Source organism: Novosphingobium kunmingense, assembly GCF_002813245.1.
GTDB classification, from domain to species: domain Bacteria; phylum Pseudomonadota; class Alphaproteobacteria; order Sphingomonadales; family Sphingomonadaceae; genus Novosphingobium; species Novosphingobium kunmingense.
In genome coordinates, this window is record NZ_PHUF01000005.1 from 109720 (window position 1) to 165711 (window position 55992).

Genomic DNA, 55992 nt, shown 5'->3' on the forward strand with positions numbered 1-55992 from the left:
ATGGTGGAAGATCGGCAGGCCAAACGTCGCCTCGGTGATGAAAACGTCGCAGGCAATCGGCTCGAACGCCGGGCAGGTGGGGTCGCTCCGGCGCTTGTAGTCGCCAGTGACAACGACCCGCTCGCCCGCGTGTTCGAGCAGTATCTGCGCCGATCCCAGCACGTGCCCGGCTGGCTGGTAAGTCGCAGTCACCCCGCCGGGCAGGTCGATCGTCTCGCCGTAGGCGACCGGCACCGCGCCAGCGTCGGTCTGGTAACGCAGTTGCATGATCGCCAGGGTCTGCGGCGTGGCAATGGTGGTGCCGTGGCCGCCGCGCGCATGATCGGCATGGCCGTGGGTGACCAGCGCGGTGTCGACCGGGCGCGCCGGGTCGATCCAGCAATCGGCTGGCAGCACGCGGATGCCCATCGGCTCTGCCTTGATCCAGGAAAAGGACGCGGCCACCCGTGTCTAACGAGACAGCGGGCGGCGCAGTTCCATGACGGTGGCGGCCTTCGGTCTAGTCGGTGCCGTCCTCGCTGGGCTCGGGCGCGGCCTTGGGCTTCTTGCTCCGCGGCTTGGCCTTGGCCACCTCGGCCTTGGCCTTGGCACCGCGGGGCAGCTTGGGCGGGGCGGGGGTAAGCTCGAAGGCGAGCGACCCGTCCTTGACCGACACGTGGACCTCGCCGCCATGGCGCAGCTTGCCGAACAGCAGTTCCTCCGCCAGCGGCTGCTTGACCTTCTCCTGGATGAGGCGGGCCATCGGTCGCGCGCCATAGAGCTTGTCGTAGCCGCGCGCGCCCAGCCATTCGCGGGCATCGCCGTCGAACTGGATGTGGACGTTCTGGTCGGCCAGTTGCAGTTCGAGCTGGAGGACGAACTTGTCGACCACGCGGCTGATCGTCTCGGTGCCGAGATAGGCGAAGGGCACGATCGCATCGAGACGGTTGCGGAATTCGGGGCTGAACATCCGTTTTACCGCTTCGTCGCCGGCGTCTTCCTTGCTGACGTCGCCAAAACCGATGCCCTGCTTGGCCATGTCCGACGCGCCGGCGTTGGTGGTCATGATCAGAACCACGTTGCGGAAATCGACAGTCTTGCCGTGGTGGTCGGTCAGGCGGCCGTTGTCCATCACCTGCAAGAGGATGTTGAACAGGTCGGGGTGGGCCTTTTCGATCTCGTCCAAGAGCAGGACGCAATGCGGCTGCTGGTCCACGGCATCGGTCAGAAGTCCGCCTTGGTCGTAGCCGACATAACCCGGAGGCGCGCCGATCAGGCGGCTGACCGAATGGCGCTCCATGTATTCCGACATGTCGAAGCGCTGGATCGGAATCCCCAGGATGTCGGCGAGCTGCTTCGACACTTCGGTCTTGCCGACGCCGGTCGGGCCGGAGAACAGGAACGAGCCGATCGGTTTTTCCGGATCGCGCAGGCCCGCGCGGCTCAGCTTCATGGCGCTCGACAGCACCTCGATCGCCTTGTCCTGGCCGAATACCACGCGCTTCAGGTCGCGCTCGAGGTGCTCGAGCGCGGTGCGGTCGTCGCTGGACACGGATTTGGGCGGAATGCGCGCCATGGTGGCGATCACGGCCTCGATCTCGCGGCCGGTGATGGTCTTCTTGCGCTTGTTGGGCGGTACCAGCATCTGCATCGCGCCGACTTCGTCGATCACGTCGATCGCCTTGTCGGGCAGCTTGCGGTCGTTGATGTAGCGCGCCGACAGCTCGACCGCCGTCTTGATCGCCTCGGGCGTGTACTTGACCTTGTGGTGTTCCTCGAAGGCGGTTCGCAGGCCTTTCAGGATCTTGATCGTGTCCTCGACCGTGGGTTCGTTGACGTCGATCTTCTGGAACCGGCGCAGCAGCGCGCGATCCTTTTCGAAGTGGTTGCGGAACTCCTTGTAGGTGGTCGATCCGATGCAGCGGATCGTCCCGCCTGACAGCGCCGGCTTAAGGAGGTTCGAGGCGTCCATCGCCCCGCCGCTGGTCGCGCCGGCACCGATCACGGTGTGGATCTCGTCGATGAACAGGACCGCGTGGGGCATCTTCTCGAGTTCGGAAACGACCTGCTTCAGCCGTTCCTCGAAATCGCCGCGATAGCGGGTGCCGGCCAGCAGCGCGCCCATGTCGAGGCTGTAGATCACCGCCTCTGACAGCACTTCGGGCACCTCGCCCTCGACGATCTTGCGCGCCAGGCCCTCGGCGATCGCGGTCTTGCCGACGCCGGGATCGCCGACATAGAGCGGGTTGTTCTTCGATCGGCGGCAAAGGATCTGGATCGTGCGGTCGACTTCGGGCCCGCGGCCGATCAGCGGATCGACCTTCCCCGCCAGCGCCTTCTCGTTGAGGTTGACCGTGAACTGGTCGAGCGCGGTTTCCTTCTTGCCATCCTTCGATGCCGCGGCCTTTTCCTCCTGGGCGGGGGCTTCCTGCTCGGCGCCCTTGGGGCTGCGGTCCTCGATCCGCTTGCCGCCCTTGCCGATGCCGTGGCTGATGAAGCTGACCGCATCGAGGCGGCTCATGTCCTGCTGCTGCAGGAAATAGACCGCGTAGCTGTCGCGTTCGGAAAACAGCGCTACCAGGACGTTGGCTCCGGTCACAGTGTCCTTGCCCGAAGACTGCACGTGGAGAATGGCGCGCTGGATCACCCGCTGGAACCCCGCGGTCGGCGCCGGATCACCCTTTTCCTGGGTCTTAAGGGACTGATATTCCTGATCAAGGTATTGTTTTACCACCTCGCCCAGTTCGCCCAGGTCCACCCCGCAGGCCTGCATCACCTGGGCGGCGTCGGCATCGTCGATCAGTGCCAGCAGCAGATGCTCGAGCGTCGCATACTCGTGGCTGCGCTCCGACGCGTTGGCGAGCGCCGCATGGAGGGTCTTCTCGAGGCTCTGGGCAAAGCTTGGCATCTAGCTGTCTCTTTCGGGGGGCAGGGTGGCATTGGCGGGTAGCAACCGCATTGTCGGAGAATATGAACGGGTGTGCTGAACGGAACCTATATGGGAAGCCTGCGCCAGTGCGAAAAGGGCGGCGCGGCCGGCCATCAGTCGGTTCGCGTTCTGAACAGCGCGTCGGCCGCGGCGCGGTGGGCGCCGGCCTTGTCGCGGTGGGCGCGCACCCGGGCGATTTCCGCCTCCAGCAGGACGATCCGTTTGGCCAGTTCGTCCTGGGAATAGGGATCAAGCACTTCCTTTGCCAGCAGGCTGGCCGCATCGCCTTTTGCGCGGGGCAGGTCGTCTTCCATCCGGCGGGCAGAATCGGATGAGTTAGCCTTGCTGTCAACACGTTGCCGCATTAGGGGCAGAGGCGTTGCGATATGGCAACAGCGCAAAAGGCGCAGGGGCAGGAATGACCGGGCAACTACCTGAAACCATGACGGCAATCGGCTTCGAAGCGCCGGGCGGGCCGGAGGTGCTGCAGCCCTTGACGCTGCCCGTCCCGCAGCCGGGCGAGGGCCAGGTCTTGGTCCGCGTCGCCTTTGCCGGGGTCAACCGGCCGGACGTGATCCAGCGCCAGGGCTTCTATCCGCCGCCGCCGGGCGCTTCGCCGCTGTGCGGGCTGGAGGTCTCGGGCACGGTAGTCGCGCTCGGCACGGGCGTCGATGCTGCGATGCTGGACCAGTCTGTCTGCGCGCTCGTCGCGGGGGGCGGCTATGCCGAATATTGCCTCGCCGAGGTGGGCCAGTGCCTGCCGGTGCCGGCGGGCCTTTCGTTGGCCGAGGCGGCAGCACTTCCCGAAACGCTGTTCACCGTGTGGCACAACGTGTTCGAGCGCGGCTATGTCCGCGATGGCGAGACGATTCTCGTCCACGGCGGCACCAGCGGCATCGGCTCGATGGCGGCGATGCTCGGCCGGTTGATGGGGGTCAGGGTCATCGTCACTTGCGGCGGGGCCGACAAGTGCGCCGCTGCGCTCCAAATCGGGGCCGCCCACGCGATCGACTACAAGGCGACCGACTTCGTCGAGGAGGTGCTGCGGCTGACAGGCGGCGTGGGCGTCGCCATGGTGCTCGACATGGTCGCTGGCGATTATGTGCCGCGCAACCTCAAGTGCCTGGCCGACGATGGCCGCCACGTGACCATCGCGGTCCAGGGCGGGGTGCGCGCCGAACTCAACATGGCCGAGGTCATGCGCCGCCGCCTGATGCTGACCGGATCGACGCTGCGCCCGCGCTCGACCCTGTTCAAGGCCCTGCTCGCGCAGGAAATTGCCGAGAACGCCTGGCCCTTCGTCGAATCGGGTCAGCTGCGCCCGGTAATGGACCGGACCTTCCCCCTGGCCGAGGCCGCTGCCGCCCATGCCCGGATGGAAAGCGGCGATCACGTCGGCAAGATCGTGCTCGAGGTCGCGGGCTAGAGCCACTTCGGGCCTTGCCCTCCGGCGCCAAAGCGCCTAAATCACCGCGCGAACGGCCGCTCCGCAAGGGGCGGCCCTATTATTTTCCGACGGAGAAAACCCCGTGTCCCAGCCGACCCCGCTTATGCCGCATGCGACCGCTTCCTGGCTGGTCGACAACACCGCGCTGAGCTTCGAACAGATCGCCGAGTTCTGCGGTCTCCACATCCTCGAGGTCCAGGCCATGGCCGACGACCTTGCCAGTTCGAAGTACACCGGCCGCGATCCTGTGCGCTCGGGCGAACTGACCATGGCCGAAATCGAAAAAGGCCAGGCCGACGCGTCCTATTCGCTCAAGATGCAGAAGGCGCCGGTCACCGTCAGCCGCACCAAGGGCCCGCGCTACACCCCGGTGTCCAAGCGCCAGGACAAGCCCGACGGCATCGCCTGGATCCTGCGCGCGCACCCCGAAATCTCGGACGCGCAGATCGGCAAGCTGATCGGCACGACCCGCAACACCATTGCCGCGATCCGCGACCGCAGCCACTGGAACATCGCCAACATCCAGCCCAAGGATCCGGTGACCCTGGGCCTGTGCAGCCAGCGCGAACTCGACGGGATCGTCGCCAAGGCCGCGAAGAAGGCCGGGCTCCAGGACGTCGAAGGCGACGATGCCCGCCTGGTCGACGACAAGGTCGCCCTGATCGAGGAACTGCGCGCCGAACGCGAAGCCCAGGGCAAGGCCGCCGCCGAAGCCGCGCAGGAAGCCGAAGCCGCCGCCTGGCTCGAAGCCAAGCGCGCTGCCGAAGCCGCCGGCGAGGAATAGTCGCCCGCGCGAGGCACGCATGACGCTTGCCCTGCCGCCTGCGGTGGGGTTAATCTGTTTACATGGATGTAAATAATCCGACGGGAGAGCCGTGGAAGGCGCACTATGCCCACCCTTGCGCGTGGGACATGCAATTTCCGCCGCTGTCGCTCCCGGAATTCTTTGCCGATGCGGCGCGGCGCCACGCCGATAAGCCGCTCGTCGATTTCCTCGGCCGGCGCTATTCCTATTCCGAACTCTACCGCGAGGCCTTGTGCTTTGCCGCAGGCTTGCAGCAGAGGGGGGTGGCCAAGGGTGATCGGGTCGGCCTGTTCCTGCCCAACGTGCCGATCTACGTCGCCGCCTATTACGGGGCGATGATCGCCGGTGCGATCGCGGTCAACTTCAGCCCGCTTTACACTGCGCCCGAACTAGAGGCGCAGGTCGAGGATTCGGGTATCCGCGCGCTGGTGACGATCGATTCGGCTGCGCTTCTGCCCACCGCGCTCGAGGTGCTCGACCGCAGCTCGCTCGAAACGCTGGTGGTCGGCTCGCTCGCCGATGCGTTGCCCTGGGGCAAGGGTCTGGCGCTGCGCCTTCTCGGGCGAAAGACGCTAACCGCGGTGCCCAAGCGCCCCGACGTAGCGCGGTGGTCCGACGTGCTTCTTTACGACAGTTCGCCAGAGCCCGTCGCGATCGATCCCGTGGAGGATCTTGCCCTGCTGCAATACACCGGCGGCACCACCGGCACGCCAAAGGGCGCCATGCTGACCCACCAGAACCTGTCCGCCAACGCCCGCCAGGTCGAGGAGATCGACCCGCGCAAGGGCGAGCGCGACATGATCATGGGGGTGCTGCCCCTGTTCCACGTCTTCGCCAACGTCTGCGTTCTGAACCGCACCGTGGCCAACGGCGGCTGCATCGCCATGCTGCCGCGGTTCGATGCCGGCCAGGCGCTGAAGACCCTGGAGCGGGTCAGGGCCACGGCGATGCCGGGGGTGCCGACCATGTACCAGGCGCTGCTCGATCATCCGGATCTGGCGCGAACCGACTTCTCCTCGCTGCGGGTGTGCATATCGGGCGGGGCGCCGCTACCGGCGCCGCTCAAGGAGCGTTTCGAAGCGGCGACGGCTGCGCGGCTTGTCGAAGGTTACGGCCTGACCGAAACCTCGGGCGTGGTTTCTACCAATCCCTACGAGGGCGAGGACCGTGCCGGGACGATCGGCCAGCCGCTGCCCGCAACGCGGATCCGCCTGCTCGACAAGGAAGACCCGCTGCGCGATGCGCCGCCGGGTGAACCGGGCGAGCTTGCCATCCAGGGCCCGCAGGTAATGCGAGGCTACTGGCGCCGACCCGAAGCCGCTGCCGCCGCCTTTGCCGAACGCGAGGACGGCCGCTGGCTGCGCACCGGCGATGTCGCGACGATCGATGCGGAGGGCTATCTGCAGATTGTCGACCGGATCAAGGACATGATCGCGGTTGGCGGATTCAAGGTCTTCCCCAGCCAGGTCGAGGCGGTGATCGCCGAACATCCGGCAGTGAAGGAGGTGCTGGTGATCGGCGTACCCGACGCCTACCGCGGCGAAAGCCCGCGCGCCTACGTCACCTTGGCAGAAGGGGCGAGCGAAACCGGCGACAGGTTGCGCGACTGGCTCAACGCCCGCCTCGGCAAGCACGAGCGGGTCGACCGGGTCGTGGTGCGCGACAGCCTGCCCAAGACGATGATCGGCAAGCTTGATCGCAAGGCGCTGCGCGCCGAAGTCCTTTAGCTGGCGGCGAGGCTCACGACCGTCGCGTCCTCGGCACTGGTTGCGGCGCGCGGGGCGAAGCGGCCATCGACCTGCGCGCCCTGTTCGATCGTCAGCGAATCGTAGTGCACGTCGCCGTGGATGCGGGCAGTCTTGAGGATCACCAGGTCGCGCGCGCTGATCGTGCCGCGCACGGTGCCCGACAGGCGTGCCGTCTCGGCCTTGATCGCGCCCTGGATGTCGCTGCCTTCGCCCTGGACGAGCGAGGTACAGGTCACGTCGCCGTGGACATGCCCGTCGATGTGTAGGTCGGCCGAGGCGACGACATCACCGGTGATGCGGATGTCGGAGCCGAATACGGAAAAGGTCGATGCGGCCATGGTCCTACCCTGCGATCTGGGCGCCACGTCCGGCGCGGTTTTCTGCTTGAACATGGGGCGATGCCTCCAGGAACGGCCGCGGATTGACAGGCCGGTCGTTGATGCGAACTTCGAAGTGCAGGTGCGGGCCGGTCGAACGGCCGGTGCTGCCGATGGCGCCGATCACGCTGCCGCCGTCGACCTGCTGGCCGACCCGCGCGCCGAACCGCGACATGTGCGCATAGCGCGTCATCAGGCCGTTGCCGTGCGTGATCTCGATGCAATTGCCGTACCCGGCCTTGACCCCGGCGAAGCTGACCACGCCCTTGGCGGCGGCATAGATCGGCGCGCCGATGGGCCCGCGGAAATCGAGCCCGGCGTGAAACGCGCCGTCGCCGGTGAACGGGTCGGCGCGGTAACCGAAGCCCGAGGAAATGAACTTGAGACTGGCGGGCAGGACCTGCGGGACGCCCGAAACCGAGCGTTCCAGAGCTTCCATCCGTGCGAGACTGAGGCCAAGGCGCTGGAAGCGCGGATCGACCGTGCCGTCGGTGCTGGTCGCGAGGCGCAGCAGCGGACCGCCCTGCGCCTCGCGCCGGTTGATCGAGGCGAGCACCGCGTTGGGGTTGAGGCCCAGCTTCGAGAGGCGGGCCGAGGCCTGCGCGGCGCGACGGTCGGCCAGACGGGTCAGGCCCTCGACAAAGGCAAGCTGGCGCGCCTCGATCCGCGCGAGCGCGGCGGCCCCGGGAACGGCGAGGCTGACCTTCTTGATCGTTTCGGCCGCGGCATTGGTGCTGTTGGAGACGGTTTCGCCGGCCTGCGCATCGTCCGGCAGATCGCCGAGGTGCGCCTTGGTCACCTGGTCGATGAAGTCCTGGCGCTTTTCGAGGTCGGATACGACGGTGTCGAGATTGCTGCGATAGGCGTTGACCCGGCTTTCCGAACTGGCGACCTTCGCCTCCCGGTCGAGCAGCGCCAGCCGGTCGCGGGTCGACAGGAAGCCAGCCACGGCGATCGCCGCCATGGTCGCCAGCCACAGCGCCAGCACAGTCGCGCTTACGCTGGCAGCGATGATCTGCACGCGCGACGAAATCTTGATGAAGCGGACCTGGCCCTGCGATCGCATGAAGAACTCGCGATCCGGGAACCATGTCCGCAAGCGGTGTTTCAACCCGCCAGCAGTTTGATTTTGCAAGACGACCCCAAGTCCCTTTCACCCTCGAGGCGGGCGGCTAGCAGGTTGGTGGGGCAGTGGCGAATCGACTCTCCACAAATGTCGCCGAGTCGACAGATTCCCCCGACGAGTCGAATAGGCTAGCTGACACGGCGGTCAGTTGGGCGGGAACCTTTTGCTTCGCTGTGGTTTGCGTGCGCCTTTCAGATGTCATCAAGTGACAATCGAGAGTGGCGGTGATAGGCGCTTTTCCGTCATGACCGCACCCCTTCCTGCCGTGGGCGAATCGCCCGAATCCCTCGTCCGGCACCTTGCCGAGGCGGGCCGTGCCGCGCAGCGCGTGCTGGCCCGGCTCGATTCGCCGGCCAAGGCGCGGGCGCTCCACGCGGCGGCGGCGGCGTTGCGGGAAGCAGAAGCGGCGATCCTGGCGGCGAATGTGCGCGATGTCGCGGCAGGCGAGGCGCGCGGCCTGTCGGGCGCGATGCTCGACCGCTTGCGGCTTGATGCCGGGCGCCTTGCGGGCATTGCCGATGCGGTCGACCAGGTCGCGGACCTGGCCGATCCGGTCGGTGCGGTGATTGACGAAAGCACCCGGCCCAACGGCATGACGCTGGCCCGCGTGCGCGTGCCGATCGGTCTGATCGGGATCGTTTACGAAAGCCGTCCCAATGTGACCGCCGATGCCGCGGCGCTCTGTCTGCGGTCGGGCAATGCCGCGCTGCTGCGCGGCGGGAGCGAGGCGGTTCATTCCAACCGCGCGATCCATGCTGCCCTGGTCCTCGGCCTGGAGGCTGAAGGCATTCCGGCTGCGGCGATCCAGTTGGTCCCGACCCAGGACCGCGAAGTGGTCGGCGCGATGCTGACTGCGGCGGGCCTCATCGACATGATCGTGCCGCGCGGCGGCAAGAGTCTGGTCGCACGTGTCCAGGCCGATGCCCGGGTACCGGTGCTCGCCCACCTCGACGGGATCTGTCACACCTACATCCATGCCGCCGCCGCCCCGGACAAGGCGGCCGCGATCGCGCTCAACGCCAAGATGCGGCGCACGGGGATCTGCGGGGCCATGGAAACCCTGCTGCTCGATGCGCAGTTTCCCGCGAGCCAGGCGGTCGTCGCAGGCCTGCTCGATGCCGGCTGCGAGCTGCGGGGCGATGCCCGGGCCTGCGCGCTCGACGCGCGAATCGTGCCAGCCGCGGCGAACGACTGGGACACCGAATACCTCGACGCGATCCTTTCGGTTGCGGTGGTCGATGGGATCGACGCGGCGCTCGATCACATCGCGCGGCATTCCTCGCACCACACCGATGCAATCGTTACCGAGGATGCGGCAACGGCCGAACGCTTCCTGACCGAAGTCGACAGCGCGATTGTCATGCACAACGCCAGCACGCAGTTCGCCGACGGGGGCGAGTTCGGCCTGGGCGCCGAAATCGGCATCGCCACCGGTCGCCTCCACGCGCGTGGACCCGTCGCTCTCGAAGGGCTCACGACCTACAAGTGGCAGGTCCGCGGTTCGGGTCAGACCCGGCCCTGAAAACCGTTGGCCTCCTTGGCGGCAGCTTCAATCCGGCGCACGGCGGGCATCGCCGCATATCGCTGTTCGCGCTCGATGCGCTCGGGCTCGATCAGGTCTGGTGGCTGGTTTCGCCCGGCAATCCGCTTAAGCCCAGGGCTGGCATGGCGCCTCTTTCGGTACGACTCGCTTCGGCCATGGACCGGGCCAGGGGTACGCGAATCGTTCCCACCGCGATCGAGCGAGAGCTGGGCACGGTCTACACCGTCGACACGCTGCGCGCGCTGATCCGGCGCTATCCCAAGGTGCGCTTCGTCTGGCTGATGGGCAGCGACAATCTGGCCCAGATGCACCTGTGGAAGGACTGGCGGAGCATCGCGCGGACCATGCCGATTGCGGTCATCGCCCGTCCGGGCTATGATGGCCGTGCTGCTGCGAGCCCCGCGGCCGCCTGGCTCGGCCGTTACCGGCGGTCCGCCGCCAGCCTGAAGCACCGGGCAGGATGGAGCGCACCCGCGCTGATACAGTTGCGTTTCGACCCCGATCCGCGTTCGGCGACAGCCATTCGCCGCGCCGATCCCGACTGGGCCAGCCGTTTTGCAGGCCGAGTCCGCCGCGATCCGCTTACCCACCATCCCGTCGATCCCGACATCGCATGATTTCCCGCGACGCCCGCATAGAGGAGCCGTTTGAGCTTACATGACGCCCAATTCTTCCGATCTGGCCCCCATCGCAGGTGCCGCCGAAGCCGGAGCGCCCGCTCCGCTCCCCGCCTCGGAACCGGGCTCGCTCCACGAACTGGTCCTGAAGTCGCTCGACGACGACCAGGCGATGGAGATCGTGTCGATCCCGCTCGAAGGCAAAAGCTCGATTGCCGACCACATGGTCATCGCCTCGGGCCGCTCTACCCGCCAGGTCGCTGCCATGGCGCAGAAGCTGGCCGAGCGGATCAAGCACGGCGGTTTCGGCCACGCGCGGATCGAAGGCCTGCCCGCAGCAGACTGGGTGCTGATCGACGCGGGCGACGTGGTGGTTCACCTGTTCCGCCCCGAAGTGCGCACCTTCTACAACCTCGAACGCATGTGGGCCTTCGGCGACAGCCTCGGCGCCGCCTGACACCCCGGTTCGATGCGCCTGCACATTGTCGCGCGCGGCAAGATCGGGCGCTCGCCCGAGGCCGAGCTGGTCGACCGCTATGTAAAGCGGATCGGCTGGCCGGTGAAGATCACCGAACTGCCCGATACCGGCGGCACGCTGCCCGCCGCTGCGACCCCATCGCGCGATGTTCTGCTCGACGAGCGCGGGCGGCAACTGACTTCCGAAGAGTTTGCCGCGATCCTCGGCCGCTGGCGCGACGACGGGGTGCGCGAGGCGCGTTTCCTGATCGGTGCCGCCGACGGCCACGGAGCTACCGCGCGTGGACAGGCCGACCTCCTCATCGCCTTTGGCGCGATGACCTGGCCGCACATGATGGCGCGGGCCATGCTGGCCGAACAATTGTGGCGCGCGACCAGCATTCTGGCTGGCCATCCCTATCACCGTTCGGGATAAGGGCAGCGATGGCGCTGCGCTTGCGATTCCTGCTTCCCGTCCTGACCGCCTCGTCGCTGGTCGGCAGCGCTGCCGCGCAAGACGCCGCCGCCCCTGCTACACCTCTGGACGCGAGCCGCGCGCTGGCGCAGGCCCGGGCCCAGCAGGCCGAGGCAGGCCGCCGCGCCGAGACGCTCGAACAGGCCGCTCGGCAGGCGGTGGCCGAAGCGGACAGGACCGCGCAGGAAAGCGCGGCGCTGGCCGCCCGGATCCAGCAGGCCGAAGCGACGATCGCCGCCAACCAGGCGCAGATCGCGGTGATCGCCGGGCAGCGCGCCGCGCTTCGTGCCCGGCTTGCGATCCACCAGCAGCCGCTAATCCGCCTCACCGCCGCGCTGCAGCGGCTGTCGCGCCGCCCGCCCGTGCTGTCGCTGCTGCGGCCCGGATCGCTGCAGGATTCGGTCTATCTGCGCGCCGTCCTGCAGACCATGCTGCCTCAAGTGCAGTCCCGCACCGCCGGCCTGCGCACCGAGATCGACCGGGCCCGTGCGCTTGAGGCAAGAGCGCTAGCGGTCAATACCGCGCTGCGCGCCAGCGAGGGCGAGTTCACCCGCCGCCGCCAGGAACTCGCTGCGATCGAGACCCGCCAGCGTCTCGCCTCACGCGAGGCGAGCGGCATCGCCGACCGCGAATCGGAACGCGCGCTCGCGCTCGCAGAACAGGCCCGCGATCTGGGCGGGCTGGTCGAGGACCTGGCCCGGCAGGGCGAAGTTCGCGCCGAACTGGCTGCGCTGCCCGGACCCATCTTGCGTCCGGCCTTGCCGGCAAGCGCGAAGGTCGGCGATCAGCCGACACCTGCCGCCGCCGTGGAGGAAGGCGTCCGCGGCCCGGTCGGCTACCGGCTGCCGGTCGCCGGCCGTCTGGTCCAGGGCTTCGGGGAAAGCGCACCTGGGAAACCCCGCGCGCGCGGCATCGCGCTCGCCGCCAACCCGTCGGCCCAGGCCGTTTCGCCGGCCGCAGGACGAGTGGCCTTTGCCGGACCCTATGCCGGTTATGGCCAGGTCGTCATCATCGAGCATCCGGGCGGCTGGACCAGCGTCGTGACCGGCCTCGTCCAGCTCGACACGCGGGTCGGCCAGCAGCTTGTCACCGGATCGCCGCTGGGCCTTGCCGGCCCGGTTCGCCCGGTCGTGTCGCTCGAACTGCGGCGCGGCAAGGAGCCGGTCAATCCGCTCGATTTCGCTGCCCGTTAGGCTATCTGGCGTTAAGGCAGAACCGTCTATAAGGTGACGCAGCTTTCGAAAGGTCGCTTGACGATGAAGTTCGCCCCCTTGTTCCGCGCCAGCCTGCTGGTCACCGCCGTCGCGCTGATCCCGGCCACCACCGCCGGTCTTGCCGCAGTCGATGGTCGCGCCGGACCCGAATTCGGCCGCCTGCTGTCGGTCTACCAGATGGTGAAAAGCCAGTACGTTGAGAAGGTCGACGACGACAAGCTGATCAACGGCGCGATCGACGGCATGCTGGCCGCGCTCGATCCGCACTCGACCTACCTTGAAGGATCGACGCTGACCCGGCTGACGACGATGATCGACGGCAAGTATTCGGGCCTTGGCCTGTCGGTCGAAATGGACGACGGTGCGGTCAAGGTCATCTCGCCGATGCGCGGCAGCCCCGCCGAGGCGTCGGGCGTCAAAGCCGGCGATTTCATCACCCACCTCGACGGCAAGCTGATCTACGGCGGCGAGCTTGACGACGCGGTTTCGCAGATGCGGGGCGAGGCGGGCACCAAGATCCGCCTGACCATCTTCCGCCCCGGCCGCGAGCAGCCGTTCGATCTGACTGTGACCCGCGGGGTCATCACGCTCGAACCGGTTACCTGGAAGCTGGAAAAGGACGTGGGCGTCATCACCGTCAACGAGTTTTCGCGCGATGTCGGCGTCAACGTGAACCGCGCCATCGCCGATCTCAGGAAGCAGACCGCGAACAAGCTGAGCGGGCTGGTCCTTGACCTGCGGTCCAACCCCGGCGGCTCGCTGGACGAGGCGGTGGCCCTGTCCGACCTGTTTCTCACCAAGGGCGACATCGTGTCGCAGCGGGGCCGCAATCCGCAGGACAACGAATTCTACAAGGCCGAATCGATCTATCCCGGCGATGCCGCCAAGGGCTTGCCCGTGATCGTGCTGATCGACGCCGGCTCCGCCTCGGCCTCGGAAATCGTTGCAGGCGCGCTGCAGGACCAGAACCGCGCGGTGATCATGGGCGAACGCAGCTTCGGCAAGGGCAGCGTCCAGTCGCTGTTCGAACTCGACCGCAGCCACGCGGTCAAGCTGACCACGGCGCGCTATTTCACGCCGTCGGGCCGCTCGGTCCAGGAAGGTGGGATCGATCCCGACATCCGCGTGCCGCAGCTGTCCGATCCCGATGCCCAGCGCCGCAACGAACTGGCCTTGCGCGAAAGCGACCTGCGCCGCCACCTGGTCAACGAAGTCGGCATCGACGACAAGAAGCTCGAAGCCGATCGCCAGGCCGATCCGCGTTTCAAGCAGACCGCCGAGGACCTGAAGACCAAGGGCATCAAGGACTTCCAGCTCTATTACGCGATGGAAACGCTGCGTCGCACCAGCGGCGTCGCGCTGGCCGCCAAGGGCAAGTAAATGCTGCCGACAGGGGACAAGGCCATCGCGCTGGCGCGCGTGCTCGCGCTTGGCGTACCCGCAGCACTGCTGGCCGGCGCCTATATCGGCCAGTACGGGTTCGATCTCTATCCGTGCGAGATGTGCTGGTGGCAGCGCTGGCCGCACTTCGTCGCCATGGCGCTTGCCGCGCTGGCCTTCGGCTTGCGCGGTTCGACGCGACTGCTGGTGGCGCTGGCGGCCCTGGCGATCCTCGCCTCGGGGCTGATCGGGGCGTTCCACGCCGGAGTCGAATACGGCTGGTGGGAAGGCTTCACCACCTGCACCGCCAATGTCGGTGCGGCAGGCGGCGATCCGCTCGAGGCCATCCTCGGCGCACCGATCGTCCGCTGCGACCAGGTCCAGTGGGAGCTGTTCGGGATCAGCCTTGCGGGCTTCAACTTCCTCATCTCCACCGCCGCGGCCGCGCTGATCGCGGTACTGCTGCGCCGCTCGAAGGGCATCGCAGCGTGAGCGCAAAGGCATCCGAACGGATGCTCCGCGTCGACCAGGCGGGCGAATACGGCGCGACGCGGATCTATGCCGGCCAGCTTGCGGTGATGGGCGACCGCGCGCCGCATTCGGAAACGGTTCGCCACATGGCCGAGCAGGAGGCCCGGCACCGCGCCAAGTTCGACGCATTGATCGCCGAACGCGGCGTGCGCCCCACCGCGCTGCAACCGTTCTGGGACGTGGCCGGCTTTGCGCTCGGGGCGGCGACGGCGCTGATCTCGCCCGAGGCGGCTATGGCCTGCACCGCCGCGGTCGAGGAGGAGATCGACCGCCATTATACCGAACAGCTCGACGAACTGGGCGACAGCGATCCCGAACTGGCCGGATTGATCGAGCAGTTCCGGGCCGAGGAGCGCGAGCACCGGGACGCGGCGCTGGCCGCCGGGGCCGAACGCGCGCCCGCCTATCCGCTGCTGTCCGGCGCGATCCGCCTGGGCTGCCGCGCGGCGATCAAGCTGGCCGAACGCATCTGATCGAGGTGCGGGGCGTGAACCGCGTCCCGCTTCATCTGTTATTCACGGCAAGGCGTCCCTATAAGGGGTCAGGCCCGCGCCACAGTCTAGGAGTTGTCCCGTGATCCGCTACAGCCTGACCGGCCTTGCCGCCATGGCCGCCCTTGCCGGCGTTTCCGCCCCCGGCGCAGCCCAGCAGGCGGCCGAGCCGAAGGTCAACCAGCTCATCATCTACGGTGACGACAAGTGCCCCGAAGGCGCGGGCGACGAGATCGTGGTCTGCGCGCGCAAGGCGGAAAGCGAGCGCTACCGGATCCCCTCGATCCTGCGCGAATCGAGCTCGCCCGACAACGAAGCCTGGACCAACAAGGTGATCGCCTATGAAACCGTGGGCCGCAGCGGCACGCAAAGCTGCACGCCGGTCGGCCCGGGTGGCTGGACCGGTTGTTCGAGCAAGATGATCCGCGACGCCTACGCCGAAAAGGCCACCGGCAGTGACGTGCGCATGGCCGAACTGGTCGCCGAGGAGCGCGCCAAGCGTCTCGCCACGATCGACGCCGAGGCAGCCGAAACGCAGAAGCGCGTCGAACAGGCGGAAAAGGAATACCTCGAGCGCCAGAAGGCGCAGGAAGACGCCGCGACGAAGGCCCCGACGAACCCGTAAGGCCCGCGGCTCAGCTCAGCGCGATGTCGGGGGCGTCTTCCTGCTTCATGCCGACAGTGTGGTAGCCCGCGTCGACGTGGTGGTTTTCGCCGGTCACGCCCGATGACAGGTCCGACAGCAGGTACAGCGCGGCCCCGCCGACGTCGCTGATGGTGACGTTTCGGCGCAGCGGCGCATTCAGTTCGTTCCACTTTAGGATATAGCGGAAATCGCCGATCCCGCTGGCCGCCAGGGTCTTGATCGGCCCGGCCGAGATCGAATTGACCCGGATGCCCTGCGGACCGAAATCGTTGGCGAGGTACTTGACGCTGGTTTCGAGCGCCGCCTTGGCCACGCCCATCACGTTGTAGTGCGGCACGACCTTTTCGGCGCCATAGTAGGACAGGGTCAGCATGGTCCCGCCGCCTTCGCCGGTTTCGGGATCGAAGGCCGGCATCATCGTCGCCGCGCGGCGGGCGACCGCGGTGAAACTGTAGACCGAGATGTTCATGGTCATCAGGAAATCGTCGAGGCCGACGTCGGCATAGTGGCCGCGCAGCGCTTCCTTGTTGGTGTAGCCGATGGCGTGGACCACGAAATCGATCGTCGGCCAGCGCGCGGCGAGAGTTGCAAAGGCCTTGTCCAGTTCGGCCTCGGTCGAGACGTCGCAATCGATCAAGAAATCGCAGCCCAGCTGGTCGGCCAGCGGGCGAACCCGCTTCTCCATGACTTCGCCCTGGTAGGATATGGCGAGTTCGGCCCCCTGTTCATGCAGTTTCCGAGAAATGCCCCAGGCCAGTGACTTGTCGTTGGCAAGGCCCATGATCAGCCCCCGTTTGCCCTGCATCAGTCCGGTCATGCGTCTATCCTTGTGGTCCCTGTCGTTCGCTGGCCTTCGCCCCCTGGCGATGCCGGTTGTCCTTCTGTCCGATCGCGTCGCGTTCTTCGGGGCTTTCGGTCAGTGCGGCGTTCAATTCGGCTCCCATAACCATCCCCAGCCCGACGAGCCAGAAAAAGAACAGCGCGATCATTACGCCGGCAAGGCTCCCGTAGGTAAGGTCGTAGCTGAAAAAACGCTGGAGAACGGGGGGCAGGGCCATGGTCACCGCGAGCCACCACACCGTCACCAGCAAGGCCCCCGGCCACTTGGGATAGGTCTTGCCGCGATAGGCAGTCGGGGTCAGGGTCAGGAAAAGCAGCCATAGCGACAGGTAGATGATGGCCGCGGGCACCAGCCGCGAGGTCGTCAGCGTGCCGATCCACCCGCCAAGGCGCGGCAGCGAATGCTCGATCACCTGCTGCGCGGCGCCGATCGCCACCTGCAGCAGCAGCGCGAAGATCATCGCCACCACGGCAACGATGATCACCCCGGTCGAGGTCAGGCGATAGCGCCAGAAGGCGTGCGTCGGCTGGGTGCCGTAGGCACGGCGCAGGATGTCGCGGATCGTCTCGATCAGGCTGCCGACGGTCCACAGGCCGACCACCGCGCCGGCCCACAGCAGCAGGCCGCTGCGCGCCGCCATCACGTCCTGTGCGACGGGTTCGAGCGCCCGCGCGACGATCGGCGGTAGTCCGAGCAGGAACGCGTGGACCGACGCCTCGCGCTGGGCCTGTTCGCCGATCAGCGAAAAGGCCGCACCGACAGTGATGAAGAAGGGAAACAGCGCCAGGATCGCCATGTAGGCAAGGTTGCCGGCGTGAATGAAGCCGTCGTTGTAGGCGCCGGTCCACACCCGGTTGAACACCTTGAAGAAGCGCGTGTCCCAGAACTTGCCCTGGGGCCCGACGTGTTCGTCGAGCGTTTCCTGAAGACCTGCGCGCAGCCGCAGCGCGCGCTTGCGGCGGGCTTCGGGGGACAGGTCGGGCGGGGTCAGCGGCGGGCGCTGGCCATCGACGAGCGGACGCTCCTCCACGCGCGCTGCTACACGCCCAGCCGGCTGCGCAGGTCGCGCGGATCACGCCAACCTTCGAGGCGGCGGGCAAGATCCACGTCGCCTTCGGGCAGTTGCACTTCCAATGTGATCAACTGGTCCCCGCGCGTGCCGTCCTTGCGGGTGAAGCCCTTGCCCTTGAGGCGCAGCGTCCGGCCCGAGCTCGACCCCGGGGCGACCGTCAGCATGACCGCGCCGTCGACCGTGGGCACGCGAACCTTGGCTCCGCCGACCGCCTCGTCGAGGCTGATCGGCAGGTCGAGGCGCAGGTTGTCGCCATCGCGGCGGAAGAAGGGGTGGGGGTGGAGCTGGATCGTCACCAGCGCGTCGCCGTTCCCGCCGGGCCCGGCCTCGCCCTTTCCGGCAAGGCGCATCTGGGTTCCGTCCTCGACCCCGGCCGGCAGCTTGAGGTCGATGGTCTTGCCGTCGGCCAGCGTGATCCGCTGGGTGTTGAGCAGTGCCGCGTCGGGCAGCGAGACGCCCAGCTTGTACTGCACGGTCGCGCCCCTCGGCGCCGGGCCGCGTCGTGCGCCGCCCTGGCCGCCGCCCATGCTGCCACCCATGCCGCCGCGACCGCCGAACAGGCCGTCGAAGATGTCGGAAATGTCGATCCCTTCGTTGCCGAATCCTTCGAACCCATCGGCACGGAACCCGCGCTGGCCTGCGCCGCCGAAGCCGCCGCCGGGCGCCGCGCCGCCGCCATAGCCGAACGGCATGGTCGGGTTGCCGTCAATGTCGATCTCGCCCCGGTCGAAACGCGCCCGCTTGTCCTTGTCGGACAGGAGGTCGTAGGCGCGGGTCACCTCGGCGAAGCGTTCCGCGGCCTTGGGATTGTCGGCGTTGCGGTCCGGGTGCAGTTCCTTGGCCAGCTTGCGGTAGGCGGACTTGATGTCCTTCTCGCCCGCGCTGCGCGCCACGCCCAGGATCGAATAGGGATCGGCCATATCCGACTAGCTAGGTGGCCCGGCGGCATCCGGCAAGGATTTAGGCGCTTATTGCGAGACGCTTGCGCTTTGTTTGAAGGCTGCGCGCCGCTATGCCCTGATTGCCATGAGCGACGACGCCGCAACCGCCATCACCGGGACCGATCCCTTCGCGCTGTTCGACGCCTGGTTTGCCGATGCGAAGGCGCGCGAACCCAGCGATCCCGACGCCGTGGCGCTGGCCACCGCGACGCCCGGCGCGGCGCCGTCGGTGCGGATGGTGCTGCTGAAGAACCACGGGCCGACGCTGGGCGACCATGGCGGCTTCGTTTTCTATACCAACGCCCACAGCCGCAAGGGGCAGGAGCTGCGCTCCAATCCGCAGGCCGCGATGCTGTTCCACTGGAAGTCCCTGCGCCGCCAGATCCGCATCGAGGGCACGGTCAGCGAAGTCGATCCAGCCATGGCCGATGCCTATTTCGCAAGTCGCAGCCGCGATTCGCAACTCGGCGCGCTCGCCTCTGACCAGTCGCAGCCGATGGCCTCGCGCGGGGAATTCCTCGCCCGCATCGCCAAAGTCACCGCAGCGCATCTGGTTGGCAAGGTGCCGCGTCCGCCGCACTGGACCGGGTTCTGCCTTGCGCCCTCCGCGTTCGAGTTCTGGATGGACCGTCCGTTCCGCCTGCATGAGCGGCGGCGGTTCGAACGGACCAGCGATGGCGGCTGGTCGGGCACCCTGCTCTACCCGTGAGCGACGCGCACGCCCTCAACCGCAGCGCAGCGCTGGCCTCGATCTCGGTCGCGCTGCTGCTTGTCGCGCTCAAAGTCTGGGCGGCCTGGACCACCGGGTCCACGGCCATGCTCGGCAGCCTGGCCGATACGATGCTGGACCTCGTCGCCAGCCTTGCAACCCTTGCCGGTGTGTGGATCGCGGCCCAGCCTGATGACTACAACCACCGTTTCGGCCACGGCAAGGCCGAGGCGATCGCCGCCATGGTCCAGGTCGTGCTTATCGGCATTTCGGCACTCAGCCTGGCGGTGCGCGCGGTGGAGCAGCTCGTCAACGGCGCGCGTCCCGAGGCGGCCGAGGGCGGGATCGTCGTCTCGGGCATCGCCATGGGCGCGACCTTGGCCTTGCTGGCCTGGCAGCGCCACGTGATCCTCAAGACCGGCAGCCTCGCGATCAGCACCGATCACGTCCACTACAAGTCGGACCTGCTGCTCAACCTGGCGGTCATCGCCGCGCTGGCGCTCGACCAGTATGCCGGCATCGCCGGCGCCGATCCGCTGTTCGGCCTCGCCATTGCGGCCTGGCTCGGCCGGGGGGCCTGGGGCGCCTCGCAGGAGGCGGTCAACCAGCTGATGGACCACGAATGGGACGAGGCGAAGAAGCAGCACTTCCTTGCGGTCGTCGCTCGCCATCCCGAACTTAAGGGCCTGCACGACCTGCGCACGCGCACCTCTGGCAACCGCGATTTCGTGCAGTTCCACGTCGCGGTCGATCCCAACATGACCGTGCGCCGCGCCCATGACGTGATGGACGAGATCGAGGCCAAGCTGCTGGCCGAGTTTCCGGGGATCGAGATCCTGATCCACCCCGATCCCGAAGGCCTGATCGACGAGGAAGGCCTTGCCGCGCAGGATCTGCTCGCCGCGCACCAGCGCAGCGAATAGCAATCAGATGTTGCGGCCCTCGCCGGCCAGGAATGCTTCGTAACTGCGGGCGATGCCCTCTTTCAGGCCGACCTTGGGCGTCCAGCCCAGCGCCGCCAGCTTCGATCCGTCCATGAGCTTGCGCGGCGTGCCGTCGGGCTTGCTCGGGTCGGTGACGATCTCGCCGTCATGGCCCAGCACGGCCATCACCGTGCGGGCAAGGTCGATGATCGCGATGTCCTTGCCCGAGCCCACGTTGATGTGCCCGTCGTCCGAATAGTGCTGCATCAGGTGGATGCAGGCGTCGGCGCAATCGTCGACATAGAGGAACTCGCGCAGCGGCGATCCGGTGCCCCAGATCTCGACCGGAGTGCCGGCCAGCCTGGCCTCGTGCACCTTGCGGATCAGCGCGGGCAGGACATGGCTTCCTTCGGGATCGAAGTTGTCGCCGGGTCCGAACAGGTTGGTCGGCATGGCGCTGATGTAATCGCAGCCGTATTGCTTGCGGTAGGCCTGGGCGAGCTTGATCCCGGCGATCTTGGCTATGGCATACCATTCGTTGGTCGGCTCGAGCGGGCCGGTCAGCAGCGCCTCCTCGGTGATCGGCTGGGCGGCATGCTTGGGGTAGATGCACGAAGAACCGAGGAACAGCAGCTTTTCGACCCCGATCTGCTCGGCCCCGGTGAACACCGCGGTCTCGATCAGCAGGTTGTCGCGCAGGAAATCGACCGGTTGGCTGTCGTTGGCAAGGATTCCGCCGACCCTGGCGGCCGCGAGGAACACCGCCTGGGGACGGTTGTTGTGCATCCAGCCGAGGACGGCGCGCTGATCGGTGAGGTCCAGCGTATCGCGCCCGACCGTCAGCACGTCGCACTGCCATTCGGCGAGGCGGCGCACGATTGCCGAGCCGACCATACCCTTGTGCCCGGCCACCCAGACGCGCTTGCCGGCCAGCGGATAGAGCGGTGCGGCTGCACTCATGCCGATTGCCCGGCCCCGGCGCCGGCGCGGACCAGGGCAAGGTCGGCCTCGACCATCTCGCGAGCCAGGTCGCGCACCGGTGTGCGGTGCTCCCATCCCAGCTTCTGCCTTGCCTTGGCCGGATCGCCGATCAGCAGATCGACCTCGGTCGGGCGGAAATAGCGCGGGTCGATCGCGACACGCAGCGCGCCGGTCTTGCGGCAGCGGCCTTCTTCGTCCGCGCCCGAACCCCTCCAGTCGAGCGCGATGCCGGCGTCTTCGAAGGCCCATTCGACGAACTGGCGCACGCGCGTCGTCTCGCCCGTCGCCAGGACGTAGTCGTCGCCCTCGTCCTGCTGCAGCATCAGCCACATCCCTTCGGCGTATTCGCGGGCGTGGCCCCAGTCGCGCTGCGCGTCGAGATTGCCGAGGTAGAGCACGTCCTGCTTGCCCTCGGCGATCGCGGCGGCGGCGCGGGTGATCTTGCGGGTGACGAAGGTTTCCCCGCGCAGCGGGCTTTCGTGGTTGAACAGGATTCCGTTCGAGGCGTGGATGCCATAGGCCTCGCGGTAGTTGACCGTGATCCAGTAGGCATAGAGCTTGGCCGCGGCATAGGGGCTGCGCGGATAGAACGGCGTCGTCTCGCGCTGCGGCACTTGCTGGACCAGGCCGTAAAGCTCGCTGGTCGAGGCCTGGTAGAACCGCGTCTTCTTCTCCAGGCCAAGGATGCGGATCGCCTCAAGCAGGCGAAGCGTGCCGATCCCGTCGGCGTTGGCCGTGTATTCTGGGGTCTCGAAGCTAACCTGGACATGGCTTTGCGCGGCCAGGTTGTAGATTTCGTCGGGCTGGGTTTCCTGGACGATGCGGATCAAGTTGGTGGCGTCGGTGAGGTCGCCGTAATGCAGCGTCAACTTGGGGTCGGGATCGTGCGGATCCTGGTAGATTTCGTCGATCCGACCGGTGTTGAACGAGGACGAACGCCGCTTGATCCCGTGGACGCGGTAGCCCTTGGCGAGCAGCAGGCGGGCGAGATAGGCGCCATCCTGGCCGGTAACGCCCGTGATCAGGGCGGTCTTCTGGGTCACGGCGTCTGGTCCTTTTGCTGTGCGGTCTTGTCGGGATAGAGCTGGATGATCCGCGCCATGGCGGCGCGAACCGGGGCATGGGCGCCTTCCGCCGTCTTGCCCAGCCGGACGACCACAAGGCCCTTCGACGGTGCCACCGCGACGAACTGGCCAAGGTGGCCGTTCATCGAGAAAGTCGATCGCGGCGCGCCGGGCCATTGCACATCATCGTCCCCTGCCTGCGGGCGGTTGAGCCACACGTGCGCGCCATAGCCCGGATTGCGCGGGCTGGGCCGAACCATGAAGTCGATCCAGGTCGTCGGAACCAGCTGCGCACCCTTGATCGCGCCGCGGTTGCGCAGGAACTCGCCAAAGCGGGCCCAGTCGCGCGCGGTTGCGTGCATCAGGCTGCCCCCCAGCAGGGTGCCCGCAGCGTCGAATTCGGGAACGATGCTGGTCATGCCGATCGGGTCGAACAGTCGGGTGCGCAGGTAGTCCTGAACCACGCGGCGGCGCTCGGCCGGCGCGGCGGAGGTGGTCAGCGCCCGAGCGGCAAGGTCTGACAGGATGATGGACGTCGCGCTCGAATATTCGAACCGGGCGCCGGGTTCGGCTTCCAGCGGCTGGGCCTCGGCATAGGCGGCGGTGTCGTCGCGCCCATCGAGAAACAGCATGCGCGCCGTGTCGGTGGCAAAGGGTTCGCCCTCCGCCTCGACATGGCGCAGGCCCGAACGCATCTGCAGCAACTGGCGCAGGGTAATCTCGCCGCGTGGATCGCCGGGGCGCTGCCAGGCGGGCACGGGCGCGGTCTCATCCAGCCGCAGGCGGCCGTCCGACACCAGCATGCCGATCATCACCGCCGTCACCGTCTTGGCCATCGACCAGGAAATGAAGCGCGTGTTCTCGTGATAGCCCGGCGCATAGCGTTCGGCCACGATGCGGCCGTCCTTCATCACGATGACGGCGCGGGTTTCGGCGGCATCGGGCGCGGTGAACAGCGCATCGACCGCACGGGCCAGCCTTTCGCGGCCGATCCCGGGCCGCTCGGCCACGGCCTCCAGCGCCGCCGGTGACAGCGGCGGGGGCGGGGACGGCGCGTCGCTGCGCGAACAGCCGATCAGGGCTGGCAGCAGGATGACGGGAAGGATAAGGGGCAGGCGACGCGATCCCATGGCGCGCATCACTTGCCCAAAGGCCCTTGAATGGCAACCGTTAACCCCGCCGATCCCAACCGCATGTTCAAAGGGCGTCGCCGCCTGCGCCGTTTGCTGTGGCTAGCCGCGATCGCGCTGGCCGCTGCGCTGGCCTGGTTCTGGCAGCCGCTCAACGGCTATGCCCGGGTCGGGACGGCCTATGGCGCGCGAGTGGCCTGCTCGTGCCGTTATGAAGGCGGGCGCAGCCTCGCGGATTGCCGCAAGGATTTCGAGGACGGAATGGAGCTGATCACCCTGAGCGAGGACAGCGCCGCCAAGACGGTCACTGCCCGCTTCCCGATCCTGGCCAGCGATTCGGCAAGCTATGTCGAGGGCGAGGGTTGCCGGCTCAAGCCGTGGCCGCGCTGAGCGCCTTTGCCGCCGGCACGGTCGAGGCTATCCAGCCGCCGCCGACGACGCGGTCTCCGGCATAGAGTACCGCCGCCTGGCCCGGCGCGACGCCGTATTCGGGTTGGGCGAAATGGATAGCGGTTGCCGCCCCGCCGCCCAGCGGCCCTTCCAGGGCGATCGGCACCGGTTTTGCCAGCGATCGGACCTTGGCGGTCAGCGGCCCGGCGGGCAGCGGACCGATGCGGTTGGTGTCGACGATCCCGGCCCCGACCACCCCAAGCAGGCGGCGCGGACCGACCAGCACGCGGTGCTCCGCCGCGTCGATCCCGGTCACGTAGAGCGGTTCGGGCTGGCCGCCGATCTCCAGGCCGCGACGCTGGCCGACGGTGAAGTGGATGATCCCGGCGTGGCTGCCCAGCACCGCGCCCGTTTCGGCGTGGACGATCGCGCCGGGCCGGACGCCATCGGGGCGAACCGCGCGCACGATCCGGGCATAGTCGCCATCGGGCACGAAGCAGATGTCCTGGCTGTCGGGCTTGGCCGCCACGCGCAGGCCCTCGGCCTCGGCAATGGCGCGCACGCTGGACTTGGGCAGGCCGCCCAGCGGAAAGCGCAGGAAATCGAGCTGGGCTTCCGTGGTCCCGTAAAGGAAATAGGACTGGTCTCGCGCCGGATCGAGCGCGCGGTGCAGTTCAGGCCCGGCGGCGCCCATCATTCGGCGCACGTAGTGCCCGGTCGCCAGGCAATCGGCGCCGAGGTCGCGCGCCATGGCGAGCAGGTCGGTGAACTTGGGCCCCATGTTGCAGCGGATGCAGGGAATCGGCGTGCGTCCGGCGAGGTAATCGTCGGCGAACTGTTCGACCACCTCGTCGCGAAAGGCGCTTTCGTGGTCGATGACGTGGTGCGCGATGCCCAGGCGGTCGGCCACGGCCCGCGCATCGCGGATGTCGTCGCCGGCGCAGCAGGCGCCCTTGCGGCCGCTCGACGGGCCGGAATCGTAGAGCTGCAGGGTAATGCCGATGGTCTCGGCGCCGCTGCGCGCGGCGAGCGCGGCCACCACCGAGCTATCGACCCCGCCCGACATGGCCACGACGATGCGCTTGCCTGCAAGGCTGGCGTTCATCTGGAACAGGTCGGCAGAATCGGCGGGGGAAAGCGTGTGCGACATGGCGCGCCGCCCATACACGCGCCGGGCGGCAAAGGCCAATCCTGCAAACCACGGCCCGGCCGCAGTGCGGTGGCAGGCTTCGGTAAGCTTTATGACCGGCTGGTAAAAAGCGGCTTTACCCGATCTTGACCGATGGCCTGATAAGCCACCGCACATGGAACTTGGAATCGAACTGATGAACGGCCTGCGCAGCGGCCGTGCCGGAACGCCGGGCGCTGCTAGCCCGGTCGACTGGCCTGCGCTGCAGACGCGCCTGGTTGCCGGCCACTGCGCCCGCCAGGCGCTGATTCGCGGCGAGTCGCTGCCGCATCTGCGCAGCGGGGCCTTTGCACCCTGGGCCGAAGCAGGTGCAGGCGCGGAATGGGGTGCACCGGTCGTTAACCCAATTGATTTAGCAGTTTGCAAAGGAGCCGAGGGCAAGGGGGGCTTTGTCGCCCAACCCGTCGCACGCGGCGACCGAGGATAACGATGATCGAAAACCAGAAGATACGACCCGCGATGGTGATCGGCCCGCTTGGCGAGCCGCTGACGATCGAATCGCTGCCGTCGCCCGACACCACCCGCTGGGTCGTGCGGCGCAAGGCCGAAGTCGTTGCTGCCGTCAACGGCGGCCTGCTCACGATCGACGAAGTGTGCGAGCGTTATGGCCTGACTCTGGAGGAGTTCGCCTCGTGGCAGCGGGCGGTCGACCGTTCGGGAATGCAAGGCTTGCGCGTCACGCGCCTGCAGCACTACCGCGACCTTTACGAGCGCCAGCTCAAGTACTGAGCGCTCTGGGTCAAATCACCCTTTCGCGAACGGCCGGCCGGGCATAGTCTCGGCCGGCCGTTTCCGTTGGCGCAGCCTGCGCCGAGGTTCGGCGAAGAAAAAGAGGGGAGAGTTCGCATGATCAACATCATAATCGCCTTGGTCGTGGGCGGCATCATCGGCTGGCTGGCGAGCATGGTCATGAACCGCGACGCGTCGATGGGCATGGTCGCCAACGTGATAGTCGGTTGCCTTGGTTCCATCCTCGGCCGGTTCCTGCTCGGCGGACTGCTCGGCGGCGGGCACCTGCGCGGAGACGCCTTCGATCCGATGACCCTGCTCACCGCGTTCCTCGGGGCGGTCATCCTGCTGGCCATCGTGAACCTCGTCCGTCGCGGCCGCGTGCGCTAGAGGCGCAACGCCGTTCAACGATGGGTTTCGGCCGTCTGCCGAGGCCCATATTGCAACGCAGCAGCCCGGTGCCTAGTGCGCCGGGCTGTTGTGCTATATCCTGCACGAGCCCTTCCCGGCTTGCGGAAGGTGATTTAGTTGTGTAATACAGCTGCTTCGGCCGGCGGGCGAAATGGCAACTGCCAATCTACAGAAGGCGCTTTCGGTAATGAACTACGACACCCGGATCACTCCCGAGGGGACCATCATCACCGACGACGGCAACCCCCTGCTCGAAGATGAAGAAAGCGCGCGTCGCAGCCGCCGGCGGCTGATCATCGGTGCCGTTGCGGTGCTGGCGATCATCATCGCGATCTGGTTTTTGAGCCGTGGCGGCGCCGCGGACGACGCCGCTGCGCCCAAGACGCAGGTTCCGGTGGTGACCGTCGTGTCGCCCGGCCGCGGCTCGGTTGCCGGGCAGATCAACGCCACCGGCACGCTGGCCGCGCGCCGCGCGCTGCCGGTCGGCATTCCGGGCGAAGGCGGACAGGTGGTCCGCGTGCTGGTCGAACCGGGCCAGTGGGTCGGGCAAGGCCAGGTCCTGGCCGTGATCGACCGGTCGGTCCAGGTCCAGCAACAGGCGAGCCAGGCCGCGCAGATCCAGGTTGCCCGCGCCAACGCCGATCTGGCCGAAGCGAACTACCAGCGCGCGCTGCGGCTGGTCGACCGCGGCTTCATTTCGAAGGCCGACGTCGATCGCCTGCGTGCAACGCGCGATTCCGCCAATGCCCAGGTCCGCGTCGCCGGCGCCCAGCTCGGTGTGCTGCAGGCGCAGTCCGCCCGGCTCAACGTCGTTGCGCCGGCGGCCGGGCTCGTCCTCGAACGCCGGGTCGAACCGGGCCAGGTCGTCAGCGCCGGATCCGGCGTCCTGTTCTCGATCGCCAAGGGCGGCGAGATGGAACTGCTTGCCCAGGTCGGCGAAGTCGATCTGGCCAAGCTGTCGACCGGCGTTGCGGTCAATGTCACGCCGGTCGGTTCGGACCGCACCTTCGCTGGCCAGGTCTGGCAGGTTTCCCCGATCATCGACGCGCAGTCGCGCCAGGGCACGGCCCGTGTTGCGCTCGCCTATGCGCCCGAACTGCGCCCGGGCGGCTTTGCCAGCGCGGTGATCAACGCCGGGTCGGTGGTCGCACCGCTGCTGCCCGAATCGGCGATCCTGACCGACGAGAAAGGCCGTTACGTCTATATCGTCGATGCCGCCAACAAGGTGCAGCGCCGCGCGGTCAAGACCGGGCTGGTGACCGAAAACGGCATTGCCGTGATCGAAGGTCTCAACGGCACCGAGCGGGTCGTGCTGCGCGCCGGCGGCTTCCTCAACCCCGGCGATGCGGTCAAGCCGCAGACCGCCGCGGCGAACTGAGGGGCGGCCGCCGTGAACTTCCGCAACATCTCCGCCTGGTCGATTCGCAACCCGATCATCCCGATCGTGCTGTTCTTCGGCCTGCTGCTGGCCGGGATGGTCTCGTTCAGCCAGATGGACGTGAACGACAACCCGGACGTCGATTTTCCCGCGGTCAACGTATCGATCTCGCAGCCGGGCGCGGCCCCGCGCGAAATCGAGACCCAGATCACCCAGAAGGTCGAAGCGGCGCTGCGTTCGATCAACGGCGTCGACGAGATCCAGTCTACCGCCAGCGAAGGGTCGAGCCAGACCTTCGTGCAGTTCACGATCGGCACCAACACGATCGAGGCGACCAGCGACGTGCGCAACGCGATCGACCAGATCCGCGGCAGCCTGCCCGACGGGATTCTCGAACCGCAGGTGACCAAGGTCGACATCGGCGGAAACGGCCCGATCGGCTATTTTGCCGTCAGCGCCGACGACATGACGATGGAGCAGCTCAGCTGGTACATCGACGATACCGTCTCCAAGCGGCTGCTCAGCGTTACCGGCATGGCTGCCGTCGAACGCGCCGGCGGCGTGGACCGCGAAATCCGCGTCGTGCTTGATCCCGCGCGAATGCAATCGCTGGGCGTGACCGCAAGCCAGGTCAACGCCGCGCTGCGCCAGACCAACGTCGATGCGGCCGGCGGCCGCGCCGAAATCGCCGGAACCCGCCAGTCGGTCCGCGTCCTTGGCAATGCCGACGATGCCTTCGCGCTGTCGCAGACCCAGGTTGCCTTGAGCGGCGGCCGCACGGTGCGGCTGAGCGAAGTCGCCGACGTGGCAGATGGCTATTCGGAACAGACCTCAATCGCCAAGATGGGCGGGCGCCAGGTCGTCACCTTCAGCATCGAACGCGCCAAGGGCGCTTCGGATGTCACTGTCTATGACGGCGCGATCGCCGAGATCCGGAAGCTGGAGAAGGAAAACCCCGGCATCCACTTCACCCAGCTCTACACCAGCGTCAAATACACCAAGGACCAGTACAAGAGCTCGATCGAAGCGATGATCGAAGGCGCGGTGCTGGCGATCATCGTTGTGTTCTTCTTCCTGCGCGACTGGCGCGCCACGATCATCAGCGCCATCGCGATCCCGCTCTCGGCGATCCCGACCTTCTGGTTCATGAGCCTGATGGGCTTCAACCTCAATTCGCTGTCGCTGCTGGCGCTGAGCCTCGTGGCCGGCGTCCTCGTCGACGACGCGATCGTGGAGATCGAGAACATCGTGCGCCACATGCGCATGGGCAAGTCCGCTTACCAGGCCTCGATCGACGCGGCGGACGAAATCGGCCTCGCCGTGGTCGCCACCACCATGTGCATCGTCGCGGTGTTCCTGCCGGTCGGCCTGATGCCGGGCATCTCGGGCCAGTTCTTCAAGAACTTCGGCTTGACCATCGTCGCCGCCGTGCTGGTTTCGCTGGCCGTCGCACGCATGATCACGCCGATGGTCGCGGCCTATTTCCTCAAGGCCCACGGCGAGGAAAGCCACGGCGAAGGCCGCTTGATGGACGTTTACACCCGGGTTCTGGCCTGGACGCTCGACACCTCGAAGGCCGAAGCGATCCGCGCCCGCACCGAAGCGGCCCCATTCCGCTGGCCGTACCTGCTGTTCGTCGCTCTGCTGATCGTCGTCTCGGTCGCGGCGGCCTTTGCCGTGCAGGCCGGGATCGGCATGGTCCTTGGTTCGATCGAGGTTCCTGCCTTGGTCCGCGTTCCGCTGGTCCTGGTGGCCATGGTGCTTGCCGGTTATGCCGCTGGGGCCGTGGTCAGCCGCATCGCCCTTGCCACGCAGGGCGGACTTGCGCGCTGGCACACTTATTTCAAGACGCGCGTCGGCGCCCGCATCAAGGGTGACCACCGGGTCTGGGCCTTCTTCGCGGGCATCCTCGCGCTGGTCGTCACGCTGGCCATGCTGACCAACATGCCGCAGCAATTCCAGCCGACGATCAACGACGATTCCAGCCGCGTGAACATCGAGGCCGTGCCGGGAACGACGATCGAGCAGACGCTCGTCATCGCCGACAAGGTCGAGGCGATCCTCCAGAAGCAGCCCGAGGTCGAACGCGTGATGGAGCGCGTCCGCGAAGGCAACGCGCGCCTGTTCATCACTCTCAAGGAAGAGCGCGAAACAACGTCTATCGAATTCGAGCGCCGTGTGGCACCGGTGCTGGCCGCCATTCCCGATGCCCGGGTCACCTTCGCGTCGCAGTCTGGCGGTTTCGGGACCGGTCGCGACATCTCGGTGATGCTGTCGGGCAGCGATCCCGACCAGCTTCAGCAGACCGCGCAGACTTTGGCCGACCAGATGCAGGGAGTGACCGGTGTGGTCGCGCCGCGGATCGCCGCCGACATGAAGCGGCCCGAACTGGTGATCATCCCCCGGATGGATCTGGCCGCGCAGCTTGGCGTTACCACTGCTTCGCTGAGCCAGGCGATCCGCATCGCGACCATGGGCGAGATCGATCAGAACGCCGCGAAGTTCTCGCTGAGCGACCGGCAGGTGCCGATCCGCGTGATTCTGCCGCGTGAATCGCGCCGCGATATCGCAACGATCGAGAACCTTCCCGTTCCCACGTCCGCCGGGGGATCGGTGCCGCTCAGCCGCGTGGCCGAAATCACTTTCGGAGCAGGGCCGACGCAGATCCAGCGCTACAACCAGTCGCGCCGCATTTTCGTCGGGGCCGATCTTGCGCCCGGCGCGGTCAAGGGGCCGGTCATGGAGAAGATCCAGGCCCTGCCGATCATGAAGAACCTGCCTCAGGGCGTGTCGAACGCCCCGGTCGGCGATGAAAAGTGGCAGGGCGAAATGATCATGAACTTTGCCGTCGCCGTGGTGTCGGGCATCCTGCTCGTCTTCGCGGTGCTGGTGCTGCTCTACCACCGCTTCGTCTCGCCGCTGGTCAACATGACCTCGCTGCTGCTCGCGCCGCTGGGCGGCCTGCTTGCCCTCGCGCTGGTCGGCCAGCCGATCTCGATGCCGGTCTACATCGGCCTGCTCATGCTGCTGGGCATCGTCGCCAAGAACTCGATCCTGCTGATCGACTTCGCGATCGAGGAGATGGCCCGCGGCGTACCCAAGCTGCAGGCGATCAAGGATGCCGGCCACAAGCGCGCCCAGCCGATCGTGATGACCACCGTGGCGATGACCGCCGGCATGGTCCCGACGGCCCTGTCGCTGTCGGGCGACGGCGCCTGGCGCCAGCCGATGGGTATCGTCGTGATGGGCGGTCTGGTCGTGTCGACCCTGTTGACGCTGATCATCGTCCCTGCCGGGTTCAGCCTTGCCGATGGCCTCGAAAAACGCGTCGGGCCGTGGCTGCGCACGCGCCTGCTGACCTATCAGCCGGGCGATGACGGCAAGGCGCCCGTTCCGGTGGCTGGCCAAGCAGGCAATTCCGGTCCATTACCCGCCGAGTGACGCAAGCCGATCTGACGCGGTCCCAGCCGCCTGCATTGCCGCTGCCGCCGCCACTCGTCGACCGGGCACGGCGGATGCGGATTATCGCCACCAGCCTGCTTGCCGCCATGGGCGGGGTCTATCTCCTGGCGCGGCACTTCCTGCCAGTTCATCCGGTCATGGGCTATGTGCTTGCCTTTGCCGAGGCGGGCATGGTCGGCGGCATGGCCGACTGGTTTGCGGTCACCGCGCTGTTCCGCCGGCCGCTGGGCCTGCCGATCCCGCACACCGCGATCATTCCCGAAAACAAGGATCGCATCGCCGATACGATGGCGACGTTCCTGCGCGAGTATTTCCTGACCCCGCAGGTCGTCGCGCGGCGGCTGGCCGGCATGAACCTTGCCGGGGCGGCCGGGACCTGGCTCGCCGATCCCGGCACCGGCGGCGGCAGCTCGCGGCTCGGCACGGGTGCGGCCGAACTCGGCGCGCAGCTGCTCGAATCGCTCGATCCCGAACGTCTCGGGGTTCAGGTGCGCGGCGGTCTCGTCCGCCAGCTCGGCAAGCTCGACGTGGCACCCCTGCTCGGCCAGCTCCTCACCGCGGCAATCGCCGACCGCCGGCACTTGCCGGTGATCGACGGGCTGGTGCGCTGGGCCGGGCTTACGATCGAGGACAACGAGGACCTGATCCGAAAGCTCGTCCACGACCGCGCGAACAGCGTGCTGCGCTGGACCGGCCTTGACGAACGGCTGGCCAGTTCGGTGATCGACGGCCTCTACAAGCTGCTCGCCGAAGTCATGGTCGACCCCGATCATCCGCTGCGTTCCAAGATCGAGGAAGGACTCGCCACGCTGGCCGATCGCCTGCTCAACGATCCCGAGATGGGTGCCCAGGTCGAGCGGCTCAAGGCCGAAATCCTTGCCAACCCGGCTGTTGCCGAATGGTGGCAGGGGGTGTGGGAACGGATCCGCCTTGGCCTGATCAAGCGCCTGCGCGAGCCCGGCGGGGCCTTCGACGGCCAGTTTGCCGATGCGCTGGCCGAACTGGGTGCCACGCTGCGTGACGATCCCGCGCTACAGGCCCAGATCAACCGCTTTGCCCGCCGCACCCTGGTGGGCGTGGCCAGCCGTTATGGTGATCAGATCGTGCGTCTGGTTTCGGAAACGGTGCGGCGCTGGGACGCGCAGACCGTGACCGACCGGATCGAGGGTGCGGTCGGCCGCGACCTGCAGTTCATCCGCATCAACGGCACCCTGGTTGGCGGATTGGTCGGGGTGGCGATCCATGCCATCGACCAGCTGCTGTGAGCGCGCGGCCGATCCTTTCGACCGACCGTTTCGACCTGTGGCAGCCCCAGGTCGGCGATCACCGGGGCGTTGCCGCCATGCTCGACGATCCGGAAACGACGCGTCACCTCGGCGCCATGGCCGCGACCCACAGCGATGCCTTCGCCCGCCTGCTGCGCAACGCGGGTAGCTGGGCGCTTTACGGCTACGGTACGTTCATCGTCCGGTCGAAAGGCGATGAACGCATAGTGGGGTCCTGCGGCGTGTTCCGCAGCTTTCGCGGCTTCGGTGCCGAAGTCGGGATGGATGACGTGCCTGAAGCCGGGTGGATCCTGCACCGCGAGCTGTGGGGCAAGGGCGCCGCCCAGGAAGTGATGCGTGCCGTGCTCGGCTGGTTCGAGGAAGTCCACGGGCAGCAGCGCATTGCCTGCATGATATCGGAAGGCAATGATGCCTCGGTAAGGGTGGCACAGGCCCTCGGTTTCGTACCGTGCGGCACGCACGTTCCGGAAGGCCAACACGGCACACTGCTGCTGTTCGAACGATCGACCCTTTGACCGCACACGTCGACGGGTCGCATCACGCCCAATTTATGCGCTCATCCCTGCTTTCCGCTCCAATCGCTTTTGTCTGCGTAGTCGCAGGCCGCAATCAATGTGCCAGGCGACTCCTTGGGATTAACGGCGCGGCGCGCTGATGCGGTGAGAGGCGCGAAGAAGCCTGAGTTGGGAGTCAGTCGATCCAAATCGGCAGCGGGAGCGCGGCCGCCAATTGGCAAGAAAGAGGTGAAACAGCTTGGCGGCTTTACCAGCATCGCCCGCGATAACGGAATGGAGCCAATGCGGCCAAGCAAGTGCCTGAGTCGTCTCTGCCGAGGTTGGCCGAGCGGCATCTGCCGCTCGGCCGTTGTTCTCGTCGTACGCACCGGGCAGCGGAAGCACGCTGCTGAGGGGTGCCGCTTGCCGCCCAAAGAGCGCTTACAGTTTGCCGGTCAGCTCCGGCACCAGGTTGAACAGGTCGCCGACCAGGCCGATGTCGGCGACCTGGAAGATCGGGGCGTCCTCGTCCTTGTTGATGGCGATGATGGTCTTGCTGTCCTTCATCCCCGCAAGGTGCTGGATCGCGCCCGAGATGCCGACCGCGATGTAGACTTCCGGCGCGACGATCTTGCCGGTCTGGCCGACCTGGTAGTCGTTGGGCACATAGCCCGCGTCGACCGCGGCGCGGCTGGCGCCGACTCCGGCGTTCAGCTTGTCGGCCAGCGGGAAGATGATCTGCTGGAAGGTATCTGCGTCCTTGAGGGCGCGGCCGCCCGAGACGATGATCTTGGCACTGGTCAGTTCGGGGCGCTCGCTCTTTGCGAGTTCGCTGCCGACGAAGCTGCTGGTGCCAGCATCGCCGGGGCCCGCAACGGCTTCGACCGTGCCCGAGCCGCCCGTCGGGGCGGCCTTGGCAAAGGCGGTGCCGCGCACGGTGATCACCAGCTTGGGATCGCTCGATTCGACGGTGGCGATGGCGTTGCCGGCGTAAATCGGGCGGGTAAAGGTCTTGGGGCCTTCGACCGACAGGATGTCCGACACCTGCATGACGTCGAGCAGGGCGGCGACGCGCGGCGCCACGTTCTTGCCGGTGGTGGTGGCCGGCGCGAGGAACGCGTCGTGGTGGCCCATCAGGTCCGCGATCAGCGGCGCGACGTTTTCGGCCAGCGCATTGGCATAGGCCGGATCGTCGGCCAGGTGGACCTTGCCCACGCCCGCGATCTTGGCGGCTTCATCGGCCACGGCGGCGCAGCCCGAGCCGGCCACCAGCAGGTGCACTTCGCCAAGCTGCGAAGCGGCGGTGACGACGGCCAGGGTGGCATCCTTGACCGAGGCGTTGTCGTGTTCGACCCAAACGAGCGTCTTGGCCATTACGCTACTCCCATTTCCTTGAGCTTGGCGACGAGGGCGTCCACGTCGGCCACCTTGATCCCGGCCGAACGGACGGCGGGTTCGCTGACCTTGAGGGTCTTGAGGCGCGGCGCGACATCGACGCCGTAATCGGCCGGCGCCTTGGTGACGAGCGGCTTGGACTTGGCCTTCATGATGTTGGGCAGCGAGGCATAGCGCGGCTCGTTGAGGCGCAGGTCGGTGGTGACCACCGCGGGCAGGGCCAGCTTGACCGTTTCCAGACCGCCGTCGATTTCGCGCTTCACGACGACCGCATCGCCTTCGACGCTGACTTCGTTGGCAAAGGTGCCCTGCGGGCGGCCCATCAGCGCGGCGACCATCTGGCCGACCTGGTTCGAATCGTCGTCGATCGCCTGCTTGCCGGTGATGATCAGCTGGGCGGCTTCTTCCTCGGCCACGCCCTTGACGATCTTGGCAACGGCCAGCGGTTCAACCTCCACGCCGTCGTCGACCTGGACCAGTACGGCGCGGTCGGCGCCCATGGCCAGCGCGGTGCGCAGCGTTTCCTGCGCCTTGGCCGGACCGACCGACAGGGCGACGATTTCGGTGACCACGCCCTTTTCCTTGAGGCGGATGGCTTCTTCGACGGCGATTTCGTCGAAGGGGTTCATGCTCATCTTGACGTTGGCAAGATCGACACCGGTGCCGTCGGCCTTGACCCGCGGCTTCACGTTGTAGTCGATCACGCGCTTTACGCAGACCAGGGCTTTCATGTGGTTCAAGCCTTTCCCAGTGAATTGACGCCGCAGCGCCTAGTTTACGTTTACGGAAACGTCAACCCATCTTCAAGCGATCGGTTAAATGCGTTTGCGCTGCTGCCTTTGCCCTGCATTCGTATGGGGTCAAGTGGCGAATGGGGCATCCTGATCCTTGCGGCGGGGCAAGGGGCCGGTCCGATCCGGTTCGGACGGGCCCCTCGGTCGATATCGGGTGCGCTCAGGCGGCCTTGCGCACCTCGGCGACGATCTTCTTGGCGGCATCGCCCAGATCGGCGGCCGAGACGATCGGCAGGCCCGAGGTTTCGAGGATTTCCTTGCCCTGGGCAACATTGGTGCCCTCGAGGCGGACCACCAGCGGCACCGACAGGTTCACTTCCTTGGCCGCGGCGACGATGCCTTCGGCGATGATGTCGCACTTCATGATTCCGCCGAAGATGTTGACCAGGATGCCCTTCACCGCCGGGTCCTTGAGGATGATCTTGAAGGCCGCGGTGACCTTCTCCTTGTTGGCGCCGCCGCCCACGTCGAGGAAGTTGGCCGGAAACTCGCCATTCAGCTTGATGATGTCCATCGTCGCCATGGCCAGGCCCGCGCCGTTGACCATGCAGCCGATGTTGCCGTCCAGTTTGATGTAGGCAAGGTCGTACTTCGAGGCTTCGATCTCGGCCGGGTCCTCCTCGGTCTCGTCGCGCAGCGCCATGACGTCGGGGTGGCGGTAGAGCGCGTTCGAATCGAAACTCATCTTGGTGTCGAGGACCATCAGCTTGCCGTCGCATTCGGCCAGCGGGTTGATTTCGATCATCGCGCAGTCGAGCGCGACAAACGCATCGTAAAGCTGCTTGCCAAGGACCTGGGCCTGCTTGGCAAGGTCGCCCTTCAGCTTGAGGCCGAAGGCCAGCGCGCGGCCATGGTGGGGCATGAAGCCCTGCGCCGGATCGATGGTGATGGTGGCGATCTTTTCCGGCGTGTCGTGGGCGACGTCCTCGATGCTCATGCCGCCTTCGGTCGAGGCGATCATGGCGATGCGGCCGGTCGCGCGGTCGACCAGCATCGACAGGTAGTATTCCTTGCCGATGTCGACCCCGTCGGTGATGTAGAGGCGGTTGACCTGCTTGCCGGCATCGCCGGTCTGGATCGTCACCAGCGTGTTGCCGAGCATGTCCTTGGCGTGGGCTTCGACTTCCTCGAGGCTCTTGGCAAGGCGCACGCCGCCCTTCGAACCGGGGGCGAGTTCCTTGAAGGTGCCCTTGCCGCGGCCGCCGGCATGGATCTGCGACTTCACCACGTAGAGCGGCCCGGGCAGCTGCTTGGCGGCTTCGACCGCTTCCGCTACGCTCATCGCCGCAATCCCCTTGGGAATGGCGATACCGAACTTCGCGAGCAGTTCCTTGGCCTGGTATTCGTGGATGTTCATCGACAGTCTCCTAAGGGGGGAGGAAGGGCCGTGCCGGCCTTGCAGACGCGCTGCGCCTAAGCACAGTGCGGGAGCGATGAAAAGGCCTCGAAAGGGGGCGAACGATAGAAATATGAACGCCAGTTGCGAACGATTTGCAACAACTGCCTTTTGCCGTGACGGAGTCCGCGTTTGATCGACCGGGCGCGTCTTGAGGCGATCGTGCGCGAGGCCGGACGAATCGCGCTCGCCCGCTGGCCCGGCCATGGCCATGCGCTCGAGAGCTGGGAAAAGCAGCCCGGCAGCCCGGTGTGCGAGGCCGACATGGCGGTCGACGCCTTTCTGAAGCGTGAGCTGAAGGCCCTGCTGCCTTCCGCAGGCTGGCTTTCTGAAGAGACGGTGGATGCGCCTGAGCGGCTGGAAGGCGGGTTGCTGTGGCTGGTCGATCCGGTCGATGGCACCCGCGATTTCATCCGCGGCCGGGCGGGCTGGGCAGTGTCCGTCGCGCTGATCAATACCGGCCGGCCGCTGATCGGCATGCTGGCGGCGCCGGCGCGGGACGAATTCTGGCTAGCCGAAGCCGGCAAGGGGGCCTGGCGCAACGCGCTTCCCCTCGTCGCCAGCCGCCGCGCCGAACTGGCCGGGGCGCGGGTCCCGGCGGAATCGCTGCCCAGGTCCGAACTGCCGCTAACCAAGGTCGACCAGCCCAATTCGATCGCCCTGCGCATGGCCATGGTCGCCGCGGACGAGGCCGACATGGTCGCGACCCTGCGCTGGGGTTTCGAATGGGACATCGGCGCCGCCGCGCTGATCGCGCGTGAAGCCGGGGCCGCGGTGACCGATGTGTTCGGCCAGGCGCTCAACTTCAACAAGCGCGATCCGCGCGCCTTCGGTGTGCTCGCCACCTCGCCCGCGATCCACGCCGATGCGGTGGCCTGGCTCGCGTCGCGCGCCAAGGAGCTGTCGCAATAGGAAAGGGCCCCGCTTCCACAGGGGAGGCGGGGCCCTCAGGCCGTCAGCCAGTGCAGGCGGTTACTGGGCGGCCTTGGCCGCGGCAACGTCTTCCTGGGTGATCGGCACGATCTTGATTTCGACGCGGCGGTTCAGCGGTTCCGCCACGTTGTCGCGGGTCTGGACCTTCAACTGGGTTTCGCCGTAGCCGTACCAGCGGATGCGCGCTGCCGGCACGCCCTTGCTGATCAGGTAGTTGGCGACCGCACGGGCGCGGTTTTCGGACAGCACCTGGTTGGACGAGGTCGAACCGACGGTGTCGGTGTGGCCGTAAACGTCGATCAGGCTGTTGGGATACGTGATCAGCGAGGCCGCGACCTTGTCGAGCGTCGCCTGGAAGCTGGACGAAATCGCATAGCTGCCGGTGGCGAAGGTCACGCCGTCGGGCAGGTTGACGAGAATCGCCTGGCCACCGTCGGTTTCGGACACGTCGACGCCCGATCCGGCGGTCTGTTCCTTCAGTTCCTTGATCTGCTTGTCCATCTGGTAGCCGACCGCGGCACCGGCCACGCCGCCCACGCCGGCGCCGATGATGCGCCCGGTCTTGCCGCCGATCAGGCCGCCAAGCAGCGCACCGGCCACGACGCCGCCCACGCCGCCGATGGCGGTCCGCGAAACCTTGCGTTCCCCGGTGTTCGGGTCGGTGACGCAGGCCGATGTGAACAGTAGAGCGGAAGCGGCGACGCCCGAAACGAGCCAACGCGATTTGATCATGATACTGCCTTCCCTTGGTTGTGTTCTATAGTGCTCATATAGCGCAAAGCCGACTTGACCGGCAATGAATGCACCGCGCACCCGAACGATCTGGTTGCGAAGCACAAAACGCGCGCCCTTCGCCTTTGTTCCGCTTTCTGCTAGCGGTGGGGCGTGACTCCCTTTCCCTGGACCGACGTCCTCATCATTCTCGGCCTCATCATGCTCAACGGTTTGTTCGCGATGAGCGAACTGGCCATCGTGTCCGCGCGCCCGGCGCGGCTCAAGCTGGCCGCTGAAAAGGGCAGCCACGGGGCGAAGACGGCGCTCGCGCTCGCCGGCGATCCGGGCAAGCTGCTATCGACCGCGCAGATCGGCATCACCCTGATCGGGATCATCGCCGGTGCCTATTCGGGTGCCAGCCTGGGCGGGCCGATCGGCGAACGGCTGCAGGCGATCGGCGTGCCCCAGCGTTATGCCCCCGAAGCCGGCTTCGCCATTGCCATCGCGGCGACAACCTATTTCAGCCTTGTCGTCGGCGAACTGGTGCCCAAGCAGATCGCGCTGCGCATGGCCGAACTGATCGCCACCCTGGCCGCGCCGCCGATGTTCCTGTTGAGCCGGATGACCGCGCCGCTGGTCTGGCTGCTCGACAAGTCGTCGTCGTTCCTGCTGTCGCTGACCGGCCTGACCAAGCGCGGCGAACATTCGTTGACCGCCGACGAATTGCAGATGGTCTTTGCCGAGGCGACCCGGTCGGGCGTGATCGAGGAGGACGAGCGCCAGATCATGACCGGCATCATGCGGCTTGCCGACCGCCCGGTGCGCGAGGTGATGACCCCGCGCACCGAACTCGACACGATCGACCGCAAGGCCAGCGAGGAGGAGGTCCGCGCTGCGATCAAGGCCAGCCCCCATTCGCTGCTGCCGGTCGCCGACGGTTCGCCCGACAACATCGTCGGCGTGATCAAGGTCAAGGACGTGCTGGCCGTACTGCTCGCGGGCAAGCGGCTCCAGATCGGCCGCCTGCTAAAGAAGGCGGAGATCGTGCCCGACCAGCTCGACGCGATGGACGCTCTCAAGATGCTGCAGCTGTCGGACGTGTCGATGGCACTGGTCCACGACGAATACGGGCACCTCGAAGGCGTGGTGACCCCGGCCGACCTGCTATCCGCGATCGTCGGGACCTTCGCCAGCCACCAGGACGAGGGCGATTCGCCGCTGCTGGTCGAGCGCGAGGACGGCAGCCTGCTGGTCTCGGGCGCGCTGCCGGCCGATGCCTTGGCCGACCGCCTCGGTATCGAGCTGCCTGAATCGCGCGACTATGCGACTGCGGCGGGCTTTGTCCTGTCGGTGATGAAGCGCCTGCCGAGCGAGGGCGAACACTTCGTCGAACAGGACTGGCGGTTCGAGGTGGTCGACATGGATGGGCGCAAGATCGACAAGCTGCTCGTCTGCGAATGCACCAAGGCCCAGAAGCCAGCCGCCGGGACCGAATAGCAGAAGGGCCCGCCGCGGCGAGCCCTCTACTACGCTGCAATCAGGCCCGGATCAGCTTCCGGCGGACACCTGCGCTTCGCGACCGTCGCCCTGCGGCGCGGCGATAATGTCGCGAGTGACGCTACCCTTGTTGACCGTGGCGGTCGACGGATCGCCCACGGTCGAACGGATCGACGGCGCGGCAATGCCGGCGCGGGCGTTGACCCCGGCCTCGACGGCGCTGCGGTCGGCCTGCGGGCCGAACAGCGCTTCCTGGGCTTGCTGCGCGGTCGACGAATCCACCGGACGCGGCGCGCCGGGGGCCGGCGGGGTCAGCGCGAAGTCGGGCGGGACGACCAGCGGGGCCTGGCGCTGGACGGCGAATTCGTCGGGACGCGAACGGTTGAACAGGCCGCCCGAGCCGCAGGCCGATACCAGCAGCGAAGCGCCGACCAGGCTCAGAAGGGCGATCGATTTACGCATGACAGTCAATTCTCCGTCGCGGCAGCGGCCGCCTTGTCAGGGTGCTTTTCGCCCGAAAGAAACGAACGGGCAAGGATAATAAGGACGCCGATCGAGATCGCCGCGTCGGCCAGGTTGAAGATGTAGAAGTGCCAGTCGCCAAGGTGGAAATCGGCAAAATCGATAACGTGGCCATAGACCGCGCGGTCGCGGATGTTGCCCAGCGCGCCGCCCAGCACGAGGCCCAGCGGGACGATGTCGGTGAGCTTCTTCTCGCGCAGCATCCACACCAGGACGACCAGCGCGATCGCGCCGGTCATCGCCACCAGCAGCCAGCGCGTCAGGTCGGTGCTGGCGGTCAGCAGTCCCATCGACACGCCGAAGTTGGACGTGCGGGTGAGGTTGAAGAAGCCGGTCAGGACGATCTGCTCGCCGTCGCGGTCAAGGCCGAGCGGGCCGATCACGATGGCCTTGGTCAGCAGGTCGAGCGCCAGCACCAGCGCGGCCAGCGCGAAGCCGATGGTGCGGTTGCGGGAGGGCGAAGCGCTCATGCGCCCGCGTCCATGCTGCCGACCACCTGATCGCAGCGTGAACAGAGGTCGCCGTCCTCTTCCACTTCGGGCAGCAGGCGCCAGCAGCGGCCGCACTTGTGGTGGTCGGAACGGGTGATCGCCAGGTCATCGCCCGGCGTGACCGAGGAGACGATGAACAGTTCGGCCAGATCGACGTCGCCCACCTCGCCCGGCCACACGACGGCGGCTTCCAGGCTCGATCCGACGATCTTGTCGCGGCGCATAGGTTCGATCTGTTCGTTCACCTGCGTGCGGGCGGCGCGCAGCGCATCCCACTTTGCCATGTCGACCTGCGTTGCAGGCACCACTGGCCATTCGAGCAAATGGACGCTGCCCGCTTCGGGATAGCGCGTGGCCCAAACTTCTTCCGCGGTGAAGACCAGCACCGGCGCGGACCAGCGCACCAGCGCGTGGAACAGCATGTCGAGCACGGTGCGGTAGGCCATCCGCTTGGGATCGCCTGCCGCATCGCAGTAGAGGCTGTCCTTGCGGATATCGAAGAAGAACGCCGACAGGTCCTCGTTGCAGAAGTCGGTCAGCGTGCGGACATAGGTGTTGAAGTCGAAGTTGTCGGTCGCCGCGCGCAGGGTCGCATCCATCTTCGCCAACAGAGCCAGCATGTAGCGTTCAAGCTCCGGCATGGCCTCGGGCGCGACGCGCTCGGCCTCGGTGAAGCCGTCCAATGCGCCCAAGAGGTAGCGGAAGGTGTTGCGCAGCTTGCGGTACTGGTCCGACACGCCCTTGAGGATCTCGTCGCCGATGCGGTGATCCTCGGTGAAATCGACCGTCAGTGCCCACAGGCGGATGATGTCCGCGCCGTAGGTTTCCATGACCTTGTTCGGGTCGATGGTGTTGCCGAGCGACTTCGACATCTTCATGCCCTTGGCGTCCATGGTGAAGCCGTGGGTCAGGATGCGGTCATAGGGCGCGCGGCCGCGGGTGGCGCAGCTTTCCAGAAGCGAGGACTGGAACCAGCCGCGGTGCTGGTCTGATCCTTCGACATAGATGTCGGCCGGCCACGACAGGTCGGGCCAGCGGCCCGAGTCGAGCACATAGGCGTGGCTGGTGCCCGAATCGAACCACACGTCGAGGATGTCGCTGACCGCTTCCCACTCGTCGTGATTGTAGTCGGCACCCAAGAAGGCGTGTGCGGTTTCAGGAGTCCAGGCGTCGATGCCCTGTTCCTTTACCGCCGCGACGATGCGCGCGTTGACCGCTTCGTCGACCAGGTATTCGCCGGTCTTGCGGCTCACGAACAGCGTGATCGGCACGCCCCAGGCGCGCTGGCGGCTCAGCACCCAGTCGGGGCGCCCTGCGACCATCGAGCCGATGCGGTTGCGGCCCTTGTCTGGGGTGAACTGCACGCGCTCGATCTCGGCCAGCGCAATTTCGCGCAAGGTTGGCGAGCCGGCGTGGGCCTCGTCGTCGATCGCCGCGTTGCCGCCTTCGCCTTCCCAGCGGCTTTCCGCGCGGGACAGGGCGGGCAGGTGATCCATCGGCTTGTCCATCGGCACGAACCACTGCGGGGTGCAGCGATAGATCACCTTGGCCTTCGACCGCCACGAATGCGGGTAGGAGTGCTGATAATCCGCGTTCGCCGCGAGCAGCGCGCCTGTCTCGCGCAGGTCCGAACAGATCGGCCCGTCCGGCGCGTTGAACTTGGGATTGATGACCGATCCCTGCCCGCCCAGCCATGGCCAGTCCTCTCGGTACTTGCCGTCACCTTCGACCGCGAACTTGGGATTTATGCCGACCGATTTGCACAGCTCGAAATCGTCCTCGCCGTGATCGGGCGCCATGTGGACGAGCCCTGTGCCGCTGTCGGTGGTGACGAAGTCGCCCGCCAGCAACGGCCGCGGCTCGGCAAAGAACCCGCCTAGCGCATGCATCGGGTGGCGGGCAACGGCACCCTTTAGGGCAACGTCGGAGAGTGCCGATTCAAGCGTAAGTTCTACACCCGCGCGAGCAGCAAAAGCGGAAGCCAAGGCTTGCGATAGAACATAACGTCGACCGTCAGATGCCGCGAAAACCCCGTAGCAAGCTTCGTAGCTCACCTGTTCAAATGCCGGGTTGTAGGCAATGGCCTGATTGACTGGAATCGTCCAAGGCGTCGTAGTCCAGATGACTACGAAGGCTCCAGCAAGGTTTGGAACTTCGGGTGCCTCGACAATCTCGAACGCCACGTCGATCTGGGTCGAAGTGATGTCCTCGTACTCGACCTCGGCTTCGGCCAGCGCGGTCTTTTCGACCGGAGACCACATCACCGGCTTGGCGCCGCGATAGAGCTGGCCGCTGGTCGCGAACTTGAGCAGTTCGGCAACGATCGTCGCCTCGCTCTCGGGCTGCATGGTGAGGTACGGGTTGTCCCAGTCGGCCATCACGCCGAGGCGCTTCAGCTGCCCGCGCTGCACATCGACCCAGTGCTGCGCATAGGCGCGGCATTCGGCGCGGAATTCCAGCAGCGGAACCTCGTCCTTGTTCTTCTTTGCCTTGCGGTACTGTTCCTCGACCTTCCATTCGATCGGCAGGCCGTGGCAATCCCAGCCCGGCACGTAGGGCGCGTTTTTGCCGAGCAGGTTCTGCGTGCGGCAGACCATGTCCTTGATCGTGTGGTTCAGCGCGTGGCCGATGTGCATGTCCCCGTTCGCGTAGGGCGGACCGTCATGGTACATGAAGGTCTCGCGGCCCCGGCGGGCATCGCGCAGCTGCTCGTACAGCTTGTCCGCTTCCCACTTCGCCGCAATGCCCGGCTCCTTCTGCGGGAGCCCGGCCTTCATCGGGAAATCGGTCTTCGGCAGGAAGACGGTGTCTCGGTAATCGCGCTTCTCGGTCATAGCGGGCGGGCCTTAGCGGGGCGCACGGCAATGCGCCAGTTTCTTCACGCCAGCAGGCGGCGCGCCTCGTCACAGTCCGCTTCGATCTGGGCGACCAGCTCGTCCATCCCGGCAAATTTCGCCTCGGGCCGCAGGAAGTGGTGGAACGCGACGTCGATGGTCTGGCCATAGAGGTCGCCAGAAAAGTCGAAGAAGTGCGGCTCGAGCAGTTCCTTGGGGGGATCGAACTGCGGGCGGATGCCCAGGTTGGCCGCGCCTTTCAGCACGGTGCCGTCGGGCAGTGTGCCGGTGACGGCATAGACGCCGTAACGCGGGCGCAGGTAATTCTCGAGGCCGAGGTTGGCAGTGGGATAGCCGATGGTGCGGCCAACCTTGTCGCCGTGCTGCACGGTGCCACGGATCGTGAAGGGGCGGGTCAACAGGCGTTTCGCAGTCTCGCAATCGCCGGCCTTCAGCGCCTCGCGGATGCGGCTCGAGGAGACGACCTCACCATGCTCGCTCACCGGGCCGACGGCGCGGGCCTCGATCCCGATCCGCGCGCCGATGTCGCGCAGCACCGCGACATTGCCGCCGCGTCCCTTGCCGAAGGTGAAGTCTTCGCCGGTGACGACCCCGGCCGCGCCGAGCCGTTCGCCCAGCAACTTGACGACGAAATCCTCAGCCGTGGTTGCGGCCAGTTCGGCACCAAAGGCAAAAACCAGCATCGCGTCGGCACCGGCTTCGGCGAACAGGTCTTGCCGCTGGTCGAGCGTGGTCAGGCGGAAGGGCGGGGCATCGGGCGCGAAGTGGCGCACCGGGTGCGGATCAAAGGTCGCGACGATAGCGGGGCGTCCATCGGCCCTGGCCCAGCGGATCGCCTCGCCCGCCACGGCCTGATGGCCGAGGTGGAAGCCGTCGAAATTGCCCAGCGCGATCACTGCCCCGCGCAAGGCCTCCGGCATCGGATCGCGGGCGTCGAGGCGCGGAATGGTGGTCACGCGGCGGGCGGCTCCGCCTTGACCTGGGCAAGGGGCACCAGACCGGCGCGGATCACCCTCAGCGCGTTGCCGCCCATCACCGCGCGGATCTCGTCCGGCGTGAAGCCCGCGTCCAGCAGCGCCTGGGTCACCTGTTCGAGCTGGCCCGCGTGAAACCGCACCGTGGTCGCCCCGTCATAGTCGCTGCCGAGCGCGACGTGCTGCACGCCGACCAGGTCCCTGACGTGCTTCATCGCCCGGGCCACCGCGCGCGGATCGGTGTCGCAGACCGCGCCGTCCCAGTAGCCGATGCCGATCACCCCGCCGGTGCGGGCGACGCCGCGCACTTCCTCGTCGGTCAGGTTGCGGTTGACCTTGCAGGTCGCCTGGACGCCGCCGTGGCTGGACACGACAGGACGGCGCGCGGCGGCGAGAATTTCCGAAACGCACTGGTGGCTGCAGTGCGCTATGTCCACGATCATTCCCCGGTCTTCCATCGCGGCCATCACCTGCCGGCCGAGCGGGGTCATGCCGCCCTTTGCGATGCCGTGCATCGATCCGGCCAGTTCGTTGTCGAAGAAATGGGTCAGCCCCGCCATGCGGAAGCCCGCGGCATAGAGCCTGTCGAGGTTGCCGGCCTTGCCTTCGAGGTCCTGCAAGCCCTCGATCGACAGCAGCGCGCCAACAGGGACAGCCTTGCCAGCGCGCGCTGCCAGCAGGGCATCGAGGCTGGCCTCGTCCGTAACCTTGGCGAGCCTGCCTTCCGACCCGGCTACCGCGCGATCCAGCTTGGTCGCATGCCAGAGCGAGCGCTCGAGCAGCGAGGTCCAGGTGCGCACCGGCTGCATCTGGGCAATGACCAGCGCGGTGATGTTGTCGGTATCGGCGCCGTTGGCGTCGTAGTTCTGCCCGCGCGGGGTCTTGGTCACGCTAGAGAAGACCTGCAGCGCGACATTGCCCTGCTGCATGCGGACCAGATCCTCGTGCCCGCGCGGCGTGGTGCCGAGCAGGTCGCGTTTCCACATCAGGGTGTCGGAATGCAGGTCGACGATCTGCAGGCCGGCGTGCAGGGCCCTGGCTTCGGCGCTGACCGGGATCAGCGGCTTGCCGTCGATCTGGTTCATGTCGCCTTCGATCTTGCCCGGCGCCACGCCGAAAAATCCGATCGCGGCCACGGCGGCGAGGACCAGCGGAATCCATACCCGTTTGCGTAGTGTCACGTGCTGCTCTCCCTCAGACAGAGGCTTTACGCAGCAGCGTCACGAAATCAAACCCCGGGGCGCGACCTTCGGCGGGATGTGCCTGGCGGAAGGTTTCGGTCCATTGTGTGCGGTCGAAGGACGGGAAGCGGGTGTCGCCGCCGGGCGCGGCATGCACTTCGGTCCATTCGATCCGTTCCGCCAGCGGCAGGAACAGGTCGTAGATCTCCGCCCCGCCGATCACCGCGACATGCGCTGCGTTGGCCAGGACCAGCGCCTCTTCGGGGGAACGCACCACCTCGGCTCCGTCCTCGGCCCACTTGGGATCGCGGGTCAGCACGATATGGCGGCGCCCCGGCAGCAGCCCCGGCAGCGATTCGAAGGTCTTGCGGCCCATCACCATGGGCTGGCCGGTGGTCAGCGCCTTGAACCGGCGCAGGTCGGCAGGAAGATGCCAGGGCATGGTCCCGGCGTTGCCGATCACGCCATTGTCGGCCACGGCGACGACCAGAAAGACCTCGCCGCGCTTCACCAGCCGAGCCGGGTGACGTGGCCCATCTTGCGCCCGGGGCGGGCGGCGGACTTGCCGTAAAGGTGCAGGTGGTTGGCCGGATCGGCCAGGATCGTGTTCCAGTCCTCGGCCGCATCGCCGATCAGGTTGCGCATCTCGACATGGGCGGCCGTCAAGGCCGTCGCGCCGAGCGGCAGGCCGCAGATCGCGCGGACGTGGTTCTCGAACTGGCTGGTCAGCGCGCCTTCGACAGTCCAGTGACCCGAGTTGTGGACGCGCGGGGCCATCTCGTTGAACACGGGGCCATCGTCGGTCGCGAAGAACTCGAGTGTCAGCACCCCGACATAGTCGAGCGCTTCGGCCACCTTGGCCGCCAGGTCGCGCGCCGCGCCGACCTGCGCTTGCACGCCATCGCTGGCCGGGACGACCGAACGGTCGAGAATGCCGCCCTTGTGGGTGTTTTCGGCGCTGTCCCAGAACACGATCGCTCCGTCCGCGCCGCGGCACAGGATCACCGAGAACTCGGCAATGAAGTGCACGAAGCCTTCGTAGACCAGCGGCACGCCGGTGATTGCAACGCCGTCGGCATCGCCATCGGTCATGATCCGCCACTGACCCTTGCCGTCATAGCCGTCGCGGCGGGTCTTGAGGATGCCGGGCGAGCCGATTTCGGTCAGGGCGCGGTCGAGATCCTCGGCCGTGTCGACCAGATGGAATGGCGCCAGCCTGCCGCCGAGATCGGTGACGAAGCGCTTTTCGTTGAGGCGGTCCTGCGCCACTGCGAGGGCGCGGTCATTGGGGATGAGCGCAACCCCGCCTAGCGCGGTCAAGGGCGCGACGGGGACGTTCTCGAATTCATAGGTGACGACCGCGCAGTCGGCGGCGAAGGCGGCCATGGCCGCGCCGTCGGCCCAGTCGGCGCAGGTGTGCTGGGCGCAGACCTCGGCCGCGATCGCATCGCGTTCCGGAGCGAAGACGTGGCAGCGATAGCCGAGCCGGGCGGCGGCCATGGCCAGCATCCGGCCAAGCTGGCCGCCGCCGAGAATGCCGATGGTCTCGCCAGGTGGGATCATGCGCGCGCAGCCAGTCCTATTGCGGCCGTTCGGCGACGCTGTCGGTCTGCGCGGCGCGAAACGCCTTGAGTCGCTCGGCCAGAGCCGGATCGGTGGTGGCGAGGATCGCCGCGGCAAGCAGGCCGGCGTTTGTCGCGCCCGGTTCGCCGATGGCCAGGGTGCCGACCGGGATCCCGGCGGGCATCTGCACGATCGAGAGCAGGCTGTCCTGACCCGACAGCGCCTTTGACTGGACCGGCACGCCCAACACCGGCAGGTGGGTCATGCTGGCGACCATGCCCGGCAGGTGCGCCGCTCCGCCAGCCCCGGCGATGATCACCTTGAACCCGGCATCAGCCGCGCCCTGTGCGAAATCGACCAGGCGCTGCGGCGTGCGGTGGGCCGAAACGATCCGTGCCTCATGCGCGACGCCCAGCTTGTCGAGAGCTTCGGCGGCGCATTTCATCGTCGCCCAGTCCGACTGGCTGCCCATGACGATCGCGACCTTGGGGGCGTCGGAGCGGGTCATGGCCTAACACTCCGACAGGTAGTAGCGGTCGGTCGCCGCCATGCCCTGGTCGAGCTCGTAGACGATCGGCTGGCCGGTCGGGATCTCGAGACCGGTGATCTCGTCGTCCGAAATGCCTGACAGGTGCTTGACCAGCGCACGCAAGGAATTGCCGTGCGCGGCGATGATCACCGTTTCGCCTGCCTGAAGCTGGGGGACGATAGCGCTTTCGTAATAGGGCAGGACGCGCGCGATGGTGTCCTTCAGGCTTTCGGTGTTGGGTATGGCGATCCCGGCATAGCGCACGTCGGCCGCCAGATCGAATTCGCTGCCGGCTTCCTGCGGCGGGGGCGGAATGTCGAAGCTGCGGCGCCAGATCCTGACCTGGTCTTCGCCGTGCTTGGCTGCGGTCTGCGCCTTGTCGAGGCCGGTGAGCCCGCCATAGTGCCGTTCGTTGAGATGCCAGTCCTTGGTTTCAGGGATCCACACCCGACCGGCAGCTTCCAGCGCAAGGTGCAGGGTGCGGATCGCGCGGGTCTGCAGGCTGGTGAAGGCGACGGTCGGGAGCAGGCCCTTTGCGGCCAGCAGCGCGCCTGCGGCCTTGGCCTCGGCCTCGCCCTTTTCGGTCAGGTCGACATCCCACCAACCGGTAAAGCGGTTTTCCAGGTTCCACTGGCTTTGTCCGTGACGGACAAGAATCAGGCGCGGCAAGGTCTTGGCTCCCCCGTTGAAGGAGCCCACGCCCCTAGCGGCTCGATTCGTCTTTGGGAAGCGCCGGATCGGCCATTTCGCGTGCCTGCTCCTTGCGGCGGCGCAGGTTCTCGCGCAGCTTGGCGGCAAGGCGATCCTCGCGCGACGGTTTCGCGGGCGGGGGGGCGGTATCTTCACGCATTGGCAATTTATCCGGCGCTAACAGGCTTCGGCTTGACAAAGCAAGGGCCCGCAGCCAATAGCGCGCCCCTGCCTGACCGGCCCGCCGGCCCAGGCCCTTCGGAATGGTGTGCTGCTGTAGCTCAGTGGTAGAGCGCATCCTTGGTAAGGCTGAGGTCGGGAGTTCAATCCTCCCCAGCAGCACCATTCCACTGCCGTTTCCACGGCAAATCCGCTTCTCGCACAGTGGAAAGGCCAAACCCGCGCGGTTCTGCGCCGTTTCGGACGCGGCCGATTCGAGTTGAGGACAGAGACGCCGCAATCATCGGCCGCTTGCGGCCAGATGTGGCCGCAGTTCTCAGAAGCCGCTTTTCCTGTCCTGAGATGGTTTTGAGGGTGTTTGCAGGGCAGCGCGATTTACGCGAATCCAAGCGCCTTGCGCTGGTCGTTCCAGTCGACGGGAAGTTCGCCGCAACGTAGCAACGACCGGGCGGTCAGTTCGATCGGCTGGCGGCCTTCGATTATCGCCAGCGTGATGTCCGGCGCAAGAAAACGCAGCCGCGCCAAGCGAACCAGGTGACTGCGCTCGACCGGATTGGCGGATCGCTGTTCGGTGGTCAGCTTCTTCCACGCCGCCCAGCCGCGGCGGATCAGATCGACGAGATGCGGATCGCGGTTGGCGGGTCGCGCATCCGGAGAGGCATAGACCAGGCGGAGCTCGATTCCCCGGCGTTTGAGCGCGACCGGTGTGATCAGGACGACAGGATCGCGAAGCAGCGCCTCTGCGGTGCCGACCGCCATGGCTTCGGCAAGGAGGCTGCGATCGAGCTCGATCCTGAGCGCATGGGTTTCGATCGAAACTCGCGCATCGAGGTGCTGGAGCGCTTCCCGTAATGCCTTGCTGTCACCACAGGCCGGCGCGAGCTGTGCGGCTCGCGCGATTGCAGCCTCCGACAGGCCAAGCGTTCCCAACTCGGCATTGAGCCGGTCGGGATCGCAGAGCAATCGCTGCAGGGATTGCTGGACCAGTGCTTCGATATCGCCGGCGGGCAGGCGCCAGCCGTTGCGGTTGTCGCGGGTGCTGCTGACATAGTAGCTGTAACGCTTCCTGCTCTTCTTGCCGTGGGTGCTGTAGAGGCGCTGGCCATCGGCATCGTCAATCCGTCCGGCGAGCGCGCTGATGGTGCCGGTGCGCGGGCGCTTCACTGCGCCGCTGAGCCGAGCTTGCACCTTCTCCCAAAGTGCACGGTCGATGATTGCGTCATGCTCGCCGGGATGAACCAGGCCCTTGTGATTGACCTCCCCGAGGTAGATGCGGTTGCCGAGAATGTGCCGGAGACCACCGGGCCGGAAGGGCGTGCCGCCAAAGGGCCGCCCGTCGCGGGTCACGCGCTGCTTGGACCGAACACCGAGTTTGGCGAGGTTCTCGGCCAGACTGTCGAGTGAGGGAGACTTGAGATAGTGGGAGAAGATCAGCCGGACATCATTCGCCTCGTCCGGATTGATCACCAGCTTGCGCTCGACCACATCGTAGCCGATCGGGACCGGACCGCCCATCCACATGCCCTTGCGCTTGGAGGCGGCAATCTTGTCGCGGATCCGCTCGCCAGTGACCTCGCGCTCGAACTGGGCGAAGGACAAAAGAACGTTGAGCGTCAACCGGCCCATTGAATTGGTAGTGTTGAACGCCTGGGTCACGCTGACGAAGCTCGCCCCGGCTTTGTCGAGCACTTCGACAATCTTGGCGAAGTCGACCAGGCGCCGGGTCAGCCGATCGACCTTGTAGACGACGATGACATCAACCCTGCCTTCGCGGACATCGGCGAGCAGTCGCTGCATCGCCGGCCGGTCCATCGTGCCGCCCGAAATCCCGCCGTCGTCATAGTGGTCCGGCAACAAGGTCCAGCCCTCGTGCTGCTGCGACAGGACATAGGCCGCGCAAGCCTCGCGCTGGGCATCGAGACTGTTGAAGGCTTGCTCCAGACCTTCCTCGGTCGACTTGCGGGTATAGATCGCGCAGCGCACCGGCGGCGGGCTTGTCCTGCTCATGCCTGGCCCGCTCGCCTGAGCCCGAAGAAGCGGGGGCCAGACCACTGCGCTCCGGTGATGTGCCGCGCGATCATCGACAGCGAGCGCCACGACTTGCCGGCGAACTCGAAGCCGTCCGCGGTGACCAGCACCGTGTAGATCGTCCCGTTCCACTTGCGCACCAGGCGTGTGCCGGGCTTCAGCTTGAGCGGCGGCTCCTGCATGGCAGTGGTCTGGTCGGCCGATACGGACTCGAGTTGTTTGCGCACCACCAGTGGCAGCCCGCCGAACTTTCGCTCCTGCCGCTCGTAGGCGAGCGCGCGGCGCAGCAGCGAAGGCGCCACCTCTGGAGCCGGCGCAGCGAATGTCTTCGCCCACGCCGATGCCAAGGTGTCGCCGCTCATTGCCGCAATCCGCTTGAGGTCGGTTGCCAGCCAGCCCATCAGGAGGTCCCGCCGCCGATCCGGTAGCGGCGGACTCCATCGAGTTTCTCGCTGAAGACTGGGTGACCCTTCTTCCTGAGGCCGGTCAGCACGGCGCGGGTGGTGTGCGGCAGCCAGCTGGTTGCTGAAACCAGCTGCTCGATCGAAGCGCCTTCGGGGCGCTGCAGCATGTCTAGTATCAAGTCGGCCTTGCTCTGGCGCTTGGCCGGCTCGACCTCGGCGGTCGTTGGAACGTGCACGGCCTCCTCGTCCCTGGGCTCGCGAGCCATCTTGCGTGGGCGCTTTGCGGCAGGCTTAGTATCGGCATTGGCAATCATGGGTGGTTCTCCGTTCGGAGCGGCGACCATAGCCGCTCCCACCACTTAAAGCCCTGCCAGTCGTGCTGGTCAGGCCGGCAACCGCTCATGCCGGCTGCGATTCATCGACAGCACCAATGCTTGCGTTGTGCGGAAAGTCGAATGGATTGTGCGCAGGAATGCTGGATCTCGATTTCGAGCCACTCTTGTGGTCGTATTCCCGCCTTTTCAAAGACTAAACTGAGGGCCTAGCCAACCAAGCGCTTCATCGCTTGTTGGACAACTCATCGCACCATATTCGTTCAAACATCCGTTAAACTGTAATCCGCATGTCAGGGCCTTGCCCCCTGCGTCAGCTCGCTGGCACCAAAAATAGCGGACGTTGCGGCTCAAGCGTCACCTCGTACGTCACTCCGGCGCCCTCTGGTCGTATCTCTGGATCATAACCGATCGGCAGCGGAAAAGTTAGCCGGATCTCGCCATAACGTTCCCAGAAAAGATACGCTGCCAGAGAGTGCATTTTAGATCCTATCGGCGCTACGACCATGTCGTAGTCGTCAATCAGGAAGTCATAATAGCGCTCGAGCATTTCCAACGTCTCGTTAACGTGTAGCGTGGATACGACTTCACTTGCAGTTCTTCTGCCACGTTCGAACTTGCGGTGGAGGCGCTTTGAAAGGTCTAACCGCCAGGATAAACTGTCGTCACCGGGATTGCCGTACATCAGGAGCAACAGCGACGGATTGACCGCCTCGACGACTCCGGTCGAACGATGCACCTCATAGCCTGCTAAAATCGCAAGGCATGAGCGCGCGTTCTGGCTACGGTAACCCGAGAAGGCGTCGAGCGAGAGGTTCTCGCTCATCTCAAGCGCCATCGAGCGGGGCAGTAACTCGATCTCGTCTGAAGCACCAATCGCATCGTACTCCTCCTTTGTCGGATGGTACTGGATCGCGGCAGTATAGTAGATTATCTGACGCTCGCCGGACCGGTGGGCACGGAGCGCCTTTAGTGTCATGCAGATCGCATAGGCCGGCTGCCCGGACAGATCGACGCCGAACACCCGCGCATCACGGGGCAGGACAGCCAAGGTTCGTCCTATACTACTTTCCAGTCGGCTCGGCGCGCCGTGCGGCAAGTCGACGATATGTACGTTAGAATGACCAAATTTGAGATTAGCTAGCCCAAAGTAGCGTTCGAAGACCGCGTTGTTGCCTGGCACGTCATTCTGGAACCGGATAATAATGCACTGCGCTCCGACGCGGAACTCACCTGCCTCGAGCACCCTGAAGGCACGATCTTCAAAGCCGGCCGCGAGTATCAGGCCATCGAGCTCACGAGTGGAGGCAGCGATGTCATCAAGCGTACTGACATCGGAGGCTACGCTGGAGAATACCGATGCCATTAGCGCGGATCCCTGTAGTCAAAGAGATCTGGCATGGAATCGTCGCCTTGCCGTAACCGACTAGTTCCCTGCTTTGCGAAAGCTGCCGGTGACAAGAGAAGCATCTCAAGCTTACCTTTCGAAAGTCGCAGGTGTGCGTCACGCTGGTATCCGATACTGAAGGCGGGACAATATATCCGGTTGAGCACGTAGAACGGTTTCTTCAATACGTCGTCACGGGCAAATCCTGACCTACCTGCATCCAAGACACCGAATGTAATCAAACGTCGCAGAACCGTTTCCGCTTCTGATGTTAGATCCGCGAAGTCATTCCGTTCGATCGCCAGGTACTGCCTCTTCCTGCGCTTATCCGCTTCTGCACGCAAATACTTCCGAAAGGTCGAACCAAGCGCTGAAGTAACCTCAAACAGTCTCCGGCCAAGGCTCACTCGTTGGCCATCAATAATAATGGTACCGGAAATCTGACTAAGAGACTCTAGGCGCTTCTCGGAAATTGTGCGTATCGCTCGGTCTTGATCACGTGTGGACGCAACACGCGGAGCTTCCTTTCTGTCAATATTTGAGACGACAAATATCTCTGACACAATTTCGAGTAGATTTCGCGGCGTCCTGTCAGCTATGTTCCAAACCGTCGACCATCCCGCATAATAAGCGCCGTGTGCCTGGCGCGATAAGAGGTCCTGCAGCCGCTCGACGCTTATTTGCTGGTCGCCGAGGTAATCGGTTATATCGCTGCTTTGATACTGGAAATGTATCAGCCGCTGCTCGATGATGCGCCGGAAGTAGCGCTCCAGCTCTCTGCGAGCTAATCCTCCAGAACCCGCAGAGCCAATGAAGAGTATCTGCGAGATGTCATGCTCGACATAGTCTTGACCATTCTCCAGCGCCTTCCCGCTCGAATTCTTGAAGTCAAAGGTTAGCTTCTCAGCGGACAGTTTGACACAGAATAACGGGTTCGAGCTTAGCATTAGATCATTGATCACCGCTTGGACGTTGCGTGGAACATAAGGTGCACCTGCGTCATCGAACAGCAAGTGGAAGCGGGTGGAGATTAGATCGGGGAACGCATCACGCACCAGCGAGAAGAATTGCATCAACACGCGAGGCTCTCGTTCGCCGGGGCCAACGAACGCGTCGGGTATCCGAGCAACCTCGTCCATTTCCACCCTCACCATGGTTGAAACGAGATTCTCTAGCTCAGTTTGGATATCCGACTCGACGGAGACGATACCAGGGGCGGGAACGAACTGTCCGAGAAGCTGCCGAAGCGCCGCAAGTTGAGTCGGCTCCCGAAGCTCCTTCGCGGACACGCCAGCTGAGATGATCTCAAGCGTCCGGCGTATGATCTTAACGATCATTATGCCAGTGATCAGCCTTCGATCGAGTGCTCCGTCCCAGTCGCTCCTCGTCGCGAGCGGCGCAAACTCGCCCTGCCGACAGGGAAAATAGACACCGAATGTTTGCCGGAAGTCGACGACATCTGATGAAGCGTTCGGAAAGAAGGCCAAAGAAGCGAGGTAGGTCGACTTACCGGAACCGCGATTGCCGGATACATAGATGTTCCCATAGTCTCGAATCTTCTCCATGAGCTGCTCGAATGGCACGAACAGCTCAACGGCAACACTTGGGTCTATAATCTCCTCATAGCGCTGCAGACGGAACGAGACTGGGGTCTCGAACTTTTCCGTCACGAAAGCCTCCTTGGCAAGCACGTATGATGCATACCCACCGTCATCTTGGAGCGCACGACAAACGGTCGCGAACGACTGAGACCCAGGCGATAAAACATCCATGATCTTCAAGTAGTGGCGCGTACCAATGTATTTACGAATCGACATATTGGGGACTGATGCGCGCTGGGCGCGGAGCAGACGCCAAATGTGCTGCTTATAGTTCGCGAGATCGTTGTTCCGGCAGACCTCAAATGGCAGACTACCCATCGCCCCAAATGAAATGTCGACAATGCGGAATCTAATCCCACCTTTTGCATGCTGATCCACCATAATATTACCGTCGTGGAGATCGCCGTGGTATGCGCCTAGTTCTTCCAGTTCGGCCAGCGCGCGACCAATTTGCCTGGCGAATGAAATGGCCACTTGCGAATTTAGGTGGTGGTTAGCCTGTTGTAGGAACTCACGAAATGTTATCCCCTCAATGAAGGGAAACACTAGGCAATGGAGCCGGACAGGCTTGCCAAGTGCGTCCTTTGCTATGACCTCGAGGAAATCCTGCGGTGCAACAATCGCACTGTCACTCCTCAGTCCGCTCAGCATTCTAACCGAGTGCCGAATATCCGTCGCAGCGCCCGGTCGAACAAGCTTGAGCACGACATTCGTGCCGAGGAGCCGGTGCCTAGCCTCAACCACGATCGAATTTTTGCCAGACGAGATAACTCTGAAGCCCTCGTACTTTTCCGCGAGTGTGCCCATCGCCTCGTCTCCCGACGAGACCACATCAAAATGTATTAACAGGCGGCTCAGAAACAGCCTTCCCATACCCGTGAGACCGCCGGCAGGTCCCTCCTCTATGTACCCGTGCCGCCTGAGAAGCGCGACAACTTCGGCCTCGCGGTTAAACGACCCTGTCTCCCAATTGTAGTCAAGCTCGAGCAGCCTCGCGCCAATTTTAGGGTCGCTCACGAACTCCAAGACATCATCACTACGTGCGATGATCCCATTCATGTTGGAGTGAAGAGATGAATCCGAGGTCACATTAGGTACTTTATTTTCTGGATCTTCCGCACACGCGTCACGACGTGTCCAAGAAGATGACATTCGTCGAGATCTTGGGGATATTGGTAGGTCTGAAAGTGCGCTCCGATGTCCTCGGCGTTACGGCAGGTCGCCCCAACCAAACCCTCGATGTACTCGGAGTCAAGAAACAGAGAGGCCTTTTGCGCCAGCCGTGGGTTAAGAGAGATTGTAGTGGCCTCCACGATGCTGCCAGGCGAATCCACTATGGTCACGATGAGGTCGTATTCTCCCATGATGAGGATCTCTTGAAAAAACGCATTACCTGCGGGATCCCCGACCATTGGATCGACTAGATCCTCCGCGTAGCGAACAAAGTGGCCATCAGCCTCAAGCCGCGCTCGGATATCGATCCGCTTCGCCTGCAGCTTAGCGGTCCGCTCATGAGGAGACGGCGTGTGGACCTGCGGACCAAAAACGAGAATCTTAAGACTGATCCGGTTAACCGCGTTCGCGATTAGGATTTGAACATCTTCTGGCAAGAAAATCCACCAAGATCTAAGCTGCGGCCAAGGATGTGCCGCCTCCGCGAGCATTCTACTTATCGCCACCCGTTTCAAGTGGCCAACTCGATATCTCGTCAATCTTTGTACATCAGTTACAGAGATTTGGATCTTGAAGACCGCCACTGAAG

56 protein-coding genes and 1 tRNA gene (2 of these 57 cut by a window edge) are annotated in these 55992 nt (G+C 65.7%); 25 read left to right on the forward strand and 32 right to left on the reverse strand.

Annotated features, from left to right (window positions below; genetic code table 11):
- The 3 genes from B0I00_RS13275 to B0I00_RS13285 form a co-directional block, all read right to left on the reverse strand.
- Positions 1-444, reverse strand: the start of a protein-coding gene (locus B0I00_RS13275) for a ligase-associated DNA damage response exonuclease (protein ID WP_100867902.1). The gene continues 561 nt to the left of window position 1, outside the view; the window shows 444 of its 1005 coding nt (coding positions 1-444); it begins with the start codon at positions 442-444; the stop codon falls past the left edge of the window.
- A gap of 55 nt (positions 445-499) precedes the next feature.
- The gene (gene clpA / locus B0I00_RS13280; RefSeq protein WP_100867903.1) at positions 500-2887 is read right to left on the reverse strand and encodes an ATP-dependent Clp protease ATP-binding subunit ClpA; all 2388 of its coding nucleotides are present in this window, start codon (positions 2885-2887) and stop codon (positions 500-502) included.
- Between the two features lie 134 nt (positions 2888-3021).
- Positions 3022-3222, reverse strand: coding sequence for a DUF1192 family protein (locus tag B0I00_RS13285; protein ID WP_100867904.1), 201 nt, complete (start codon positions 3220-3222; stop codon positions 3022-3024).
- Positions 3223-3326: 104 nt separating this feature from the next.
- Between B0I00_RS13285 and B0I00_RS13290 the strand changes: the two genes are divergently transcribed.
- The 3 genes from B0I00_RS13290 to B0I00_RS13300 all read left to right on the forward strand — a co-directional run bounded on the left by B0I00_RS13290 (position 3327) and on the right by B0I00_RS13300 (position 6887).
- Positions 3327-4334 (forward strand): NAD(P)H-quinone oxidoreductase, encoded by a 1008-nt coding sequence (locus tag B0I00_RS13290; protein ID WP_100867905.1) that lies wholly within the window; start codon positions 3327-3329, stop codon positions 4332-4334.
- Positions 4335-4437: 103 nt separating this feature from the next.
- A complete protein-coding gene (locus B0I00_RS13295) occupies positions 4438-5139 on the forward strand; it encodes a DUF1013 domain-containing protein (protein WP_100867906.1) in 702 nt (233 codons plus the stop codon).
- Between the two features lie 62 nt (positions 5140-5201).
- Entirely contained in the window at positions 5202-6887 is a 1686-nt protein-coding gene (locus tag B0I00_RS13300) for a long-chain-fatty-acid--CoA ligase (protein ID WP_100867907.1), read from the forward strand.
- On the opposite strand, the gene B0I00_RS13305 is transcribed toward B0I00_RS13300, so the two are convergent.
- Both B0I00_RS13305 and B0I00_RS13310 read right to left on the reverse strand, forming a co-directional pair.
- Positions 6884-7246: a bactofilin family protein gene (locus B0I00_RS13305; RefSeq protein ID WP_100867908.1), complete on the reverse strand. Its 363-nt coding sequence runs from the start codon at positions 7244-7246 to the stop codon at positions 6884-6886. The two genes, B0I00_RS13300 and B0I00_RS13305, sit on opposite strands and share 4 nt — an antisense overlap.
- 4 nt (positions 7247-7250) lie before the next feature.
- The gene (locus B0I00_RS13310) at positions 7251-8420 is read right to left on the reverse strand and encodes a peptidoglycan DD-metalloendopeptidase family protein (RefSeq protein ID WP_332870776.1); all 1170 of its coding nucleotides are present in this window, start codon (positions 8418-8420) and stop codon (positions 7251-7253) included.
- A gap of 235 nt (positions 8421-8655) precedes the next feature.
- Between B0I00_RS13310 and B0I00_RS13315 the strand changes: the two genes are divergently transcribed.
- The 9 genes from B0I00_RS13315 (at position 8656) to B0I00_RS13355 (ending at position 15743) form a co-directional block, all read left to right on the forward strand.
- Complete coding sequence (locus B0I00_RS13315) at positions 8656-9933, forward strand: glutamate-5-semialdehyde dehydrogenase (protein WP_100867909.1); 1278 nt, start codon at positions 8656-8658, stop codon at positions 9931-9933.
- Complete coding sequence (locus B0I00_RS13320; protein ID WP_100867910.1) at positions 9897-10571, forward strand: nicotinate-nucleotide adenylyltransferase; 675 nt, start codon at positions 9897-9899, stop codon at positions 10569-10571. The genes B0I00_RS13315 and B0I00_RS13320 overlap by 37 nt, the downstream gene beginning before the upstream one ends.
- A gap of 40 nt (positions 10572-10611) precedes the next feature.
- Positions 10612-11028, forward strand: coding sequence for a ribosome silencing factor (gene rsfS, locus B0I00_RS13325; protein WP_100867911.1), 417 nt, complete (start codon positions 10612-10614; stop codon positions 11026-11028).
- A gap of 12 nt (positions 11029-11040) precedes the next feature.
- Positions 11041-11463: a 23S rRNA (pseudouridine(1915)-N(3))-methyltransferase RlmH gene (locus tag B0I00_RS13330; RefSeq protein ID WP_100867912.1), complete on the forward strand. Its 423-nt coding sequence runs from the start codon at positions 11041-11043 to the stop codon at positions 11461-11463.
- A gap of 8 nt (positions 11464-11471) precedes the next feature.
- On the forward strand, positions 11472-12695 hold the full coding sequence (locus tag B0I00_RS13335; RefSeq protein ID WP_100867913.1) for a murein hydrolase activator EnvC family protein: 1224 nt from the start codon (positions 11472-11474) through the stop codon (positions 12693-12695).
- A 63-nt stretch (positions 12696-12758) separates the two neighbouring features.
- Entirely contained in the window at positions 12759-14096 is a 1338-nt protein-coding gene (locus B0I00_RS13340) for a S41 family peptidase (protein ID WP_100867914.1), read from the forward strand.
- Positions 14097-14588 carry a disulfide bond formation protein B gene (locus B0I00_RS13345; RefSeq protein WP_100867915.1) on the forward strand — a complete coding sequence of 164 codons (492 nt, stop codon included), beginning with the start codon at positions 14097-14099 and terminating at the stop codon, positions 14586-14588. It begins immediately after the preceding gene.
- A gap of 20 nt (positions 14589-14608) precedes the next feature.
- The gene (locus B0I00_RS13350) at positions 14609-15100 is read left to right on the forward strand and encodes a demethoxyubiquinone hydroxylase family protein (RefSeq protein WP_100868146.1); all 492 of its coding nucleotides are present in this window, start codon (positions 14609-14611) and stop codon (positions 15098-15100) included.
- A gap of 100 nt (positions 15101-15200) precedes the next feature.
- Positions 15201-15743, forward strand: a complete 543-nt coding sequence (locus B0I00_RS13355; RefSeq protein ID WP_232730242.1) for a hypothetical protein — start codon at positions 15201-15203, stop codon at positions 15741-15743.
- A gap of 10 nt (positions 15744-15753) precedes the next feature.
- Here the strand turns inward: B0I00_RS13355 and B0I00_RS13360 are convergent, their stop codons facing one another.
- From B0I00_RS13360 to B0I00_RS13370, 3 genes are read right to left on the reverse strand one after another with little or no spacing between them, the layout of a single operon-like run.
- The gene (locus tag B0I00_RS13360) at positions 15754-16581 is read right to left on the reverse strand and encodes an SDR family oxidoreductase (protein ID WP_100867916.1); all 828 of its coding nucleotides are present in this window, start codon (positions 16579-16581) and stop codon (positions 15754-15756) included.
- A 4-nt stretch (positions 16582-16585) separates the two neighbouring features.
- Positions 16586-17635 carry a YihY/virulence factor BrkB family protein gene (locus B0I00_RS13365; protein ID WP_232730243.1) on the reverse strand — a complete coding sequence of 350 codons (1050 nt, stop codon included), beginning with the start codon at positions 17633-17635 and terminating at the stop codon, positions 16586-16588.
- Positions 17636-17643: 8 nt separating this feature from the next.
- Complete coding sequence (locus tag B0I00_RS13370; RefSeq protein WP_100867917.1) at positions 17644-18597, reverse strand: DnaJ C-terminal domain-containing protein; 954 nt, start codon at positions 18595-18597, stop codon at positions 17644-17646.
- A 106-nt stretch (positions 18598-18703) separates the two neighbouring features.
- Between B0I00_RS13370 and pdxH the strand changes: the two genes are divergently transcribed.
- Together pdxH and B0I00_RS13380 are read left to right on the forward strand one after the other, a co-directional pair.
- A complete protein-coding gene (gene pdxH, locus B0I00_RS13375) occupies positions 18704-19327 on the forward strand; it encodes a pyridoxamine 5'-phosphate oxidase (protein ID WP_100868149.1) in 624 nt (207 codons plus the stop codon).
- Positions 19324-20250 carry a cation diffusion facilitator family transporter gene (locus B0I00_RS13380; RefSeq protein WP_100867918.1) on the forward strand — a complete coding sequence of 309 codons (927 nt, stop codon included), beginning with the start codon at positions 19324-19326 and terminating at the stop codon, positions 20248-20250. The genes pdxH and B0I00_RS13380 overlap by 4 nt, the downstream gene beginning before the upstream one ends.
- Before the next feature lie 3 nt (positions 20251-20253).
- Here B0I00_RS13380 and B0I00_RS13385 read toward each other — a convergent pair whose 3' ends face one another.
- From B0I00_RS13385 to B0I00_RS13395, 3 genes are read right to left on the reverse strand one after another with little or no spacing between them, the layout of a single operon-like run.
- Entirely contained in the window at positions 20254-21210 is a 957-nt protein-coding gene (locus B0I00_RS13385; protein ID WP_100867919.1) for a GDP-L-fucose synthase family protein, read from the reverse strand.
- Positions 21207-22274, reverse strand: coding sequence for a GDP-mannose 4,6-dehydratase (gmd, locus tag B0I00_RS13390; RefSeq protein ID WP_100867920.1), 1068 nt, complete (start codon positions 22272-22274; stop codon positions 21207-21209). The genes B0I00_RS13385 and gmd overlap by 4 nt, the downstream gene beginning before the upstream one ends.
- Positions 22271-23425 carry a serine hydrolase domain-containing protein gene (locus B0I00_RS13395; protein ID WP_100867921.1) on the reverse strand — a complete coding sequence of 385 codons (1155 nt, stop codon included), beginning with the start codon at positions 23423-23425 and terminating at the stop codon, positions 22271-22273. The genes gmd and B0I00_RS13395 overlap by 4 nt, the downstream gene beginning before the upstream one ends.
- Positions 23426-23455: 30 nt before the next feature.
- Between B0I00_RS13395 and B0I00_RS13400 the strand changes: the two genes are divergently transcribed.
- Complete coding sequence (locus tag B0I00_RS13400; RefSeq protein WP_232730244.1) at positions 23456-23815, forward strand: hypothetical protein; 360 nt, start codon at positions 23456-23458, stop codon at positions 23813-23815.
- On the opposite strand, the gene mnmA is transcribed toward B0I00_RS13400, so the two are convergent.
- Positions 23796-24965, reverse strand: coding sequence for a tRNA 2-thiouridine(34) synthase MnmA (gene mnmA / locus B0I00_RS13405; RefSeq protein WP_100867922.1), 1170 nt, complete (start codon positions 24963-24965; stop codon positions 23796-23798). The genes B0I00_RS13400 and mnmA overlap by 20 nt on opposite strands.
- 154 nt (positions 24966-25119) lie before the next feature.
- Here mnmA and B0I00_RS13410 point away from each other — a divergent pair, with 154 nt between their 5' ends.
- The 7 genes from B0I00_RS13410 (at position 25120) to B0I00_RS13440 (ending at position 32785) form a co-directional block, all read left to right on the forward strand.
- Positions 25120-25431, forward strand: a complete 312-nt coding sequence (locus B0I00_RS13410; protein ID WP_100867923.1) for a hypothetical protein — start codon at positions 25120-25122, stop codon at positions 25429-25431.
- Between the two features lie 2 nt (positions 25432-25433).
- Positions 25434-25733 (forward strand): CtrA inhibitor SciP, encoded by a 300-nt coding sequence (sciP, locus tag B0I00_RS13415; protein WP_100867924.1) that lies wholly within the window; start codon positions 25434-25436, stop codon positions 25731-25733.
- Positions 25734-25850: 117 nt separating this feature from the next.
- Positions 25851-26123 (forward strand): GlsB/YeaQ/YmgE family stress response membrane protein, encoded by a 273-nt coding sequence (locus tag B0I00_RS13420; RefSeq protein ID WP_198519251.1) that lies wholly within the window; start codon positions 25851-25853, stop codon positions 26121-26123.
- Positions 26124-26331: 208 nt separating this feature from the next.
- Positions 26332-27522: an efflux RND transporter periplasmic adaptor subunit gene (locus tag B0I00_RS13425; protein ID WP_100868152.1), complete on the forward strand. Its 1191-nt coding sequence runs from the start codon at positions 26332-26334 to the stop codon at positions 27520-27522.
- 12 nt (positions 27523-27534) lie between these two features.
- Positions 27535-30963, forward strand: a complete 3429-nt coding sequence (locus B0I00_RS13430; RefSeq protein ID WP_100867925.1) for an efflux RND transporter permease subunit — start codon at positions 27535-27537, stop codon at positions 30961-30963.
- A gap of 74 nt (positions 30964-31037) precedes the next feature.
- Positions 31038-32249, forward strand: a complete 1212-nt coding sequence (locus B0I00_RS13435) for a DUF445 domain-containing protein (RefSeq protein WP_100867926.1) — start codon at positions 31038-31040, stop codon at positions 32247-32249.
- Positions 32246-32785: a GNAT family N-acetyltransferase gene (locus B0I00_RS13440; protein ID WP_100867927.1), complete on the forward strand. Its 540-nt coding sequence runs from the start codon at positions 32246-32248 to the stop codon at positions 32783-32785. The genes B0I00_RS13435 and B0I00_RS13440 overlap by 4 nt, the downstream gene beginning before the upstream one ends.
- A gap of 420 nt (positions 32786-33205) precedes the next feature.
- Here B0I00_RS13440 and B0I00_RS13445 read toward each other — a convergent pair whose 3' ends face one another.
- The 3 genes from B0I00_RS13445 to sucC form a co-directional block, all read right to left on the reverse strand.
- Complete coding sequence (locus B0I00_RS13445; RefSeq protein WP_100867928.1) at positions 33206-34138, reverse strand: electron transfer flavoprotein subunit alpha/FixB family protein; 933 nt, start codon at positions 34136-34138, stop codon at positions 33206-33208.
- The gene (locus B0I00_RS13450) at positions 34138-34890 is read right to left on the reverse strand and encodes an electron transfer flavoprotein subunit beta/FixA family protein (protein ID WP_100867929.1); all 753 of its coding nucleotides are present in this window, start codon (positions 34888-34890) and stop codon (positions 34138-34140) included. The genes B0I00_RS13445 and B0I00_RS13450 overlap by 1 nt, the downstream gene beginning before the upstream one ends.
- A gap of 223 nt (positions 34891-35113) precedes the next feature.
- Entirely contained in the window at positions 35114-36310 is a 1197-nt protein-coding gene (sucC, locus tag B0I00_RS13455) for an ADP-forming succinate--CoA ligase subunit beta (RefSeq protein WP_100867930.1), read from the reverse strand.
- 171 nt (positions 36311-36481) lie between these two features.
- On the opposite strand from sucC, the gene B0I00_RS13460 reads away from it, so the two are divergent.
- Entirely contained in the window at positions 36482-37261 is a 780-nt protein-coding gene (locus B0I00_RS13460; RefSeq protein WP_100867931.1) for a 3'(2'),5'-bisphosphate nucleotidase CysQ, read from the forward strand.
- A gap of 60 nt (positions 37262-37321) precedes the next feature.
- On the opposite strand, the gene B0I00_RS13465 is transcribed toward B0I00_RS13460, so the two are convergent.
- Entirely contained in the window at positions 37322-38014 is a 693-nt protein-coding gene (locus tag B0I00_RS13465; protein ID WP_100867932.1) for an OmpA family protein, read from the reverse strand.
- A gap of 153 nt (positions 38015-38167) precedes the next feature.
- Here B0I00_RS13465 and B0I00_RS13470 point away from each other — a divergent pair, with 153 nt between their 5' ends.
- Entirely contained in the window at positions 38168-39493 is a 1326-nt protein-coding gene (locus tag B0I00_RS13470) for a hemolysin family protein (protein ID WP_100867933.1), read from the forward strand.
- Positions 39494-39544: 51 nt separating this feature from the next.
- Here the strand turns inward: B0I00_RS13470 and B0I00_RS13475 are convergent, their stop codons facing one another.
- Genes B0I00_RS13475 through B0I00_RS17205 form a run of 10 tightly spaced genes read right to left on the reverse strand, consistent with a single transcriptional unit; the run spans position 39545 to position 48458 of the window.
- Positions 39545-39955: a DUF3035 domain-containing protein gene (locus B0I00_RS13475; RefSeq protein WP_100867934.1), complete on the reverse strand. Its 411-nt coding sequence runs from the start codon at positions 39953-39955 to the stop codon at positions 39545-39547.
- Positions 39956-39960: 5 nt separating this feature from the next.
- Complete coding sequence (gene lspA / locus B0I00_RS13480) at positions 39961-40485, reverse strand: signal peptidase II (protein WP_100867935.1); 525 nt, start codon at positions 40483-40485, stop codon at positions 39961-39963.
- Complete coding sequence (gene ileS / locus B0I00_RS13485) at positions 40482-43340, reverse strand: isoleucine--tRNA ligase (RefSeq protein WP_100867936.1); 2859 nt, start codon at positions 43338-43340, stop codon at positions 40482-40484. Before ileS ends, lspA begins: the two co-directional genes overlap by 4 nt.
- Before the next feature lie 44 nt (positions 43341-43384).
- Positions 43385-44308 carry a bifunctional riboflavin kinase/FAD synthetase gene (locus tag B0I00_RS13490; protein WP_198519265.1) on the reverse strand — a complete coding sequence of 308 codons (924 nt, stop codon included), beginning with the start codon at positions 44306-44308 and terminating at the stop codon, positions 43385-43387.
- Positions 44309-44313: 5 nt separating this feature from the next.
- Entirely contained in the window at positions 44314-45516 is a 1203-nt protein-coding gene (locus tag B0I00_RS13495; RefSeq protein ID WP_232730245.1) for a dipeptidase, read from the reverse strand.
- A gap of 13 nt (positions 45517-45529) precedes the next feature.
- Complete coding sequence (locus tag B0I00_RS13500) at positions 45530-46027, reverse strand: dihydrofolate reductase (protein ID WP_100867937.1); 498 nt, start codon at positions 46025-46027, stop codon at positions 45530-45532.
- On the reverse strand, positions 46024-47079 hold the full coding sequence (locus tag B0I00_RS13505) for a 5-(carboxyamino)imidazole ribonucleotide synthase (RefSeq protein WP_100867938.1): 1056 nt from the start codon (positions 47077-47079) through the stop codon (positions 46024-46026). Before B0I00_RS13505 ends, B0I00_RS13500 begins: the two co-directional genes overlap by 4 nt.
- A gap of 16 nt (positions 47080-47095) precedes the next feature.
- Entirely contained in the window at positions 47096-47587 is a 492-nt protein-coding gene (purE, locus tag B0I00_RS13510) for a 5-(carboxyamino)imidazole ribonucleotide mutase (RefSeq protein ID WP_100867939.1), read from the reverse strand.
- Positions 47588-47590: 3 nt separating this feature from the next.
- Positions 47591-48277, reverse strand: a complete 687-nt coding sequence (gene gpmA / locus B0I00_RS13515) for a 2,3-diphosphoglycerate-dependent phosphoglycerate mutase (protein ID WP_100868155.1) — start codon at positions 48275-48277, stop codon at positions 47591-47593.
- A 34-nt stretch (positions 48278-48311) separates the two neighbouring features.
- A complete protein-coding gene (locus tag B0I00_RS17205; protein WP_198519252.1) occupies positions 48312-48458 on the reverse strand; it encodes a hypothetical protein in 147 nt (48 codons plus the stop codon).
- A 110-nt stretch (positions 48459-48568) separates the two neighbouring features.
- Between B0I00_RS17205 and B0I00_RS13520 the strand changes: the two genes are divergently transcribed.
- Positions 48569-48643: transfer RNA gene (locus B0I00_RS13520), tRNA-Thr, on the forward strand.
- 210 nt (positions 48644-48853) lie between these two features.
- On the opposite strand, the gene B0I00_RS13525 is transcribed toward B0I00_RS13520, so the two are convergent.
- The 6 genes from B0I00_RS13525 to B0I00_RS13550 all read right to left on the reverse strand — a co-directional run.
- Entirely contained in the window at positions 48854-50485 is a 1632-nt protein-coding gene (locus B0I00_RS13525) for a recombinase family protein (protein ID WP_100867940.1), read from the reverse strand.
- Positions 50482-50907: a DUF2924 domain-containing protein gene (locus tag B0I00_RS13530; protein WP_100867941.1), complete on the reverse strand. Its 426-nt coding sequence runs from the start codon at positions 50905-50907 to the stop codon at positions 50482-50484. Before B0I00_RS13530 ends, B0I00_RS13525 begins: the two co-directional genes overlap by 4 nt.
- Positions 50907-51224, reverse strand: a complete 318-nt coding sequence (locus B0I00_RS13535) for a DUF3489 domain-containing protein (RefSeq protein WP_232730246.1) — start codon at positions 51222-51224, stop codon at positions 50907-50909. The genes B0I00_RS13530 and B0I00_RS13535 overlap by 1 nt, the downstream gene beginning before the upstream one ends.
- 331 nt (positions 51225-51555) lie before the next feature.
- On the reverse strand, positions 51556-52608 hold the full coding sequence (locus tag B0I00_RS13540; RefSeq protein WP_100867943.1) for a hypothetical protein: 1053 nt from the start codon (positions 52606-52608) through the stop codon (positions 51556-51558).
- Positions 52608-55289 (reverse strand): ORC-CDC6 family AAA ATPase, encoded by a 2682-nt coding sequence (locus B0I00_RS13545; RefSeq protein ID WP_198519253.1) that lies wholly within the window; start codon positions 55287-55289, stop codon positions 52608-52610. The genes B0I00_RS13540 and B0I00_RS13545 overlap by 1 nt, the downstream gene beginning before the upstream one ends.
- Before the next feature lie 26 nt (positions 55290-55315).
- Positions 55316-55992, reverse strand: the 3' portion of a protein-coding gene (locus B0I00_RS13550) for a hypothetical protein (RefSeq protein ID WP_198519254.1). The gene runs 112 nt beyond the window's last position; the window shows 677 of its 789 coding nt (coding positions 113-789); its start codon lies beyond the right edge, outside the window; it ends in the stop codon at positions 55316-55318.

Excerpts from the sequence above, each read along its gene's own strand:
- B0I00_RS13345 (WP_100867915.1), top strand. The coding sequence starts at position 14,097 with ATGCTGCCGACAGGGGACAAGGCCATCGCGCTGGCGCGCGTGCTCGCG.
- B0I00_RS13395 (WP_100867921.1), bottom strand. The coding sequence starts at position 23,425 with ATGGGATCGCGTCGCCTGCCCCTTATCCTTCCCGTCATCCTGCTGCCA.
- B0I00_RS13535 (WP_232730246.1), bottom strand. The coding sequence starts at position 51,224 with ATGATTGCCAATGCCGATACTAAGCCTGCCGCAAAGCGCCCACGCAAG.
- B0I00_RS13505 (WP_100867938.1), bottom strand. The coding sequence starts at position 47,079 with ATGATCCCACCTGGCGAGACCATCGGCATTCTCGGCGGCGGCCAGCTT.
- B0I00_RS13350 (WP_100868146.1), top strand. The coding sequence starts at position 14,609 with ATGCTCCGCGTCGACCAGGCGGGCGAATACGGCGCGACGCGGATCTAT.
- B0I00_RS13385 (WP_100867919.1), bottom strand. The coding sequence starts at position 21,210 with ATGAGTGCAGCCGCACCGCTCTATCCGCTGGCCGGCAAGCGCGTCTGG.
- B0I00_RS13300 (WP_100867907.1), top strand. The coding sequence starts at position 5,202 with ATGGATGTAAATAATCCGACGGGAGAGCCGTGGAAGGCGCACTATGCC.
- B0I00_RS13425 (WP_100868152.1), top strand. The coding sequence starts at position 26,332 with ATGAACTACGACACCCGGATCACTCCCGAGGGGACCATCATCACCGAC.
- B0I00_RS13340 (WP_100867914.1), top strand. The coding sequence starts at position 12,759 with ATGAAGTTCGCCCCCTTGTTCCGCGCCAGCCTGCTGGTCACCGCCGTC.
- B0I00_RS13475 (WP_100867934.1), bottom strand. The coding sequence starts at position 39,955 with ATGCGTAAATCGATCGCCCTTCTGAGCCTGGTCGGCGCTTCGCTGCTG.
- B0I00_RS13335 (WP_100867913.1), top strand. The coding sequence starts at position 11,472 with ATGGCGCTGCGCTTGCGATTCCTGCTTCCCGTCCTGACCGCCTCGTCG.
- B0I00_RS17205 (WP_198519252.1), bottom strand. The coding sequence starts at position 48,458 with ATGCGTGAAGATACCGCCCCCCCGCCCGCGAAACCGTCGCGCGAGGAT.
- B0I00_RS13450 (WP_100867929.1), bottom strand. The coding sequence starts at position 34,890 with ATGAAAGCCCTGGTCTGCGTAAAGCGCGTGATCGACTACAACGTGAAG.
- B0I00_RS13360 (WP_100867916.1), bottom strand. The coding sequence starts at position 16,581 with ATGACCGGACTGATGCAGGGCAAACGGGGGCTGATCATGGGCCTTGCC.
- B0I00_RS13420 (WP_198519251.1), top strand. The coding sequence starts at position 25,851 with ATGATCAACATCATAATCGCCTTGGTCGTGGGCGGCATCATCGGCTGG.
- B0I00_RS13285 (WP_100867904.1), bottom strand. The coding sequence starts at position 3,222 with ATGGAAGACGACCTGCCCCGCGCAAAAGGCGATGCGGCCAGCCTGCTG.
- sciP (WP_100867924.1), top strand. The coding sequence starts at position 25,434 with ATGATCGAAAACCAGAAGATACGACCCGCGATGGTGATCGGCCCGCTT.
- B0I00_RS13400 (WP_232730244.1), top strand. The coding sequence starts at position 23,456 with ATGGCAACCGTTAACCCCGCCGATCCCAACCGCATGTTCAAAGGGCGT.
- clpA (WP_100867903.1), bottom strand. The coding sequence starts at position 2,887 with ATGCCAAGCTTTGCCCAGAGCCTCGAGAAGACCCTCCATGCGGCGCTC.
- B0I00_RS13305 (WP_100867908.1), bottom strand. The coding sequence starts at position 7,246 with ATGGCCGCATCGACCTTTTCCGTATTCGGCTCCGACATCCGCATCACC.
- B0I00_RS13465 (WP_100867932.1), bottom strand. The coding sequence starts at position 38,014 with ATGATCAAATCGCGTTGGCTCGTTTCGGGCGTCGCCGCTTCCGCTCTA.
- B0I00_RS13410 (WP_100867923.1), top strand. The coding sequence starts at position 25,120 with ATGGAACTTGGAATCGAACTGATGAACGGCCTGCGCAGCGGCCGTGCC.
- B0I00_RS13540 (WP_100867943.1), bottom strand. The coding sequence starts at position 52,608 with ATGGCATCGGTATTCTCCAGCGTAGCCTCCGATGTCAGTACGCTTGAT.
- B0I00_RS13530 (WP_100867941.1), bottom strand. The coding sequence starts at position 50,907 with ATGGGCTGGCTGGCAACCGACCTCAAGCGGATTGCGGCAATGAGCGGC.
- B0I00_RS13545 (WP_198519253.1), bottom strand. The coding sequence starts at position 55,289 with ATGAATGGGATCATCGCACGTAGTGATGATGTCTTGGAGTTCGTGAGC.
- B0I00_RS13435 (WP_100867926.1), top strand. The coding sequence starts at position 31,038 with ATGCGGATTATCGCCACCAGCCTGCTTGCCGCCATGGGCGGGGTCTAT.
- sucC (WP_100867930.1), bottom strand. The coding sequence starts at position 36,310 with ATGAACATCCACGAATACCAGGCCAAGGAACTGCTCGCGAAGTTCGGT.
- B0I00_RS13525 (WP_100867940.1), bottom strand. The coding sequence starts at position 50,485 with ATGAGCAGGACAAGCCCGCCGCCGGTGCGCTGCGCGATCTATACCCGC.
- ileS (WP_100867936.1), bottom strand. The coding sequence starts at position 43,340 with ATGACCGAGAAGCGCGATTACCGAGACACCGTCTTCCTGCCGAAGACC.
- pdxH (WP_100868149.1), top strand. The coding sequence starts at position 18,704 with ATGAGCGACGACGCCGCAACCGCCATCACCGGGACCGATCCCTTCGCG.
- B0I00_RS13290 (WP_100867905.1), top strand. The coding sequence starts at position 3,327 with ATGACCGGGCAACTACCTGAAACCATGACGGCAATCGGCTTCGAAGCG.
- lspA (WP_100867935.1), bottom strand. The coding sequence starts at position 40,485 with ATGAGCGCTTCGCCCTCCCGCAACCGCACCATCGGCTTCGCGCTGGCC.
- B0I00_RS13370 (WP_100867917.1), bottom strand. The coding sequence starts at position 18,597 with ATGGCCGATCCCTATTCGATCCTGGGCGTGGCGCGCAGCGCGGGCGAG.
- B0I00_RS13445 (WP_100867928.1), bottom strand. The coding sequence starts at position 34,138 with ATGGCCAAGACGCTCGTTTGGGTCGAACACGACAACGCCTCGGTCAAG.
- purE (WP_100867939.1), bottom strand. The coding sequence starts at position 47,587 with ATGACCCGCTCCGACGCCCCCAAGGTCGCGATCGTCATGGGCAGCCAG.
- B0I00_RS13315 (WP_100867909.1), top strand. The coding sequence starts at position 8,656 with ATGACCGCACCCCTTCCTGCCGTGGGCGAATCGCCCGAATCCCTCGTC.
- B0I00_RS13330 (WP_100867912.1), top strand. The coding sequence starts at position 11,041 with ATGCGCCTGCACATTGTCGCGCGCGGCAAGATCGGGCGCTCGCCCGAG.
- mnmA (WP_100867922.1), bottom strand. The coding sequence starts at position 24,965 with ATGTCGCACACGCTTTCCCCCGCCGATTCTGCCGACCTGTTCCAGATG.
- rsfS (WP_100867911.1), top strand. The coding sequence starts at position 10,612 with ATGACGCCCAATTCTTCCGATCTGGCCCCCATCGCAGGTGCCGCCGAA.